54 protein-coding genes (1 of these 54 cut by a window edge) are annotated in these 57070 nt (G+C 56.9%); 27 read left to right on the top strand and 27 right to left on the bottom strand.

The annotated features are described in order from the left end of the window. The 3 genes from QMG93_RS28230 to QMG93_RS28220 form a co-directional block, all read right to left on the bottom strand. On the bottom strand, window positions 1-119 hold the beginning of the coding sequence (locus QMG93_RS28230) for an ATP-binding protein (protein ID WP_281942514.1). 2092 nt of this gene lie to the left of the window's left edge; the window shows 119 of its 2211 coding nt (coding positions 1-119); it begins with the start codon at window positions 117-119; its stop codon lies off the left edge, out of view. 5 nt (window positions 120-124) lie between these two features. Further along, window positions 125-625, bottom strand: coding sequence for a DUF4157 domain-containing protein (locus QMG93_RS28225; protein WP_281942512.1), 501 nt, complete (start codon window positions 623-625; stop codon window positions 125-127). A 221-nt stretch (window positions 626-846) separates the two neighbouring features. Further along, a complete protein-coding gene (locus QMG93_RS28220; RefSeq protein ID WP_281942510.1) occupies window positions 847-1758 on the bottom strand; it encodes a hypothetical protein in 912 nt (303 codons plus the stop codon). A gap of 260 nt (window positions 1759-2018) precedes the next feature. Between QMG93_RS28220 and QMG93_RS28215 the strand changes: the two genes are divergently transcribed. The 3 genes from QMG93_RS28215 (at window position 2019) to glsA (ending at window position 4188) form a co-directional block, all read left to right on the top strand. After that, window positions 2019-2489, top strand: coding sequence for a GNAT family N-acetyltransferase (locus QMG93_RS28215; protein ID WP_281942507.1), 471 nt, complete (start codon window positions 2019-2021; stop codon window positions 2487-2489). Window positions 2490-2492: 3 nt separating this feature from the next. Further along, complete coding sequence (locus QMG93_RS28210; protein WP_281942505.1) at window positions 2493-3113, top strand: pyridoxamine 5'-phosphate oxidase family protein; 621 nt, start codon at window positions 2493-2495, stop codon at window positions 3111-3113. A gap of 130 nt (window positions 3114-3243) precedes the next feature. Then, window positions 3244-4188 (top strand): glutaminase A, encoded by a 945-nt coding sequence (gene glsA / locus QMG93_RS28205; RefSeq protein ID WP_281942504.1) that lies wholly within the window; start codon window positions 3244-3246, stop codon window positions 4186-4188. Between the two features lie 552 nt (window positions 4189-4740). Here glsA and kduI read toward each other — a convergent pair. Both kduI and QMG93_RS28195 read right to left on the bottom strand, forming a co-directional pair. Next, window positions 4741-5574, bottom strand: coding sequence for a 5-dehydro-4-deoxy-D-glucuronate isomerase (gene kduI, locus QMG93_RS28200; protein ID WP_179223554.1), 834 nt, complete (start codon window positions 5572-5574; stop codon window positions 4741-4743). Between the two features lie 227 nt (window positions 5575-5801). Further along, window positions 5802-6569 carry a DeoR/GlpR family DNA-binding transcription regulator gene (locus QMG93_RS28195; RefSeq protein WP_281942502.1) on the bottom strand — a complete coding sequence of 256 codons (768 nt, stop codon included), beginning with the start codon at window positions 6567-6569 and terminating at the stop codon, window positions 5802-5804. Between the two features lie 247 nt (window positions 6570-6816). On the opposite strand from QMG93_RS28195, the gene QMG93_RS28190 reads away from it, so the two are divergent. From QMG93_RS28190 to QMG93_RS28175, 4 genes are all read left to right on the top strand, one after another. Beyond that, window positions 6817-8124, top strand: a complete 1308-nt coding sequence (locus QMG93_RS28190; protein ID WP_281942500.1) for an aminotransferase class I/II-fold pyridoxal phosphate-dependent enzyme — start codon at window positions 6817-6819, stop codon at window positions 8122-8124. A gap of 136 nt (window positions 8125-8260) precedes the next feature. Then, the gene (locus QMG93_RS28185; RefSeq protein WP_281942498.1) at window positions 8261-8626 is read left to right on the top strand and encodes a hypothetical protein; all 366 of its coding nucleotides are present in this window, start codon (window positions 8261-8263) and stop codon (window positions 8624-8626) included. Between the two features lie 55 nt (window positions 8627-8681). Further along, window positions 8682-9179 (top strand): cation:proton antiporter regulatory subunit, encoded by a 498-nt coding sequence (locus QMG93_RS28180; protein WP_281942496.1) that lies wholly within the window; start codon window positions 8682-8684, stop codon window positions 9177-9179. Between the two features lie 3 nt (window positions 9180-9182). Then, on the top strand, window positions 9183-10424 hold the full coding sequence (locus tag QMG93_RS28175) for a cation:proton antiporter (protein WP_281942495.1): 1242 nt from the start codon (window positions 9183-9185) through the stop codon (window positions 10422-10424). A 61-nt stretch (window positions 10425-10485) separates the two neighbouring features. On the opposite strand, the gene ilvA is transcribed toward QMG93_RS28175, so the two are convergent. After that, on the bottom strand, window positions 10486-11739 hold the full coding sequence (gene ilvA / locus QMG93_RS28170; protein WP_281942493.1) for a threonine ammonia-lyase IlvA: 1254 nt from the start codon (window positions 11737-11739) through the stop codon (window positions 10486-10488). A 232-nt stretch (window positions 11740-11971) separates the two neighbouring features. Between ilvA and QMG93_RS28165 the strand changes: the two genes are divergently transcribed. Next, window positions 11972-12814 (top strand): MBL fold metallo-hydrolase, encoded by an 843-nt coding sequence (locus tag QMG93_RS28165; RefSeq protein ID WP_281942491.1) that lies wholly within the window; start codon window positions 11972-11974, stop codon window positions 12812-12814. Window positions 12815-12904: 90 nt separating this feature from the next. On the opposite strand, the gene QMG93_RS28160 is transcribed toward QMG93_RS28165, so the two are convergent. Then, window positions 12905-14131 carry an S-layer homology domain-containing protein gene (locus QMG93_RS28160; protein ID WP_281942559.1) on the bottom strand — a complete coding sequence of 409 codons (1227 nt, stop codon included), beginning with the start codon at window positions 14129-14131 and terminating at the stop codon, window positions 12905-12907. A gap of 337 nt (window positions 14132-14468) precedes the next feature. Between QMG93_RS28160 and QMG93_RS28155 the strand changes: the two genes are divergently transcribed. The 3 genes from QMG93_RS28155 (at window position 14469) to QMG93_RS28145 (ending at window position 18255) form a co-directional block, all read left to right on the top strand. Next, the gene (locus QMG93_RS28155) at window positions 14469-16091 is read left to right on the top strand and encodes an FAD-dependent oxidoreductase (protein WP_281942489.1); all 1623 of its coding nucleotides are present in this window, start codon (window positions 14469-14471) and stop codon (window positions 16089-16091) included. 178 nt (window positions 16092-16269) lie between these two features. Then, complete coding sequence (locus tag QMG93_RS28150; protein WP_281942487.1) at window positions 16270-16716, top strand: MarR family winged helix-turn-helix transcriptional regulator; 447 nt, start codon at window positions 16270-16272, stop codon at window positions 16714-16716. Between the two features lie 57 nt (window positions 16717-16773). Beyond that, the gene (locus QMG93_RS28145) at window positions 16774-18255 is read left to right on the top strand and encodes a DHA2 family efflux MFS transporter permease subunit (protein ID WP_281942486.1); all 1482 of its coding nucleotides are present in this window, start codon (window positions 16774-16776) and stop codon (window positions 18253-18255) included. Between the two features lie 337 nt (window positions 18256-18592). Here QMG93_RS28145 and QMG93_RS28140 read toward each other — a convergent pair whose 3' ends face one another. The 3 genes from QMG93_RS28140 to QMG93_RS28130 all read right to left on the bottom strand — a co-directional run bounded on the left by QMG93_RS28140 (window position 18593) and on the right by QMG93_RS28130 (window position 21591). Next, window positions 18593-19135 (bottom strand): hypothetical protein, encoded by a 543-nt coding sequence (locus QMG93_RS28140; RefSeq protein ID WP_010497901.1) that lies wholly within the window; start codon window positions 19133-19135, stop codon window positions 18593-18595. Window positions 19136-19222: 87 nt separating this feature from the next. Next, window positions 19223-20647 (bottom strand): DEAD/DEAH box helicase, encoded by a 1425-nt coding sequence (locus tag QMG93_RS28135; RefSeq protein WP_281942483.1) that lies wholly within the window; start codon window positions 20645-20647, stop codon window positions 19223-19225. Between the two features lie 83 nt (window positions 20648-20730). Beyond that, the gene (locus QMG93_RS28130; protein WP_281942481.1) at window positions 20731-21591 is read right to left on the bottom strand and encodes an alpha/beta hydrolase family protein; all 861 of its coding nucleotides are present in this window, start codon (window positions 21589-21591) and stop codon (window positions 20731-20733) included. 82 nt (window positions 21592-21673) lie between these two features. Between QMG93_RS28130 and QMG93_RS28125 the strand changes: the two genes are divergently transcribed. After that, window positions 21674-21952 (top strand): DUF2573 family protein, encoded by a 279-nt coding sequence (locus QMG93_RS28125; RefSeq protein WP_281942479.1) that lies wholly within the window; start codon window positions 21674-21676, stop codon window positions 21950-21952. 204 nt (window positions 21953-22156) lie between these two features. Here the strand turns inward: QMG93_RS28125 and QMG93_RS28120 are convergent, their stop codons facing one another. The 7 genes from QMG93_RS28120 to QMG93_RS28090 form a co-directional block, all read right to left on the bottom strand. Next, window positions 22157-22933: an SDR family NAD(P)-dependent oxidoreductase gene (locus QMG93_RS28120; RefSeq protein WP_281942477.1), complete on the bottom strand. Its 777-nt coding sequence runs from the start codon at window positions 22931-22933 to the stop codon at window positions 22157-22159. A 132-nt stretch (window positions 22934-23065) separates the two neighbouring features. Further along, on the bottom strand, window positions 23066-23524 hold the full coding sequence (locus QMG93_RS28115) for a chemotaxis protein CheX (RefSeq protein WP_010497894.1): 459 nt from the start codon (window positions 23522-23524) through the stop codon (window positions 23066-23068). A 179-nt stretch (window positions 23525-23703) separates the two neighbouring features. Continuing rightward, window positions 23704-24561, bottom strand: coding sequence for a VanW family protein (locus tag QMG93_RS28110; RefSeq protein WP_281942475.1), 858 nt, complete (start codon window positions 24559-24561; stop codon window positions 23704-23706). Window positions 24562-24695: 134 nt separating this feature from the next. Continuing rightward, on the bottom strand, window positions 24696-25148 hold the full coding sequence (locus tag QMG93_RS28105) for an NUDIX hydrolase (protein ID WP_281942473.1): 453 nt from the start codon (window positions 25146-25148) through the stop codon (window positions 24696-24698). Window positions 25149-25220: 72 nt separating this feature from the next. Next, window positions 25221-26024, bottom strand: a complete 804-nt coding sequence (locus QMG93_RS28100) for an ABC transporter permease (RefSeq protein ID WP_281942470.1) — start codon at window positions 26022-26024, stop codon at window positions 25221-25223. A gap of 25 nt (window positions 26025-26049) precedes the next feature. Then, window positions 26050-26853 (bottom strand): ABC transporter permease, encoded by an 804-nt coding sequence (locus QMG93_RS28095; protein WP_281942468.1) that lies wholly within the window; start codon window positions 26851-26853, stop codon window positions 26050-26052. Then, window positions 26850-27836 carry an ATP-binding cassette domain-containing protein gene (locus tag QMG93_RS28090; RefSeq protein WP_281942466.1) on the bottom strand — a complete coding sequence of 329 codons (987 nt, stop codon included), beginning with the start codon at window positions 27834-27836 and terminating at the stop codon, window positions 26850-26852. The genes QMG93_RS28095 and QMG93_RS28090 overlap by 4 nt, the downstream gene beginning before the upstream one ends. Before the next feature lie 441 nt (window positions 27837-28277). On the opposite strand from QMG93_RS28090, the gene QMG93_RS28085 reads away from it, so the two are divergent. Continuing rightward, on the top strand, window positions 28278-29348 hold the full coding sequence (locus tag QMG93_RS28085; protein ID WP_281942464.1) for a hypothetical protein: 1071 nt from the start codon (window positions 28278-28280) through the stop codon (window positions 29346-29348). Window positions 29349-29552: 204 nt separating this feature from the next. On the opposite strand, the gene QMG93_RS28080 is transcribed toward QMG93_RS28085, so the two are convergent. Further along, window positions 29553-30047, bottom strand: coding sequence for a cysteine dioxygenase (locus QMG93_RS28080; protein WP_281942462.1), 495 nt, complete (start codon window positions 30045-30047; stop codon window positions 29553-29555). Between the two features lie 340 nt (window positions 30048-30387). On the opposite strand from QMG93_RS28080, the gene QMG93_RS28075 reads away from it, so the two are divergent. From QMG93_RS28075 to QMG93_RS28065, 3 genes are all read left to right on the top strand, one after another. Continuing rightward, window positions 30388-31080 (top strand): response regulator transcription factor, encoded by a 693-nt coding sequence (locus QMG93_RS28075; protein WP_281942460.1) that lies wholly within the window; start codon window positions 30388-30390, stop codon window positions 31078-31080. Then, window positions 31073-32896 (top strand): sensor histidine kinase, encoded by a 1824-nt coding sequence (locus QMG93_RS28070; RefSeq protein ID WP_281942459.1) that lies wholly within the window; start codon window positions 31073-31075, stop codon window positions 32894-32896. The genes QMG93_RS28075 and QMG93_RS28070 overlap by 8 nt, the downstream gene beginning before the upstream one ends. A 142-nt stretch (window positions 32897-33038) precedes the next feature. Continuing rightward, entirely contained in the window at window positions 33039-33836 is a 798-nt protein-coding gene (locus QMG93_RS28065) for an HAD-IIA family hydrolase (RefSeq protein ID WP_281942457.1), read from the top strand. Here QMG93_RS28065 and QMG93_RS28060 read toward each other — a convergent pair. From QMG93_RS28060 to QMG93_RS35475, 5 genes are all read right to left on the bottom strand, one after another. Further along, window positions 33833-34711, bottom strand: a complete 879-nt coding sequence (locus QMG93_RS28060) for a DinB family protein (protein WP_281942455.1) — start codon at window positions 34709-34711, stop codon at window positions 33833-33835. The genes QMG93_RS28065 and QMG93_RS28060 overlap by 4 nt on opposite strands. Window positions 34712-34858: 147 nt before the next feature. Further along, the gene (locus tag QMG93_RS28055; RefSeq protein ID WP_281942453.1) at window positions 34859-36229 is read right to left on the bottom strand and encodes a dicarboxylate/amino acid:cation symporter; all 1371 of its coding nucleotides are present in this window, start codon (window positions 36227-36229) and stop codon (window positions 34859-34861) included. 131 nt (window positions 36230-36360) lie between these two features. Then, window positions 36361-36573, bottom strand: coding sequence for a hypothetical protein (locus QMG93_RS28050; protein ID WP_281942451.1), 213 nt, complete (start codon window positions 36571-36573; stop codon window positions 36361-36363). Between the two features lie 28 nt (window positions 36574-36601). After that, the gene (locus tag QMG93_RS28045; protein ID WP_413789352.1) at window positions 36602-40174 is read right to left on the bottom strand and encodes a helicase-related protein; all 3573 of its coding nucleotides are present in this window, start codon (window positions 40172-40174) and stop codon (window positions 36602-36604) included. Window positions 40175-40371: 197 nt separating this feature from the next. Continuing rightward, a complete protein-coding gene (locus QMG93_RS35475; protein ID WP_413789351.1) occupies window positions 40372-41136 on the bottom strand; it encodes a DEAD/DEAH box helicase in 765 nt (254 codons plus the stop codon). 232 nt (window positions 41137-41368) lie between these two features. Between QMG93_RS35475 and QMG93_RS28040 the strand changes: the two genes are divergently transcribed. Next, complete coding sequence (locus tag QMG93_RS28040) at window positions 41369-41803, top strand: MarR family winged helix-turn-helix transcriptional regulator (protein ID WP_010497876.1); 435 nt, start codon at window positions 41369-41371, stop codon at window positions 41801-41803. 103 nt (window positions 41804-41906) lie between these two features. Here QMG93_RS28040 and QMG93_RS28035 read toward each other — a convergent pair whose 3' ends face one another. The 3 genes from QMG93_RS28035 to QMG93_RS28025 form a co-directional block, all read right to left on the bottom strand. After that, complete coding sequence (locus QMG93_RS28035; protein ID WP_281942448.1) at window positions 41907-45347, bottom strand: PQQ-dependent sugar dehydrogenase; 3441 nt, start codon at window positions 45345-45347, stop codon at window positions 41907-41909. A gap of 580 nt (window positions 45348-45927) precedes the next feature. Next, window positions 45928-46488, bottom strand: coding sequence for a PadR family transcriptional regulator (locus QMG93_RS28030; RefSeq protein ID WP_413789350.1), 561 nt, complete (start codon window positions 46486-46488; stop codon window positions 45928-45930). A 15-nt stretch (window positions 46489-46503) separates the two neighbouring features. Continuing rightward, a complete protein-coding gene (locus QMG93_RS28025) occupies window positions 46504-48063 on the bottom strand; it encodes an MDR family MFS transporter (protein WP_281942446.1) in 1560 nt (519 codons plus the stop codon). Window positions 48064-48303: 240 nt separating this feature from the next. Here QMG93_RS28025 and QMG93_RS28020 point away from each other — a divergent pair, with 240 nt between their 5' ends. Both QMG93_RS28020 and QMG93_RS28015 read left to right on the top strand, forming a co-directional pair. Then, a complete protein-coding gene (locus tag QMG93_RS28020; RefSeq protein ID WP_036679025.1) occupies window positions 48304-49206 on the top strand; it encodes a LysR family transcriptional regulator in 903 nt (300 codons plus the stop codon). Window positions 49207-49215: 9 nt separating this feature from the next. After that, a complete protein-coding gene (locus QMG93_RS28015; protein ID WP_281942442.1) occupies window positions 49216-50022 on the top strand; it encodes a histidinol-phosphatase in 807 nt (268 codons plus the stop codon). Window positions 50023-50110: 88 nt separating this feature from the next. On the opposite strand, the gene QMG93_RS28010 is transcribed toward QMG93_RS28015, so the two are convergent. Further along, window positions 50111-50632, bottom strand: coding sequence for a hypothetical protein (locus QMG93_RS28010; protein WP_281942440.1), 522 nt, complete (start codon window positions 50630-50632; stop codon window positions 50111-50113). 156 nt (window positions 50633-50788) lie between these two features. Between QMG93_RS28010 and QMG93_RS28005 the strand changes: the two genes are divergently transcribed. The 8 genes from QMG93_RS28005 (at window position 50789) to QMG93_RS27970 (ending at window position 57050) form a co-directional block, all read left to right on the top strand. Next, window positions 50789-51268 carry a GNAT family N-acetyltransferase gene (locus QMG93_RS28005; protein WP_281942439.1) on the top strand — a complete coding sequence of 160 codons (480 nt, stop codon included), beginning with the start codon at window positions 50789-50791 and terminating at the stop codon, window positions 51266-51268. A gap of 32 nt (window positions 51269-51300) precedes the next feature. After that, complete coding sequence (locus QMG93_RS28000; protein WP_281942437.1) at window positions 51301-52032, top strand: response regulator transcription factor; 732 nt, start codon at window positions 51301-51303, stop codon at window positions 52030-52032. Beyond that, window positions 52029-53432, top strand: a complete 1404-nt coding sequence (locus QMG93_RS27995) for a sensor histidine kinase (protein WP_281942435.1) — start codon at window positions 52029-52031, stop codon at window positions 53430-53432. Before QMG93_RS28000 ends, QMG93_RS27995 begins: the two co-directional genes overlap by 4 nt. 83 nt (window positions 53433-53515) lie before the next feature. Next, on the top strand, window positions 53516-54427 hold the full coding sequence (locus QMG93_RS27990) for an ATP-binding cassette domain-containing protein (protein WP_281942433.1): 912 nt from the start codon (window positions 53516-53518) through the stop codon (window positions 54425-54427). Further along, window positions 54424-55155, top strand: a complete 732-nt coding sequence (locus QMG93_RS27985; RefSeq protein WP_281942430.1) for an ABC transporter permease — start codon at window positions 54424-54426, stop codon at window positions 55153-55155. The genes QMG93_RS27990 and QMG93_RS27985 overlap by 4 nt, the downstream gene beginning before the upstream one ends. 26 nt (window positions 55156-55181) lie before the next feature. Beyond that, window positions 55182-55907: an ABC transporter permease gene (locus QMG93_RS27980; protein ID WP_281942428.1), complete on the top strand. Its 726-nt coding sequence runs from the start codon at window positions 55182-55184 to the stop codon at window positions 55905-55907. 168 nt (window positions 55908-56075) lie between these two features. After that, on the top strand, window positions 56076-56456 hold the full coding sequence (locus QMG93_RS27975) for a winged helix-turn-helix transcriptional regulator (protein WP_281942426.1): 381 nt from the start codon (window positions 56076-56078) through the stop codon (window positions 56454-56456). Between the two features lie 321 nt (window positions 56457-56777). Beyond that, on the top strand, window positions 56778-57050 hold the full coding sequence (locus QMG93_RS27970) for a hypothetical protein (protein ID WP_281942424.1): 273 nt from the start codon (window positions 56778-56780) through the stop codon (window positions 57048-57050). Window positions 57051-57070 lie beyond the last annotated feature (20 nt).

Genomic DNA, 57070 nt, shown 5'->3' with positions numbered 1-57070 from the left:
GGCTCCTCCATCAGCTTCATCAGGATCGCCAGCCGCAAATCGAGCCTTGCCCATTCCCGCTCGTAATGCTCCCAAGCCGTTGCGTATCCCGGCGTATCCTTGTTCTTTTTACCGTACACGGCCATCAGTCTCCAAAGCCGGCCCGATAACGAGCCGAATCCAGTTTTGTTTGCGCCGCTTTGATCCCCCACTGATCGGCTTCCCGCTCCAGCGAAGGATCGTCGTTCACCGCCATGCCGTTGACTTCAGTCGTTGGCTTCACCCTTCCTTGCTTTTGCTGAACGATGTGCGCCAATTCGTGACCAAGCAGCTCCTGCCCCTTGGAAGTTTCAGGATTGTACTGGCCGGGCGCAAAATGAATGTCATTGCCCTGGGCATAAGCGAGCGCCCCGACCTGTTCCGCATGATTCCCCGTATGCACCATCACGTCGGAAAAGTCCGTTCCGAATGTCTGCTCCATTTTCGCCCGGACAGGCTCCGGCATCCCTTCGCCTTTTCTTTGGACGGGGGGCGTCGCAGACTTCATCTGCAGCTCGTCTTCCTCCGTGGTCATCCGTTGGGCCGTGCCGCCGGACACCATTCTCTGGACCGCACGATTGCCCGCAATTCGCTGCATGTCCTTCATCTTGAAAGCCACCGGATTCCCGGTACGCAAGGGAGCGCTTTCGAACCTTGAAGCAAGGGGAGGGGCTGAAAGCTGCTTGCCCGGGGAAGCGTCTCGAATCATCAAAGGACCACACCTTTTTTTACTAACTTACCTTGATTTTTACACAGGAGGCGTTCTTTAAGCAATATATCTTTTGCTATATTTTGACGAAATTCATCTCATTAAAGCGAGATTTTTCCTTAATATGTCGAAAAACCTTTCCACCCGCGGAACAGCCGGGAGCGCCCCGGTTGAAAAGCATCCCATTCGTTAGCCGCATCCCTTCCCCGATCCAGCCAAAGGGCGAGATTTTCCGCCGTACTTAGACGAACCTCCGCTGCAGCCCATCCGTCCGGCGTCGGATTATGGGCCGCAGGCCGTTCGGATATATTGGCCGGTGCCGGCGGACGGCCGTCCTTCTTCCACATATACTGCTTATAGAGCCGCATCGTCGTTCCCTGCGCGGTTTTTTTACGGATCTCTACCACGTGGTATTCAGGATGGCGTGTCAAAAAATGCTTCAGCTCCTCCTCCTGATGCCCTCCGACAATCCCCGTTTCTTGAAATACGGGCAGCGGCGCAGCCATCGGAACGGCAAAACGGCTGACGGGATGCTTCCGCCACAAGACCCCGATGTCTTTGCTCACTTGCTCGCAGCGGGCTTCAACGCCGGCCGCCTGCTGTAAAATTTGCGCGCCCTCGAAGTCCGCTTCCGCCTCTCTGCGCCTGAGCTCCGCATCGTTGTCGGTGTCCGGCCTGCCGAAAAGCGCCTCCGTCCGGGCGGTAAATTTGTCTAAGGCCCTGCGGAGCCCGGAGGCTTCCCTGAGGAGCCGGGCCATTTCAGACTCCGTATCCGCTTTGTACCGCTGCAAATCACTGACCCGGTCCCCGGCGGCCATCACAGACTTCTGTAGAAAGCTCCGCACAGACGTTCGTCTTATCCAGTGCTGCATCGCCCGATTTCCCGCATTTTGCTGGAGCCTCCGAATGTGCTCGAGAGTCAAGTGCCGGGCCGGGGTCCGCTTCCACGAAGGAGCGCCGTACAGCTCACGCGGAGTCACTCCCTTGGCCGCGGTGCTCCGGCTTCTTGTCCTTCCCGAATGAAATGGCATGACATCCCTTCCTCCATCTCCTGCATGTACGCTTTCCGTGCATTTTATTAGCTCACGTGCCGTCGTTTCTCTTAAATTCATAATAACACAAAATGTGGCAGCAGAAGGAATGTTTAACGATCGGAGAATAATTAAAATGGTCCAATGAAAAAGCACTTAATTGGATCTTTTCCAATGCCAATAATCGAGGTACGATGTCGAATATTTAGAAACCGTCTGCACCTTGCAGCGGCAACTATCCGGAAGGAGAGCACGACACGATGAACCCTTCGCATTCCTTGACCGTTCGTCAAGCCGAGCACGGCGATATTGAAGCGCTGGCGCCGCTGTTTGACGCGTACCGCCAGTTTTACAGGCAGCCCTCGGACGTGGAAAGGGCCGAGCGCTTTTTACGCGACAATCTGGAGCGGCAGCAATCCGTCATCTTTTTCGCCTATACGGAGGACCCGGGCCGGCCGCTTGGCTTTACCCAGCTGTACCCGACGCTTTCCTCCATTGCAATGATGCGCGTATGGACGCTGAACGACTTGTTCGTCCACCCGGACGCTCGCAAGCAGGGCGTCGCCCGGGCGCTGATGAAAGCCGCCGAGGCCCACGCCCGCGCCACCCGAGCCAAAGGCTTGCAGCTGTCCACCGCCGTCGACAATGTTACGGCGCAGCGTCTGTACGCAGCGATGGGCTATGTACGGGACGACGCGTTCCTGCACTACTATTTGAGACTGGAGGACTGAACGATGAGAAGAAAAGAATTCGAAATGATGGACGCACAGGAGACGGAGAGCTTTTTGCAGGAAGTGAGCTTTGGGGTGCTCGGTACGACGGGCGAAGACGGATGGCCGGAACTGACGCCAGTGAACTTCGTCTTTCACGAAGGGGCGGTCTATTTTCACGGCAGCAAAATCGGGCAAAAAATGGCCAATTTGAAGGCACGGCCCCAAGTCACCTTCTCCGTCGCCAAGGAGTACGCCATCGTGCCGTCCTATATCCTCGATCCGAAGCTGGCTTGTCCGGCTACGGCCTACTTCAAATCCGTCGTCGTCAAAGGCTACGGCGAGCCGGTCGACGATCTGCAGCAGAAGGCGGAGGCGCTGGGCGCGTTTATGCGCAAGCTGCAGCCGGAAGGCGGCTACGATCCGATCGATGCGGCCGATCCCGCCTATGTGCCGCAGCTTCGGGGTACGTCCGTGGTGCGCATTCGCGTGGAACGGATCACGGGCAAATACAAGTTCGGCCAAAATCTGAAAGAACCCAAGTTGAGTCAGGTCATGGACGGACTGGAGCAGCGCGGAGGCGAGCTCGATGCGGAAACGATCGCGCTTATGAAAGCGTACTGTCCGCACCATCAGGAAAAGTAAAATTCGGGAAGCTTGCGGGACCATCCGGTACCTGGCGATTACCTGAAAATACCCGTCTTTTCATCCCGGCACAAAAGCGGTATGCTAAAGGTAAATCGCACTTATGGACCCCAAGGAGGCTCCCACTACGATGACATCCGAAACCGAACTGAACCGGCTGGCCGAGCAGCTTCCGGCCTGGCTCGAAACGAGCCGCAAGGAATCCCGGCACGGCCAGCCCGCCTCCTACATCCCCGAATTGGCGCACGCTCCGGGCGACGCCTTGGGCATCGCACTGCTCGACGCCGCAGGACGCGAAGTAACGGCAGGCGACAGCCGCTTGTCCTTCACTCTGCAAAGCATCTCTAAAGTATTCACGCTGCTGCTCGCCTTGATGGATCAAGGCGAAGAAGGCGTTTTCCGCAAAGTCGGCATGGAGCCGACCGGCGACGACTTCAACTCCATGCTGAAGCTGGAGCTGGTCGAGCCCGGCATTCCGTTTAACCCGCTGATCAACGCGGGAGCCATCGCCGTCTCGTCATTGATCCGGGGCGCAACCCCCGCGGAAAAGACGGAGCGAATCCTCACCTTCTTCCGCGAACTCGCGGGCGATCCGACGCTGACCTTCAATGAAGCAGTGTACCGTTCCGAAGCCGCTACCGCTCACCGGAACCGGTCTCTTGCCTACTTCCTTAAAGATAACGAAGTGCTGGACGAAGAAGTGGAGCCGGTACTGGACGTTTATTTCAAGCACTGCTCCGTAGAAGTGACCTGCCGCCATGTAGCGCGCATGGCGCTCGTGCTGGCGATGAACGGAACCGACCCCTTGACGGGACGGGAGCTGGTGCCACGGCGCTATGTGCAGATCGCCAAAACGTTCATGGTCAGCTGCGGCATGTACAACGCCTCCGGCGAGTTCGCCATCCGCGTCGGGCTTCCGGCCAAAAGCGGCGTCGCCGGCGGCATTCTCGCTCTCGTACCGGGTCGGTACGGCATCGGCGTGGTCGGTCCGGCGCTGAACGAGAAGGGCAACAGCATCGCCGGCGTCCATCTGCTGCAAACGATGTCGGAAGCGTTCGACTGGAGCATGTTTTAGCTGGAGCGGAGCGCCGAAAGGCGCTGTCGAAGGGTGAACTCAGCCCTGCGTCCGCGCTTTGGGTTTGAGCAGGTAGCATGGTGCTGCCTGCTCAAAGCCCCAAGCATAGGCTATCCTCTGGCTGCATCAGAGCACGCGCCTCTTCCGGCCAGCCCATTTGCTAAATAAAGGAACCTCAATGCGCTATCACTCCTACGAAACCGACTTCGAATCGCTTAGCTCATCTCCAGTGCTTTATTCATGTCGAATGGCCATCCCAGCTCCGGCAAAAGCCAAATAGCGCATTGCCCGTGCTCTATTTTCCAAAAAGCAGCATCCCCTACCAAATTAAGTACATCGCAGTTCCGCTATTTTCCGCCGGTGCACGCGCACTCTATCCAGAATTGCCAGTCGTCTTATCCCAATCAATGTTCCTCCTCCTGCGCACTCTCTGAAACACTTATGCAACCGAAAACGTCGTCAGGCTGGCTTAACGAAAAAAAACACAGCCTCTTGAGCCGTACCCGTAAGGTTCGTGCGTCAAAGAAACTGTGCTTTTCACATTCAGGTGTCTTACTTCAAATCTTTCATCGCGACTGCGTCCATATCGGAGAACTCCTGGTTCTCTCCGGCCATCGCCCAAATGAACGTATAATTGCTTGTGCCTACGCCGCTGTGGATCGACCAGCTTGGGCTGATGATTGCCTGCTCGTTGCGGACGACCACGTGACGGGTTTCCGTCGGCTCGCCCATCAGATGGAAGACGACGCCGTCTTCCGGCATATCGAAGTAGAAGTACACTTCCGAGCGGCGGTTATGCGTATGGCAAGGCATCGTGTTCCACATGTTGCCCGGCTTCAGCAGCGTCATGCCCATCACGAGCTGGCAGCTTTGGATGCCGTTCAAGTGAATGTATTTGTAGATCGTGCGCTCGTTGGAGTTGGTGATCGAACCGAGGTGCTGCGGCTCCGCCTCGCTGATCGCCACCTTTTGCGTCGGGTAATTTTTGTGCGCCGGGGTCGAGCTCAGGTAGAAGCGCGCCGGATTCGCGGCATCCGCGCTCTTGAACACGACTTGCTTGTTGCCGAGACCGACGTACAGGCCGTCTTTGTTCTCCAGCACATAATCGGTGCCATCGACCGTAACGACGCCTTGGGCGCCCACGTTGATGATCCCGATTTCGCGGCGCTCGAGGAAATAGTCCGCCCCCATGTCGTGCTTATCCGCTTCAAGCAGAACCGGCTCCGTCGTCGGTACGGCGCCGCCCGTAATGAAGCGGTCCACGTGGCTGTACACCAGATTCAGCTTGCCCGGTACGAACAAGCCTTCGATCAAATATTCTTGGCGCAAACGTTCCGTATCGTACGTCTTCGTTTCCGTCGGGTTGGTTGCGTAACGAATTTCCATAGCCATCGTATAATTCCTCCCGTATTTGCATGGTCACTGCTATTATAAACCATACGTTCATTTAAGTTCAAATGAAATATTTCCGAACCGAAATGAACCTGCAAGGACATGTGAAAACGCAAACGCAGGCATCAAGCGGATCGTTCCCAACCTTCCGCCCGCGAGCATGCGCGTCTGAAGGCGCGGGCTTCCGGCCGCAACCGCCTCGCCCGCATGCCGTTCCTGCGCTACCTTCCGGCCCGGCTCCGCTCGATTCGCGTGCCCGCCGCTTCGTAGCTTCGCGCCGTCTCCTCCGGCAAATACGGATCGGTCACGATCACGCCGATTTCAGACAGCTTCGCGAACGTGATCAGCGCGCACTTGTCGAACTTACTGTGGTCCGCCACGCAAAACACCTGCTTCGCGGAATCGATCATCGCCCGTTTTTGCCCGACGTGGGAATGGGTGAAGATCGTAAATCCGTACTCTGGATGAATTCCGGTCGTGGACAGAAACGCCTTCTGCACGTTCAGCCTGCCGAGAAATTCCGCGGCTTCTTCGCTGACCAGCATATTCCGGCTGCGGAAGCCGCCGGGGACGACCAGCCTTACGCGGTCCTTCTTGATCAGCTCGCTGATGATATGCAGATCGTTCGTGATGACCGTCAGCGGCGCATTATCTAGCAGCTTGGCCATCTCCAGCGTCGTGCTGCCGCTGTCGAGCGCGATAATGTCGTTCGGCTCGACGAACCGCAGCGCCCATTCCGCCGCCTCCCGCTTCTCGTCCGGATGCTTCGGATTCGGTGCGAGCCCGGCGAGCAGGCCGGAGTAGCCTTCATTGGCCAGCACGGCGCCGCCGTGCGTCCGGTGCAGCAGTCCTTTGCTTTCCAGCTTCTCGAGATCCTGGCGGATCGTCTTGCCCGTCACCCCGAGCTTGCCCGCCAAATCGGCGACGGACACCTCGCGGTGCGCCATGAGCAACTCCATAATTTTCTCGTATCGTATGATGGCTGACATCGTTGCCCCCCGCTTTGTGGACTGCTCCCTTACAGGCCAATCCGCCCCCATATTTTTGCTGCCCCTATGGTAACACAGCTCCTCCGGGAAAACCAAGCATCCCCGGCAAATCCGTCCGTATGCCCGCTCTCCGCCCCTTGCGGGCGGCCTCTGCCGTAAAAACCGAAACTCCGTGACGCTGCCGTACGAAAAGTGTTATAATATGGTCTAATGTAAGCAATGAAGAAACATGGAAGGATGGAGCGTCATGAACCCTCTTGCCCAAAGTTTAAATGAGACCATTCAAAAGGAAAGCCCGCACGTCTACGAGATGCTGTCCGAGCTCGGCAAACAAATTTATTTTCCGAAGGTCGGCATCCTGAGCCAATCCGCCGAAGCGAAGGCGAAGGCCAAGAAGTTCAACGCCACCATCGGCACGGCGCTGGAGAACGGTCAGCCGATGCATCTCAAAGTCATCCAAGATACACTGTCCGCTTACAATCCGAAGGACATTTACGAATATGCCCCGCCGGCGGGCAAGCCGGAGCTTCGCACCGCATGGCGCAGCAAGATCATCGAGGAAAATCCGTCCCTTCAGGGCAAAAACCTCGGCAATCCGATCGCGACGAACGCGCTGACCCACGGGCTAAGCATCGTGGCCGATTTGTTCGCGGGTCCGGGAGACGCCGTCCTCATTCCGGATAAAAACTGGGAAAACTACGAGCTGACCTTCGGCATTCGCCGCGGCGCCGAGCTCGTATACTACCCGCTCTACACGGAAGACCGTCTGTTCAACGCCGCGGCGCTCCGCGACGCCCTGCTTGCGCAGAAGAACAAGGGCAAAGCTATCGTCGTGCTGAACTTCCCGAACAACCCGACCGGCTACACGCCAGGTCCGGAAGAAGGGCGCGCCATCGTAGCCGCGATCAAGGAAGCGGCGGAAGCCGGTATCAACGTCGTTGCCGTCACGGACGACGCTTACTTCGGCCTGTTCTTCGAAGATTCGCTGCACGAGTCGCTTGCCGGCCAGTTGGCGGGGCTTCATCCGCGCGTGCTGTCGGTCAAGATTGACGGCGCAACGAAGGAAGAATACGTGTGGGGCTTCCGCGTCGGCTTCATTACGTACGTCGGACAAAGCGATGCCACATTGGCGGCTTTGGAGCAAAAAACGATCGGCATTATCCGCGGAACGATTTCCAGCGGCCCGCATCCGTCGCAGACGTTCGTGCTGCATGCGCTGCAATCGCCGGACTTCAAAGCCCAGAAGCAGGAGAAGTTCGACATTATGAAAGGCCGCGCCAACCGAGTCAAAGCGCTGCTCGATACCGGTAAATTCGATCAGGTATGGGACTATTACCCGTTCAACTCCGGCTACTTCATGTGCCTGAAGCTGAAGACGGTCGACGCCGAAACGCTGCGCCTGCACCTGCTCGATAAGTACGGCGTCGGGACGATCGCCCTCGGCGAAACCGATCTCCGCGTCGCCTTCTCCTGCATCGAGGAAGCGAATATCGACGAGCTGTTCGAAATAATCTACCAAGGTGTTCTGGATCTCCAGAATGTCGCCGCGAGATAAACGAAATCCGTAAAAGCCGGGGTTCGCAAGAGCCTCCGGCTTTTTTTGCATTTGCAATCGACCGAAAATGAATGCTACAATAAATCTACGTTAACACCTCGGTTAAGTGAGACTTTGTCCAAAAGGAGGAATGTGGATGACAGCATGCCGACCTAAGCACCCTCTTCATGTCCTTTTCGTGTTGCTTACCGGTCTGTTCCTCACATTCTCCTGGTTCATCCCGATTGCCGAAGCGGAAAATCCGCCGCTCACGCGCTCGATGACGATGGGCCAATCGGGCACCTCCACTGTTGTATCCACCGCTTCCCGTCAGCAGACGGACAATGACATGCACACGCCTGTGTCAGGCCTGCCGTATCTCCGTTCGGAAGCGATCCGATTTCCCATACCTGCCTTCATCTTGGAGCGGCGCTCCGACCGTTCCATCTTCCTCCTGCTCAAGCAGCAGCTCCTAATGCCTTTAAAATTTACGGTGATTACGTACCTCGCTCCCCAAGTTTGATCGTTTACGGGCTCCGGCAGCCGGACCCGCAATCCAAAACTTGGGAGGAGATTCCATGACAGATATCCGAGAGTCCGATCTTCCGGGAATCGGACGAAAATTTCAACTGCACGCACGCGGAGGCGATAAATTGGTCGTGGTCGTCCACGACGACGGAAGAAGAGAGCTGTATCATTTTGATCCGGACGATCCGGATGAGACCGTCTCCACGGTAACGCTGGACGACGACGAGGCAAGAATGATGGCCGGTATTATCGGCGGGATGAGCTATCGGCCCAAATCGCTCGAAACGATGGAAGTGGCGCTGGACGCCCTGGTCGTGGAATGGTTCAAGATCGAAGCCGGCGCAGGCAGCGTCGGGCATACGATCGGCGGGCTGAACGTCCGCAAACAGACGGGAGCGACGATTATTGCCGTCGCCGAGAAAAATCATACGCACTGCATCAATCCGGGCCCGGAGTACCGGCTTAACGCGGAATCGACGCTCGTCGTCGCGGGAGAACGCAAGCAATTGAAGGCGCTGAAGGTGCTCCTTCAGCAAGGGAGCCTGTAGCCTATGGAGCACATCGTACTAGAGATCGGGCTGGCGATTTGTCTCATTGCCGCTGCGGGCTGGCTTTCCACGAAGCTGCGATTTTCCGTCATTCCGTTTTACATCTTAATCGGGATGGCGGTCGGCCCCCATGCGCCAAAGTTCGGGGCATTCGATTTCCGCTTCATCGACAGCGCTCCGCTGATCGAATTTATGGGCCGCCTTGGGGTACTGTTCCTGCTCTTTTATCTCGGACTGGAATTTTCGGTCGGCCGGCTGATCAAGTCCGGACGCTCGATCGCGGTCGGAGGCACGATCTATATCGCGATCAATTTTACGCTCGGGCTGCTGTTCGGCTGGCTCTCCGGCTTTCCGCTGAACGAGACGCTGGTCATTGCCGGCATTACGACGATTTCCTCCAGTGCGATCGTCGCCAAAGTGCTCGTCGATCTGAAGCGGACGGCCAATGCCGAGACGGAAATGATTCTGGGCATCATCATGTTCGAAGACGTGTTCCTGGCCGTCTATATCTCCATTCTGTCCGGACTGCTGTTAAGCGGAGCCACATCGGTAGGAGGCATTGTCCTGTCCGCGCTGCTCTCGCTCGGCTTCATGCTCGGCTTCCTGATCGTCGGGCGCAAAGCGGTGCCCTGGCTGAACCGCTTCCTGAATATCCGGTCCAACGAAGTGTTTCTGCTGTTCGTCTTCGGATTTTTGACGGTCGTTGCGGGCTTCTCCGAAACGATTCACGTCGCGGAAGCGATCGGTGCGCTGCTCGTCGGACTCGTATTGGCTGAGACCGAGCACAGGCACCGGATCGAGAAGCTGATTCTTCCGTTCCGGGATTTCTTCGGGGCGCTGTTCTTCTTCAGCTTCGGCCTGACCATCGATCCGCTCACGCTCGGCGGCGCCGTCTGGCTCTCCTTGGGAGCGGTGCTGCTGACGCTCGCCGGCAACTACATTGCGGGGATGCTGGCCGGACGGAGCGCCGGGTTATCTCCGAAAGCATCGTCCAATATCGGGCTTACGATCGTCTCCCGAGGGGAATTCTCCATCATTATGGCCAATCTCGGCAAAGCCGGCGGACTGATGGCCGTCCTGCAGCCATTCGCCGCGCTGTACGTGCTGATTTTGGCGATTCTCGGACCGCTGCTGACGAAGGAATCGAAGTTCGTGTTCGGCCTGCTGAATCATTGGTTTAAATTCGACAGGGCGGCAGCTGCGACGCCGGACCGCTCCAAGGCACAGGAAAACCATCCGGCCTGACGACGCAAACAAGCCTGACGGAAGGGATCGCTCTCTTTTCGTCAGGCTTGTTCATATTGGCTTAGATCAACAGATTAAACAAGTTCGGGTCCTTATTAATCTCGCTGAACCGCAGCCCGCGCTGCTCCATCCGTTCGATCAGCGGACCATAATCGTCCTTGTGCTTGAGCTCGATGCCGACAAGCGCAGGACCGTTTTCCTTGCTTGTTTTCTTCGTATACTCGAACCGCGTAATGTCGTCGGTCGGTCCGAGCACGTATTCGAGAAACTCCCGCAAAGCGCCTGCACGCTGCGGAAAGTTGACGATGAAGTAATGCTTCAGGCCCTCGTAAATGAGCGACCGCTCCTTGATTTCCTGCATCCGGTCGATATCGTTATTGCCGCCGCTGATGACGCATACGACATTTTTGCCGGCGATCTGCTCGCGGTAAAACTCCAACGCCGCTACTGACAGCGCTCCCGCCGGCTCGGCCACGATGGCGTTCTCGTTGTACAGCTCAAGAATCGTCGTGCACACTTTACCTTCCGGCACGACGATGATATCGTCGAGAGACTCGCGGCAGATGTCGTACGTCAGCTCGCCGACCCGCTTGACCGCCGTGCCGTCGACGAATTTGTCGATCTCGCCGAGCGTGACGATCTCGCCCGAATCGACCGATTGCCGCATCGAAGGCGCTCCGGTCGTCTCCACGCCGATGACCCGGGTGGATGGGCTGACGCCCTTAATATACGTGCTCATGCCGGCAATGAGCCCGCCGCCGCCGATCCCGGCGAACACGTAGTCGACCGGCCCCTGCATATCGTTCATCAGCTCCAGGCCGACGGTGCCCTGCCCGGCAATAACCTTCGGATGATCGAACGGGTGAACGAACGACAATCCTTCGCGCTCCCCGTAATCCAGCGCTTCCCGCAGCGAATCGTCGAAGGTATCCCCGGTCAGCACGACGTCGACGAACGGGCCGCCGAACAGCTTGACTTGCGATATTTTTTGCCGCGGCGTTGTCGTCGGCATGAAGATTTTGCCCGGAATTTGCAGCGCTTTGCAGGAATAAGCCACGCCTTGGGCATGGTTGCCGGCGCTGGCGCAGACGACGCCTTTGCGCAGCTTGTCCTCCGGCAGACTGCGGATCATATTGTAGGCGCCGCGAATTTTGAACGAGCGGACCACCTGCAAGTCCTCCCGCTTCAAGAACACGTTGCAGCTGTATTTTTCGGATAAAATGAAATTTTTTTGCAAGGGGGTCTGATGTACGACGTCCTTCAGCAGATGGCTGGCGACGAGAATATCCTCTAGTTTGATATGCTGTGCGGTCATAATTGCTTTTCCTCCAACCCGGTGTACGTAAGTCTAGCGCCCGGAAGTACGGGCTTGCTCGCAATTTCTCCTAATTATACACCGTTCGGCGCATCTGTCCATCCCCTATGCCCAATTGCCAGGATAACCCGCCGCCGATGTTGCAAAGCGATGTATGATCGGATACGATGACGGTACGGGGCATGAACTCCACGCTTTTATATGAAGCCATTCCATAATATTGGAGAAATTTATGAAAATAACGACGCTAATCGAAAATTTGAAGAATGATTCACAAGATTTAATCAATGAATCCGGCCTATCACTTTACATAGAACAAGATAACAAACGCATCCTGTTTGATACGGGAAAAACCGGCAGCTTTATTGCGAATGCAAAGAAACTGGGAATTCGTTTGGAGGATGTTGATGCCGTAGTCCTTTCTCATGGTCATCATGATCATGGCGGAGGTCTTCTGCCGTTCTTTAAGGTAAACAGCAAAGCCAAAGTCTATATGAAAAGAAAAGCTTCAGGAGATTATTATTTTCATATCTTCGGTTTTAGCAAAAACATCGGCATCGATAAAAAAGTATTCGAGGAGTATTCCAACCGAATTACTTATATTGATCGTTTTACCGAAATCATGAATGACATTTATATTATTACAGACATCGAGGAGCATGATTTGACCCCGAAGGGAAATAAATATTTATTTGCCCAAGAAGGGAATAAGCGGGTTCGAGATCAATTCGATCATGAGCTCATGATGGTGATCAAAGAGCAAGACGGGATCAGCCTATTTACAGGATGTTCCCACAAAGGCACTCCCAATATGATACGAGCCGCCAGAACTATGTTCCCCAGTCTAACGATTAAAGCGGTGATAGGCGGCTTTCATCTCATGACGATACCGATGCTAACTTCATTCAGCGCTTCCCAGGAAGAGATTCAAGTCATTGCCCAGATGATCATCGACGAGAATATCCAAAAAGTATATACAGGGCATTGCACAGGGGTAAAAGCTTACAAAAAATTAAAACATATTTTAGGTTCCAAAATCGAGTATATTCGAACAGGCTCTCAGATCCACGTTTAAAAAACGGACCCTCCAGCAGCATATGACATGACTGCAGGAAGGTCCGTTTCCCGTTGCAATTCTAACCTTTTTTTAGTCGTTCTCTCTCATTTATCGAATGATGATGGTGTGGACGAGTTGGTTTTTGCCTCTCAGCTCCAAGGTACGTCCTGCGGTCAGCTGGCTGACGTCGCCGGAAATGTAAACTTCGGGAGCGATCGAGTAGACCGCCGTTTGCACGCCGCCATTGTTAACGTTTTGGTTAATCGAAACGGTGGCGAGCCCGCCCTTGGAGTTCAGCGTGTAGCTGTTCAGCGTTCCCGTGACCGTGAAGTCCGTTTGCTGCTGCGGATCGCCCGTCGTGTTCAACACTTCAACGTAGATCGCTTTACCGCCGTAAGTGCGGATCAGCACCTGATCGCCCGTGCGCAGGTCGCCGGGAGCTACGCGGGAGCCGTTGCGGAATACGAATACGTTCGAATCCATCTCGACGTTCAGAGCTTCGTTGTTTTGCGATTTCACCGGCAGCAGGTTGTTGTTCAGCGCGCCGGTTACCGTGCCTTTCACCGATGCGTGGTCAGGCAACTGGCTGCCCGTACGATCCAGCAACGCAGCAAGCTCGGCGCGGGATACCGACTTGTTCGGGCGGAATGTGTTGTCCTCGTACCCGTCGATCAAGTTTTTCTCGATCGCCACGGCGACGTAGCCTACGGAACCGGCAGGAATTTTGTCGGCATCGCGGAACGGAAGCTTAGCGTTCATTTTGGCTTTGGCTTGGTCCTGCAGCTTCATCGCTTTAACCAGCAGCGTTGTCGCCCACAGGCGGTCCGCTTCTTTCTCCGGCTGAATCATGTCTTCCGTCTCGGAGAACAAGTCATTTTGCAGTGCGACGGAAACGTAGCCGGTCGCCCACGGATATTTTTGCTTCAGTTTGTCCGCATCCTTGAAGTTCAAGTTGGCCGCTTTCGCATCGGCCGACTCGGCTTGATCGCGCAGACCCATCAGACGGACCGCAGCGGTAATTGCCTCGATGCGGGAGATAGTTTTGCGCGGCTGGAACGTGCCGTCCTCGTACCCTTCGAATACGCGCTTGGAAGCGAGAGAAGCGATGTAGCGCTGCGCCCATTCCACGTCCTTGCCCTTCAGATCGTCAAACGTCAGCTTAATGTTAATATTGACATCTTTGCCGTAATCCACTTTTTTCACGATCGTATCGCGGTCGTCGCGATCCTTGTCGTGACCTTTGCCTTTGCCGTCGGCGAAAGCCGCCGTCGATCCGCCCAGCACCATCGCCAGGGTCAATCCGGAAATCACTGTCTTCTTGAAAGCTTTGCTCATCATTCATTCTCCTTTGCCAAGTGGGTTTAACCGCAGTCAGGCTTCTGACGAACCCACGGACAGCACGGGGCCCCGCCGCTCGAATAGCGGAGGAAAATCCATCGCCCGTCGATTCTCAAGCAAGTGCGATTGATGATATGTGTATGAAAAGAGGATGTTTCAGAACCTTCGCGAAGAGTTCCTGACTTCACTTACATCGTTCGCCCCCCCGAAATTGTTTAGGGGGGTCCCTTTAGATCGCCTGCCAAAAATGTTAAACTTAACAGATACCCCCGGGATTGTCCGTTTTCGGACCATGTCCCGGCATCTACCATAAACGAAAGATAAGGAGAGAGAGATGAAACTTAGCGGCAAAAAGCTGACGGTTGTTCTGGCCCTGGTGGTCTTGGTCGCCCTGGCTGGGGTCTATACGTTCCTGCAGCGGAGCGCGCCGGACAAGCCGTCTCCGAACTCAACGGCAACTGCAGGGAAAGACGATTCGAACGGCGGCAAGAGCACAACCGCCTCCAAGACGGACAACAAACTACCCGACATCCCGACAGAACAGACGGATATCGTCGTGATCGGCAGCGAGCTGGAAGGCCTCTATTTGGCCCGTGCCGCAGCGGACGAAGGCTTGAAGGTCAAAATATTGGACCCGCGCAATGCGTTCGGCGGCCAAGTGCTTCAGGGAGAGATGCTGTTCCTGGACGAAACCCGCGACGATCAGCACCGGCTGCTGGTCCAAGGCCGGGCGAAGGAGCTGTTCGACGGCTTCCGCAACGGTAAAATCCGCAAGCTGAAGGAATTCGAGCAATATTTTGACAAGCTGAAAAAGGACATCCCCGTCGAGCAAGGGATCAAGATCGAGAGCATCGAGCAAAACCCCGGCCAATTCGGCGGGCAGGCGTTAAACGGCATCGTCTACACGACCAAGGACGGCCAGAAGAAACGGATCGCCGCCTCCTATTGGGTGGAGAACACCGATTACGCCGCGATGGTCAGCAAGCTTCAGGCGACCCGGATGCCGGGCCTGGAGAAGTTCTACGGGCAAAATAACATCGAGTATATGAGCTCCGGCATGATGATGAAGTTCAAAAACGTCGATTGGGCGAAATTCCAGCAAAGCTTCAATAATATGCCGAAGGAAGAGCGCAGTGCCAAATTCGGCTGGGGTTCGGTGGACAACAGCTTCGCCATCAGCCTCTCGGGCATGACGAGCAAGTACAAGCCGACGAACGACCGCGTGTTTCTGCGCGGGCTGAATGCGGTGAGCCAAAGGGACGGCGAAGTCATCATCAACGCTTTCCTGATCTATACGGTCGATCCGTCGGACGACAAATCGGTAGCCGATGCGATGGAGCTCGGGAAGAAGGAAATTCCTCTGATCCTGAACCATTTCCGCAAAAGCTTGCCTGGCTGGGAGAAAGCGGAGCTAAACGGGTTTCCGAACTACCTGTACATACGCGAATACAACCATTACGAGACGGACTATGTACTGAAGCCTTCGGACATGCTCGGGGCGAAAATGTTCTGGGACAACGTGAGCATCGGCGGTTACCCGCTCGATCTGCAGGGCACCAGCGCCAACAAATGGGGCATCGAGATGGGCCGTCCGGACAAATACGGGATGCCGCTGCGCAGCTTCCTGCTCAAAAATTACGACAATGTCATTATGGCCGGCAAAAACGTCGGCGCCTCCGCCATCGCTTACGGCAGCGCGCGCATTCAACCGAATACGAGCTTGGCGGCCGAATCGATCGGCGTCATTTTGGGGCAAATTCAAGGTAAGAAGAAGCTTCGCGAGCTGAAGGAAGCGGACATGCCGCAGCTTCAGCAGTATCTGGCCTCGAAGTATAACATCAAGCTGACCGGCGTCACCGGCAACAACAAGCTGGCCGGCTGGTCGGCCGACGAAATCGCCAAGCTCGATACCGGCGAGATCGTTTATGCGTCTTATGTGAAAACGCGCAAAAAATAACAAGCAAGCCCTCCTTCGCCGGATCATGCGTCCGGTTCCGGGAGGGCTTTTTCGTGTGGCGGTCATGCGCCTCCACCTTTTGACACATCAGGTAAAACGGAGTACAATAATTTAGTTCAAAGATTAAACTATTCATAGACAAAATTATTAAGAGCTAAAACTCAAAGGGGGAGCCGTCATGCGAGAGCAAGGGCTTCATGCGTCCACAGAGATTGAAAAATGGACCCGGCTGGCGATGCGCCGATGGATTTCCGAAATGGGGGGCCGGCTCAAGCACGGTCTGCCGATTCAGCAGTACTACTTGCTGGAAAGCCTTCGGGCGAACGGAACGATGCGGTGTTCGGAGCTGGCAGACACGCTGCAAATCACGCTGCCGGCCGTGACGAACCTCGCCAATAAACTGGTGGCCGGCGGGTATGCGGAGCGGGCGCATAACGAGACGGACCGGCGGGTTGTCATGGTGACCGTCACGCCGAAAGGTCTGGAAGCTTTGAGCGAGTTGGACGAGAAAGCGGCGGAATTGGTCGAGTGGTTCTGGCAAGGGCTGGAGCCGGGCGAAACCGCCGAATTGACCCGGCTGCTCCGCAAAGCGGTCGAGTATAGAACGGCTGTGGATAGAGACTAGAGAACGGGCTTCCGCTTACCGGAGAGCCCGACAGCAGAGAGAAAAGGAGAGAATAGCATGGCTTCGCTTGAAAGCACCGAGAAACCCGTGCCGTTTTGGCCGGTTATGATCGGTATTTTTTTCGGCTCGTTTCTGGCCATTCTGGGAACAAGTTCCATTAATGTGGCCATTCCGATCTTAATGCAGGATTTTCATACCGACTTAAATACGGTGCAGTGGACGCTGACCGGCTTTATGCTGGCGACCGGGGTCATTGCCCCGATCACCGGCTACCTGGGGGACCGGTTCAGCACCAAATATTTGTATGTCGCGGCCCTGATCGGGTTTACGCTCATGTCAGGGCTGTGCGCCGTAGCCTGGAATATTCATTCGCTGATCGTATTCCGCATTATGCAAGGGGCCTTCAGCGGCATGGTTATGCCTGCCACGATGACGATCATTTATCAAGTCATTCCCAGAGAGCGGCAGGCGTTCGCCATCAGCATGTGGAGCTTGTCGGCGATGCTGGCTCCGGCGCTCGGCCCGTCGCTTGCCGGCTGGCTGATTCAAACGTTCGACTGGACCTGGCTGTTCTTGATCAACCTGCCGTTCGGCATCATCGCCATCGCGCTTGCGATGAAGCTTATTCCGTATTACCGCTTGACGACGCCGAAGCCGTTCGACCTGTTCGGCTTTCTGGCCGTCATTCTCAGCAGCTCCGCGCTGCTAATCGCATTCAGCGAAGCTCATTCCTGGGGCTGGGGGTCGTGGCAGACGATATCCCTGCTGGCCTTCGGAGCGTTGACGCTGATTGTCTTCGTCCTTTACGAGCTGCGCAAGGCCGGGCCGCTGTTGAATCTAAGAGTATTCGCGTATTCCCGATATACATACAGCTTGATTCTTAGCTGTATCATCACGATCAGCTTGTATTCCGGGACGTTCCTGACGCCGGTGTTTCTGCAAAATATTCAGCATGTCTCAGCCTTCGATACGGGCTTGATTCTCCTCGTCCCGTCGCTGGCGATGGCGGTCTGCATGCCGATTACCGGCAAGCTGTATTCACGGGTGGGACCGATGCCGCTTATTCTGTTCGGGATCGTGCTGATCGGCGTCGGAACGCTGGCTATGGCCCATCTCAGCGTCGATGTGACGCACGGCTATATCATTATGTGGATGACCGTCCGCAACCTCGGCATCGCCTTCTCGACCATGCCCGCTTCCAATGCCGGCATGGAGGTCATTCCGCGCGAGCTGTCCGGGCACGCTTCCTCGGTGAACAACTGGATCCGCCAAGGGTTCGGCTCGTTCTCCATCGGCCTGTTCACCTCGATGCTCGCCTCCCGCGTTGCCGCGCACAGCATGGAGCTCGGCAAGGCCGGTGGGCTGAACGCTCAGCAGTTGCAGCAGCAGGCGTTCACGTTGAGCGTCAACGACGTATACATGGTCGCTACGGTTGTCGTGCTGATCAGCTTGCCGCTGGCCTTGACGCTCGGAAAACGGCGCGGCAAAAGCCATTCGGAAGCTGCCCCAGGCCCGGGTTTATCTCAAAAAACGTCGTAAGCGAGCTGACACAGACTGGTTTTGTACTTCCCCACCCATCTAAAAAGGGACAGTTTCCTTCGACTAGAAAGGAAACCGTCCCTCAGTGTATTGAGAAGCCCTAGGAAGTAGAAAAACTCAGACAAATAGAGGTGGGGTATATCCCGTAAGAGTTTACGTCCGCCTTTGAAACCCGTGAAAATACCGCCAATTTTAATCAAGTTCACGGGTTTCAAGAGCGGCTGGAGGGATATACCCCACCGGTGTATGCAGAGTATTTCTACGCGAAGCGGGTTTCCCAACAAGCTCAGGGACGGTTTCCTTCGACTAGGAAGGAAACCGCCACTTTTGCTTTTATCTATAAGCGCAGCCCGAAAGTCACACGTACCGTGGACCCTTCAAAGGCTACGTCCCGAATCGCCACATGCCTTGGCATATAATCGTTCAGATCAACCTGGATCGGCTGGAGGCTCAGCCATTCGCCCGGTACGGTAACGTCCCGGATGACGGTGCCGGTATGGACGGCCGTCAAATTCGGCTCCTTCCAGGCAAGGTCGAAGTTGAGCCGGGCGCCGACCTTCCAGCGGTCTTGAAGCAGCAGCGTCACGTCCGCCGCGAGCCGGTCCCCCTCAAGGAAAAACCTCGCTCCCGTCAGCTTGACGCCGGGACGCAGCTCGGCCCGGCGGGAAAGCGCCTTTTTCAGCAAATCGCCCAGCTCCTGCTCTGTCAGCACCGCCTCCGGCTTGCGGTTGATTACCATAGCGCCAAGCTTTTCGCGCACCGGAAGATCATTATACGACAAGTCCAGCTCCGCTTGCGGCTGCGCATACCATAATGCCCCGGCGACCAGCAGCGCGCCCAGAATTACGATCGTGACGATCCCTTTGAAGAGCGATCTCATTTGACTTCCCCCTTACAAGGAGCCGGTCCTAACCTGAGTCCAATGCCCTCTCCCGGAGTTTGGCAGGCGGAATCTGCAGCTCCTTCGTTACTTTTTCGGTTTACCCGACGGATCGCGCTTTTCCTTAAGCCAGCGCGGCGCTCCTTTGTTTTTGCGGTCCCGTTCCCGGTCCGCCTTGCGTTTATCCGGGGAAGCCGGGGCCGAAGGACGGCCCGTGCCGGTCTGTGCCGGCTTTACGCTCTTGCCTTCTGTACGGGGAAGCTTCGGAGCTCCCGCTTGGGCAATACGCGCTTCAGGTTTTTCCCTTCCCGACGGCGCTTCATCCGGCACCCGGCGTTCCATGAGCTTCTTCGCGTCCCGGCGAATGGTCCGCTCCTGCTCCGGATCGACGACCTTCCCATGGAACATCGTCCTCTGCTTGATCTCGATACCGAGTGCTTTGGCAAATTTATCGATAATGAACTGCTCCCGCGGAGTAATGATCGACACGGCCGTGCCTTTGCGGCCCATCCGTCCCGTCCGACCTACGCGGTGCACGTAATGATCCGCATCGATCGGCGGGTCGAGGTTGATCACATGCGTCACCTGCGGCAGGTCAAGCCCCCTGGCAGCTACGTCGGTCGCGAGCAGCAGCTGGAATTTGCCGGCGCGGAACGCTTGCATTGCCTTCGCCCGCTCCTGCTTGAAGGAATCGCCGTACAAGCCTTCGACCGACAGGCCGACGTGTTGCAGCTTCGCCACCGCTTCTCCGATATCGTCGGTCTCATTGACGAACACGATCGCGGCCTTCGGGTTATACAGCCGGACAATCCGGCGCAGCGTATCGATTTTGTCCCGTTCCTGACATACGAAATACAAGTGCTCCAGCGTTTCCGAGGTGCGCTGCGCCGGATTTACCCGGACGTAGACCGGCTCGCGCATCCAGCGATTGATGACGTCCTGCAGCGGCGGCGGGAACGTCGCGGAGAAAAACAGCAGCTGCCGGTCGCGCAGCATGCCTTTGAACAGCGCCTCTACATCCTGCATGGACCCCAGCTCGAACACTTGATCGACCTCATCGACGACGACCGTGCGGATGCCGTGCAGCTTCAGCTTGCGGAGCTTCACCAGCTCCTGCACGCGGCCGGGCGTCCCTACCACGATCTGCGGCTTGAGCTTCAACCGGTCGATCTGGCGCTCGATGGAGGCGCCGCCGATAAGCTGCTGCACGCGGACGTCGCTATCCTTTACAAGCTGCTCCAGCGTCTGTACGATTTGCATGCCGAGCTCCCGCGTCGGCACCAGCACAAGAGCTTGTACCTCTCTCACGCCCGTGTCTATTTTATGCAGCAGCGGCAGCGAATAGGCCAGCGTTTTCCCCGTACCGGTCTGCGATTGCGCAACGACATCTTTTCCTTCAAGCGCAATCGGTATCGCTTCCGTCTGTATGTCCGACGGCTCCGTAATGCCGAGCTCCTGCAGCCGTTTGACATACTGCGGAGCGATATGTAAAGCTGCAAACCCCGTATTCATTCGATCATCCTCTCTTCCCTTACGTTTCCTTAGTATACCAGAATATGCGGGCGATTGCCCTACCCGGCGGGAAGGCAGCCGGCTTACCGGTCCCGTCCTTCCGCCCGTTCCCGTTTGTTTGCGATCCATCCGAATACCGCATCGAGCGCGCGTTCGTCGTCCTCCTTCGGAAAGCGGTGCCCCAGCCCGTCGTACAGTTCCATCGTGTACTCCTTCCCGGCTCGCTCCAGCGCCGCTCCCAGCTTGCGCGCCTGCTCTACGCTGACCTGCGCATCCGCCGTACCGTGTACGATCATGACGGGCACGCGGATCGCGTCAACCCAACGGACGGGCGAGCGCCGCTCGTAGCATTCGGCCTGCTTGCGCGGATGGCCGACGACCCGCTTCAGCATCCGCCTCAGATCGACCCGCTCTTCATACGTATCGAGCAGATCGCTTACGCCGCCCCAGACGACGACCGGACCGGCGCCTTCGCACTCTTTGGCCGCCAGCAGCGCCATCAGCGCGCCGCGGGAGAAGCCGATCAGCGGAATCGGCCCGGACTGCACCTCCGGCAGCGATTGCATGAGGGTAATGGCATGATGCACGTCAAAGCGGTCTTCCCCTCCGAAGTCCTCCCGCCCCTCGCCGCCTTCGTTTCCCCGGTAAAACGGCGCAAAGACCGCGTACCCGCGCCGCGCCATCGAGAAAATGCGCCGTTTGCGCACCATCCCGACCTTGCGGATGCCTCCCCGGCAGTAAATTAAACCGGGAACGGGTACGGCGGCATCGGGCACGGCAAGATAACCTTTCACCTGAAGTCCTTGGCTAATATATGTCAACCGGTAAAGCGATATGCCCTTCGCAAGGCTGCGGAGACTTTCTCTCTGGACCAGCGTGCCGTCGGCTGGAACGCCGCCGGTTACCCCGCTTTGCGGAAGGTTTGTATCGGTAAGTATAGGCATGTTCGGTTCACTCCATTTTTTGACACAAAGTCATTCCGGCGTTACACTAAGATGTATTATGACCGGAAAGGTGGATTTTCAAATGAATTCCCGTTTTGCCGCCGAATTCGAAGGGCTGGTCGAGAAATATGCCGAGCTGCTGACCGGTGACGCTTCCGCCGAAACGGTGGAAAAAATTAAAGTTTGGGCGATCTACAACCATATCCATAAAACAATGCCGGCTCTTGCCAGCCATTGGAATCAGCAGCACCCCGAAGGCAAAGCCGATGTCCGGAAGCTGTTCGAAGAGGTCCGAGACCGCAACCAGAAGTTTAAGGCGGCCAATCAACAGACGGAAGCCAGGCCGGAGCCGGAAGCTTAATCGCTGCGGACCATACTTCCTTTACCATACCCTGCACGAAGACCGAAAAGCAATGTGCGCACTCGGTCTTTTTTTCTTAAGCGCATTCTCGTGTCCGCTAAGGCGAGCCAAAGAAGACCGCCGACCCTCGAAGGGAGCTGCGGTCTTCTCGTATATCCCATCCTGCGGTTTCAAGCCATTCGGCACCGCAGGCCCTAGCCTTCCTTATTTCTTGTTAAGCAATTTATAGGCGATGCCGTCAAACAGCCGCGGAAACAACTGATACAGCTTCACCCCGGCAGCCGCCATGAACGGCAGGTTCACCTCGGGCGTCCCCCGCTCGATCGCTTTGAGCACCGCCTGAGCGACGCGCTCCGGCTTCAGCATAAACCATTCGATGTTTTTTACATAGCTGCCCGAAGGATCGGCCCGCTCGAAAAACGGCGTATCGATCGGCCCGGGGTTGACGGCGGTCAAACGAACGCCGGTACCGACAAGCTCCTGCCGCAGACAATTGGTCAAGCCGAGCACGGCGTGCTTGGTGGCCGAGTAGCCGCTCGACTTGGCCGAGCCGATCTTCCCGGCCATGGAGGCAATATTGATAATATGGCCGCTCCCCTGCTTCAGCATGGAAGGCAGCACCGCTTTCGTACAGCGGACCGCCCCCATGTAATTGACGTCCATCATGCCCTCGAATTCGCTTAAGGGCGCCGTCACGAACGAATCGAACACGCCGTAGCCCGCATTGTTGATCAAAATGTCGATCCGGCCGTATTCGGCGATCACCCGCTCCATCGTTGCCGTTACCTGCTCCGCCGAGGTGACGTCGAGCGGATAGATCCCGTGCTTGCCCTGTATTTTAGCGGACGCCTCCGCCAGCTTTTGCTCCGACCGCGCCATAAGCACAGGAACGGCTCCCCGCTGCGCCAGCATCTGCGCCATAAGCGCGCCGATCCCGCTGGACGCTCCCGTGATTACCGCGATTTTGCCCTGAAAATCCATCCTCCGGTTCCCCCTGTCTTCTATCGAACAAAAAAAGCGAAGCGCTCCCGGCGTTATCGGAACCGGAGAAGCCTTCGCTTACAGCTTACACGTTATGGACTCGTCATTTCAACTGTAGGGCATACCGCTTGGTTAAGCGATAAGCACTTGAATATCCAGCTCGCCGATGCCTTCCATAATCAGCGGGATCGTCAGCGCCTTTTGCGCGTTGAAACCGGCCGCATGCGCGGAATGAAGCATCTTGGGCGGCGTAATATCGACGCGGACTCCTTGGTTGAACAGCATCGTGCTGGCATTGCCGCTGATCATATTGCTGAGCTCGGAGATGGCGCTTTTGCCGATGTCGTTCATTTCGGTGATCGAGAATCCGCCCATCATGGCGGACACGACCTTGAGCGCGACTTCCTCGTGCAATCCGAAGACGATGTCCCCTTCCATTTGTCCGGTCATGCCGATTTGAATCCAAATGTATTTCTCAGCAAACTTCACGTCTTTGATGCCGAGCTGTCCGGTGGTCGGTCGTACATTGGCGACTTGTTCGATAACGATTCTGGCCGACTCCAAAAACGGGTTGATAAGCTCTGCCTTCATAAGATGACCGGTCTCCTTTTTTCGACAATATGCCGCAGATCCATAGGACTTTTTTGTTATTTCATTATACCTAAATTCATGCTGCAAGTATAGAACTTTTGTCTCGATTTGTGTGAAATATAACAAAAAGCACAGGATTGAAGCACCTTTCAAAGAAACGGTCTGATTCTTTATACATGCTACAAGTCCCTACGCCCGGGAACTTGGTCGGGGCCGGCTCTCTCCTGCAAGCAAGGCTCATACATCATGATGGCGTGGTTCTCGGCAACGAACTGTTCGTCCAGCCAGCGCCCTTCCGCATCGAACCGGTTGCGGCTAATGACGTTATGGCGAACATATCCGCCCCACCATTCCTGGGTAATCCAGTGCCTGGTTTCGGTAATCTCATAACGCTGCGCTGCGGGACTGTCGGCCCGCCATTCTCCGACCAAGTCGGTGTCCGTCAGCCAAATTCGGAGCTGATAACACATCTCCGTGCGGTTCTCGATCTGCAGATCCAAGTAATTATAAAAGCAAGTCGCCCCCGTTCCGAAAGGCTGCATTCGTCCCGCATCGGGAAAAACGTCGTATCCGTGCCGGTATCTCTCCGTCACGGTAAGCGGCGTGTGCAGCGTCATCCAGTAAATCAGATTGGAAAGCTGACATAAACCGCCTCCCACTCCGGCCCGGACCGTGCCGTGATGCAGAATCATCCCGTCCACGTAGCCTTGACGGCGGGTCGGTTTGCCGATCGTCTTCCAGTATGAGAACGTTTCGCCCGGCTGAAGGACCAGACCGCCTAGCCGCTGCGCAGCCAGTCTCAAGTTGATGATTTTGTTGTGTTGAAGCTGCATCTCCACATTCCGAAGCTGTCGAAGCAGCGGAGTACGGTGGGCGAAATGTACGTGCCGCAGCGGTTCGTCCCGGCGCAATCGCGCAAAGCGTTTATTCCCGAGCATCCAGCTCACGCGGCGGCGCAGCCGGTAATACGCAATGCCTGCCGCCGTCCGCCATCGGCTGCGGTACTTCGGCTTCGGCACCGACGATGGACCGAACATCCGTCCTCCCCTCCTTACCTTCATTCTAGCAAAAACCCGATCAGCTTACTACGACGAATCGACACATGCGTCGAATTTTCGTCGAAGATGACAAAAGGCGGCAAAGCTCCCGAAATGGGTCTTCACCGCCTGCTTTATTGCTGCCAACCGTAGCTGTCGTAAAATACGCCCGCCAGCACGTTTTCGACCGCCTGGCGCACATGGAGAATCATATCTTCCGGAAGGCCGTCCAGCGGATACCATGCCATTTCGGAGCATTTGTCCGGTTCCCGGTTGTACGGCTCCCCCTCCCATCGCTTCACGGTCAGAAAAAAATCGATCCATTCGCCCGTATCCGAATTCCGGTGCATCACACTCGCCACTTCCAGATCGGCCGGGTCCACCCGGACGCCGCTTTCCTCCCACGCTTCGCGCGCAGCCGCCCGCTTCACTTCTTCGTTCCCGTCCATTTTGCCGGCTACCAGACTTAACTTGCCATCCTCATAGCCGGTATTGGTCCGGCGAAGCAGCAGCAGCTTATTCTCCCGCACAAGGAGCAGATACACGGCGCTGTGTACCCGAAACCACTCTTTTTCGGTCGTACTCATAAGCTGTCCTCCGCAGTCGTTTATCATAGGGTCGATCGTTCCAAAACCATTATACACCTCTTCAGACGGCTTTCACATCCGAAGCCCCATCGCGTTGCCGGAGCTGTACCGCCGCAAGCCGCGGTGAAAGAACCATAGACCGGCCGCGGTCACGAGTCCCGTCATGCCCAGCGCCTGCAGCGTGAACGCAAGATCCGCTTCCCGCAGCAGTCCGATCGGCAAATAGCTGATGAAGCCGGCGGGGATGACGGTAAACAAAACCAGCCGGCCCCAGCCGCTGAAAATGCCCGTCGGATACGTCGAGAAGGTGAGAATCGCATTGAACAGCTGCTGGCCGATCCCATCGGCCTGACCGATATAGAAGGCGAGCGACTGCGTCATCACCACGAAGAACAGAAAAATCAGCATCGCGATGAGCAGCGCCAGAACGAATTTCAGCAGGCCGAGCGGCGAGCGGTCCCCGAACAGCCCATACAGCAGCAGGGCGAATAGTACGTCCCCGATCGCAGAAACGGACATCCGGCTGACCAGGATATGAAGCAGCACCGGCTTCGGCTGCGTCAGGTACAGATCGAGCTGACCGCCCGCAACCAGCGAGGCCAGCCGGTACGCATTTCCGAACAGCACGGCGGACAGGCCAAAGCCGCCCGCGCTCACCGCCCACATCATCATCACGTCCTGCAGCTCCCAGCCGTTCACGACCGGAAACCGCTGAAAATAAAGCCCCCAGAAAAAAATCCAAACGGCGTTGTTCACCATCATCATACCCGCCGTCATCAGAAAGCTCAGCCGGAATTCCATGGCGCCGGTCAAATTGAGCTTCCAGCACGTACCTACGAACCGCAGCAGCGGCATTATTTTCGAATTATGGCGCAATACGTTCCCCTCCCTTCTTTTCGGCTCAGCCGCCGTTGACGTTCAGCTTGCGGACGCCTTTCCGATAGATAAGCCAGACGACAAGCGCCAGCACGACCACCCACGCCCACTGGACCGCCAGCATCGGAGCGAAATGGACTTCCTCCCAGTGGACGGCGGTTTTGGCCGGAAAATACAGGACTGCCTGAAACGGCAGCCAGCGGCATACCTGCTGCAGCGCTTCGGGAAACAGTTCAAGCGGCATCAGCATGCCCCCGATCGTAAACAGCAGCTTGTGGTACACGAACTCCAGTCCCCGCGTCTCCTCGACCCAGAACGCGCACAGCGACAGCGCCATATTGAGCATAAAGTTGACGGTCATCGCACCGAAGCTCATGACGAAAAATCCGAGCCAGCCCCAGCCGAACGACGGAAGACCGAAAAAGGCGAAGCCGAGCGCGAGGCCGACGGCAAGGTTCACCAGCAGCCGGACCGTCACTTCGCTTACATAAGCCATATAATGGTAGCCGATATAGCTGAACGGCCGTGTCAGCTTATAGCCGACATCGCCGCTCTTCACTTCTTCCTCCACGCGGGTGCACAGGCTGGGAAACGCCATCGTCAGCGCTTCGGCGAATAAAATGTACCAAATGATCTGCTCGAAGCTGTAGCCCGCGATCAGCTGCGACCCTTCCCCACGGTACGTCGTCTGCCACAATTGAATGAAGATGTACATGATGATGATCAGGAAAATCGAGCGGATTAAAAAGTCCAACACGTAAGCAAAATGATTCCGCAGGCTGATTCGCCCGATCGCGCCGTATTTCAGCAGCTTCGGACTCAAATTCATACGCTTCCCTCCCGCTCGTAAATATGCGTAATGATGCTTTCCATCGGAGGATCTTCGATCGTAATGTCCGACACGCGGTACGCCGCGACGAGGCGGGAAAGCACTTCCTGGGCGGCGATAGCCGACGTATCGACGGAAAGCGCCAGCTCCCGGTCCGTTTGCGTCAGCACTTCTACGCCGTCGTGCCGAAACGGCGGGCCCGGCTCCAGCAGCTTGAGCCGGATCGTCTTGCCTGTCAGCAGCTCCCGCTTCATCGCCTCGACCGTATCGTCGAAGATCATCTGCCCATGGTTGATGACAACGGCCCGCCTACACAGCTGCTCGATATCTCCTGCGTCGTGGGAGGTCAGGAACACGGTCGTCCCTTCCTCCCGGTTCATGAACCGGATGAGCTCACGTATGCTTTGCTTCACAACTACGTCCAACCCGATCGTCGGCTCGTCGAGGAACAGAATCTGCGGCCGGTGCAGCATCGCCGCCGCAATCTCGCAGCGCATCCGCTCGCCCAGCGACAGCTTCCGCACAGGAGTATGCAAATACGGCTCCAGCTCGAAGCGGCGGACGAGATCGTCCCGCCGGGCGAGATAATCGCTGCGCTTCAATTCGTATATGCGGCTCATCAGCTCGAACGAGTCGGCGGGCGGAAGGTGGTACCAGAGTTGCGATTTCTGCCCGAAAACGGAGCCGATCCGGTAAGCCAGCTTGCCGCGTTCCTTCCACGGACAGCAGCCGAGCACCTCCGCGTGTCCGCCGGACGGATGCAGAATGCCGGTCAGCATCTTGATCGTCGTCGATTTGCCGGCGCCGTTCGGTCCGAGAAACGCCAGCGTCTCTCCTTGCGGGACAGTCAGGTCGATGCCTTGCACCGCCGTCTTCTCACTGTACTGCGGGCGCAGCAGTGAACGCACCCCGGCCTTGAAGCCCTCCTCCTTCCGTTTCACGGCGAACCGTTTCGTCAGCCCTTCGGCCCGTATCGCGTTCATGTTCCTCCTTCTCCTTTCCTCTGCTAAAGCAGAAAAGACCCCATGCCGTTTCGCCTTGTCAGGCGGAACTTGCACGAGGTCTTTTATCCCTACGGTGTAGCGCGGCTCTATCGGTGACGCGCCGGCTCCGCTTGGTTCGCCCGGCCGCTTGGCCGTCGGATCCCTAGGAGCCCTTCCACGTTAATTGTTATATACTACCACGCGATGTAAGGAATGACAAGATGCATTTTGATGTGCGTGGCCATGACGATTCATGATATTTTCCACACGTATTCGATAGTTATTCCGCAGATGCCGGAAAAGACGTACGGGCCGGAGACACTTGCTTCATCAAGGAACTTCCGTTGGCTTACGGCAAAAAACTTTTTTATAAAAGGGAACCGTATGGGCGTGGACCGAGTCTATTGGTTGAGTCTCAAAAAAGAGAGGAGAATACTCAAAATGAGTAAACACTTGAAAAAGCGCAACAAACTGTTCATCCCTGTAATTGCCGCGAGCATGCTGTTCGGAGCTGTGCCGGCCATGGCTGCCGAACAACCGGGGAGCCCAAAACTTGCCATGGCAGCGGGCAGCAGCAATACGTTGAGTGATGTTGATTCGAGCTACATTACGGCTGCGGAGCAATTTCTGACAACGGTGTTCGGTTTAACGGAAGTCAAGTTCGGTCGAAATCCTATTCCGCTGGGGGACAATCAATGGATGCTTTCATTCCAAAGTCCCGGAGACACTGCAAACGATAGCGACGAATTGATGGCGAACAGGCCCAATATAATCACAATTAATAAAGACGGCAGCATCGAATATGCAACAATGGAGCTTGTTCCCGACGGAGCGAGACCTGCATCATTTGAGCTTGTGGAGAGCACATTAAGGCAGCTCGATAGCGAGGGCAAAACAAAGCTAAAGAACGTGCTGTTTTCTAAAAAGCAAGATGACTTAGACGATCATCTTCAATTCACTTCCGATTATAACCAAAAAACCGAGCCTTTCGGCGTCGTTGCCATTAACTCAAGCGACAACACAGTATACAAAGCCCAAGTTTCCACGCGATATCCGGCCGCCGATGCGGAACAGAAGTATTTGCCCGAGGCTGAACGAGTGTTGAAGGAGCTTTCAGGCAAGGATCATGTTGAAATCACTGGCTTTACCAATATTAAATCTTTGTTAAAGGATAAGGTGAAAGAGACATGGGGTTATTCGTACGAGAACGATTTTATAGCCTTTGATGCAAATACGGGGAAAATCAAGAGTCTTTACATCGATTTGAAGGATGATTCCGCCGATGCTGCGCCGGATTTGGAATCAAAAGAGCGAGCGATCGCCATCGCCAATCCTTATATGATTAACTATTTCGGCATCGATCTTACCGGATATGAAGCCAAATATACAACGATTCTTTCAGGCCCGGGGCAAATCGGACTTTACAATTATACCTTCAGCCAAGAAGGAGAACCCGATGTCATGGTTTTATTTACGGGCCAAGGTGGAGTAAAAAGTATTTCTTTAAACTAGCTGCGCTATCAAAGCGAGGCCGACCTCTAATGCGGATTCACCGCCGGAGGCGGCCTCCCTTTTTTTATTCGCTGCAAGCCATGCGCCACAAGTAGCGTTACGGGCAAATAAATGAGGTCGTACAGCGGCTTGGGGTTACGCCCCCCGCTTCGAAGGTTGCATCCTGCGCTGCGGCCAGGCCGATGATCGCTCCCCGGTTTGAGGCTAGATCACATAATCGAGCACCTGCTCGTATGGAAAATACGACTTCCCGGCAGGCGCCGGAGCATAGAGATGGAAGGCCACCGCACGCTGCGGGCCGGAATTGCGAAGCTGGTGAATTTGTTTTTTCGGCGCGTAATAGTAGCTTCCTTCCTCAATTTCGACCTCCCCGGATAAGCAGGGATACCCGTAGCCGTCAAGCCGGAACATCCGGTTCGTCAGCGTGCCTTCGAGCAGCCGCGCGCAGCCGACGGAAGCTCCGTGATCGTGAATGTACGTTTCGGTTCCGGGAGGCAGATGGATCAGCACCGCTTCGGCGGCATCGGTCCGGAATAGGCTCGTTCTCCCGTAAGGCAAGTCCGCAGGCTCTGCAATGTAGGGCGACAAGGCTTCAAGCGACAAATCCATGCCTCTCATGATCGCCTGAAGCTGCTTGGGCGAGGTTCTGCGCAAAGGCAGCGCGTTCAGCATCCGTTCGATGGCTTCGATCCGGTTCATGGGATTCCTCCGTTCATAACATTTTTTTACCGCTTTAATAAGTTCACCTTATAATCCAATATATTCCTCCTTTAACTAAAAAGTGACCTTTTCGTAAAAAGCGGTGGCGGTTTCTCCCTTTTCCCTTAAGAATGTTTTAAGGTTTTGAATCGTTAGTCGTTAAGATTTGCCGGCTATACTAGGTGACAGTCAAGTTTCGGAAAGGGGAGTGGCTCGCGTGCCGTTTGTCAAGGTTATCCCGGCGTGATATGCTTTTTTTGTCGTCGGCGCCGCCCGGAAAGCACGCCGACCCCACTCCGCAACAACCGAGATTTATTGGAATGAAAAGGAGGTCGGCCCCGTGGCGCAGCCTACAATATTGCTCGTCGACGACGAGAAAGAAATTATCGATTTGCTCGAAATTTATTTAAAAAACGAAGGTTACCGCCTGCTGCGCGCAGGCAATGGCATCGAAGCGTTAAGCGTGCTGCAAAAGGAAGACGTCGATCTGATCGTGCTCGACATCATGATGCCGAAGATGGACGGTATCGAAGCCTGCCTGAAAATACGCGAACAAAAGCATATGCCGATTATCATGCTGTCCGCCAAAAGCCAGGACATGGACAAAATTCTCGGCCTGAGCACCGGCGCCGACGATTACGTGAGCAAGCCGTTCAATCCGCTTGAGCTGGTCGCCCGGATCAAGTCGCAGCTGCGCCGCTACACCCGGCTCAATGTTCAACGGCCGAATAAGGAACACGAGCTGGAGATCGACGAGCTCTCGATCAATACCGCGACGCATGAGGTCAAACTGGACGGCCGGGACATTAAGCTGACGCCACGCGAATTTGCGATCCTGGAACTGCTGGCCCGCCATCGCGGTACGGTTTGGAGCATCGAGAAAATTTACGAAGCCGTATGGAAGGAAGCGTATTTCGATTCGGACAATACCGTGATGGTTCATATCCGGAAAATTCGCGAGAAAATCGAGGAAAATCCGCGGAAACCGAAGTTTATTAAAACGGTTTGGGGAGTGGGATATAAAGTTGAGTAAAAAAGAGAAGATCAAACCGCCGCGCAAGCCCATGCTTGACCGCTTCCCGTTCACCTGGTTCCCCTTTAATCTGCTGCGGGGCATGATCCTGTTCCTTCAAGATCTGTACAAAATGGCGCGGGCCCATGTGCAGCGCAGCGTCCGGCTGCAGCTGATGCTGACCTTTGCCTTCTGCTTCGGCGTGTCGCTGGCCTTCTACGGCATCAGCTCGGCTCTGTTCGGCGCCGTCAACAAGAGTACGGTCATCGATTACAGCCAAGGGATGGAAAGCATCGATAGCGAAGCCCGCTCGCTCGCGGACCGGTTCCTTACACCTTCACGACATAGCGGCAGCGGAAACGGGACAAGCGACGAATCCCCCGACGATGATTCGAATGAAGCGGACCGGAGCGAACCCGGACAAGCGGCCGTGCCGCAAGGCTCCGCTGCAGGCGGGGCAATGCAGACGCCCAATGCCGGCACTGCCGTTCCTGCCCCTGGCGCAAACGGTCAAGAGCCCGGCAGCATACCCGGGGGCCCGGCAGCCAATCCGCAGGGTCCGCCTCCGTCGCAGCCAAATCAACCGAACCAGCCGAATAACCGGCAAGGAGAGAGCAAGCAGGAGGACGCCGAGCGGCGCAAAAATTTTGAAAATACGGTCAAACGGCTCGCTACCTACGATAAGCTCAAGATCGTCATTACGGATCTGGAAGGCAAAGTCGTCTTCCGCAGCGAAAATGCGCCGGAAACGTACGTCGACGTGCACAGCGTCATCCGCAACGCGATGGAAACACGGAACCGGGAATCCGATTCGCGTTCGGAGTTTTCCAGCTTCTACCCGGTGACCTATAATAATCAGAAGGCCTATTTAATCGTCAGCGGCATCCCTCAGCCGAACATCAGCTACCATAAAGGCGAGAACCCGCTTTCCATCCTGGCTTCGCTCGCGGTCTTTATCTTTCTGTTCTACTTTTTAACGCAGCGGAAAATGAGATATATCGAAGAGCTTGCGAGCGGGCTGCGGATTATCGCTACAGGCAATCTGGACCACCGCGTCGTCGAGCGTTCCCAGGACGAGCTCGGATCGCTGGCGCGAGACATGAACTTTATGGTGACGGATCTACAGCGCAGAATCGAAGAGGAACGGCGCGCCGAGCAGCTCAAGAACGAGCTGATTACGAACGTTTCACACGATTTGCGCACACCGCTGACGCTCATCATGGGGTATTTGCGGCTGCTGCACGACAAAAATTTCGAAACGCCCGAGCAAGCCGCCGGGTACGTCAGTATCGCTTATAGCAAATCGGAGAAGCTGAAAGGACTGATCGACGATCTGTTCGAATTTACGAAGCTTTCCAACCATGACGTTCCGCTGCACAAGAAGGGCGTCGTGATCAACGAAGTGCTGGAGCAGCTGCTGGAGGAACACGTGACCCTCAGCGAGGAGCAGCAGCTCACGCTGATCCGCAGCCTGCCGCAGGAGCGGCTGCTGGTGCGCATCGACGTAGACAAAATGATCCGCGTGTTCGAAAACTTACTCGGCAACGCGATCAAGTACAGCCCTAAGCCCGGCGTGATCACCTTCGGCATGATCCGGGAACGCGGGCACGCGATCATCCGAATCTCTAACAAAGCGGACGCTTTGACCCGCGACGAGCTGGAGCAGTTGTTCGACCGGTTCTACCGCGTGGATAAAGCCAGGACGTCCGAAACCGGAGGGTCGGGACTGGGTCTTGCGATCGCAAGAAGCATCGTCGAATCGCACGAAGGCAGCATTTGGGCCGAGTCGGAGAACGGCGAAATTCATTTTTACGTGAAGCTGAAGCTGGCATCTTAGATGCCGGCTTTTTGGTTATTCGGGCACAGGCGGATCAAGCGGCACGTTCGCCTTGGAAAGCAATGCGCGGTATAATGAAGCGGACAACGCAGCAACGAGGCGGGCCCGTGCGGCACGCCTCGCAAGAATGGAGAATCGGATCATGAGACATGGATTTTTGCTGGATTTGGACGGGACGCTGTACCACGGGGACCATCCGATCCCTTATGCGGCGGATTTTATCCGCTGGCTGCGGGAAAAAGGCTACCCGTTCTTATATGTAACCAACAATTCGTCAAGGACGCCGGAGCAAGTTGCGGCGCACCTCATCAAGACCGGGATCGAAGCCAAACCGGAGGAAGTGCTGACCTCCTCGCAAGCGGCCGTGATGTATTTGCAGGAAACCGGCGCCCGGAACGGACGCGTGCTGTGCATCGGCGAGGAAGGACTGCGAACGGCGCTGAAGGACGGCGGCTTCGAACCCGTCACAGAGGACGCCCCGGTAGGAACGATCGCTGCGGTCGTACAAGGCATCGACCGGGCGTTCCATTACGGCAAGCTGCTTGCGGCCGTCCGCTATATCCGCGGCGGAGCCCCGTACATCCTGACGAATCCCGATCACCTGCTGCCGTGGAACGGCGGGCTGACGCCGGGAGCCGGCTCCATCGCGGCTTCGATCGAACGGGCAAGCGAAACGCCTCCCATCGTCATCGGGAAGCCTTCGCCGATCATTATGCGCTACGCCGTCGCCAAGCTGGGGCTGACCCCTGGTGAGATTTGGACGGTCGGGGACAACCTGAACACCGATATCCGCGGCGGAGCCGACGCAGGCTGCCGGACGGCGCTCGTGTTGACCGGATTGGTCAAGGCCGCGAATGTGGACGAGCAGATGGCCCGGACGGGCGTGCGTCCCGAGCGGATCTGCACACATCTGATGGAGCTGGCGGAAAGCTTCGGCTAATCGATGGCGTGCTGCTTCCGGATTTCGCCGATCCGGCGAATGTGGACGTTCGCGTGGCCGGCCATCATTTTCATCAGGCGGCCGGCCGTCTCCTCCCTGCCGGAGGCGATGACGCTGCGCGTAAGTGCTCCCGGCGTATGCTTGCATACGCTGAGCACGTGCTCGCGCACTAGCCGAAACAGCGCGACCTCGGCGCGAACCGGCCGCGAGGCGTAACGCATGCCTGCAGCCCACGCGTCCTGCGAGAAGCTGTTGCCGTTGTAGGCGCGTCCGCGCTCCGGCCCGGCCAAAGCGAACTTGAGCTTGTACAGCGCTACAAGCTCAAGTTCCACCACATGGAGCACCTGCTCGCGGATGCTCCATGTGCCGGGCGCCCGGGCCAGATCAAGCCCGGCCTCGCCAAGCCCTTCCAGCGCGGCCTCCAGCCGGTCCGGCCCCGCTGCGAACAAAGCGAGCGTTTCCTCGTCGCTCGGAAACAGCTCCTGCCAGTACGCCGCGCGGTAGCCCTCCGGCGTCGTAACCGTGACGGTCCGCCAGCAGCCCGGCTCCGTCTCGTCCAACCAGCGCCCGCCGGCCTCCTCGGCGCGCTGCTGGAGCCGCTCCAGCGCCTCGTCCGGCGGCGCTGTCACATAGAACCGGCCGCCGGGCGATAGTTCCCGGCCAGCCGGAGCTTGCAGGCGGCGGAGCGCTTCCGCCGCCGTGCCTTCCGCGGCGAGCAGCGCTACATCGCCGCCGGGCTGACGCAGCAGCGCGTAGCCCGCTGCCGCGCACAGCTCCAGGCGCTCCCAGCCGAGCGCCTGCTCGTAAAAGCGCAGCGCCGCCGTCACCTCCGGCACGCGCAGAAGCAGGTTCGCTTGAACCGCGTTGGTCTCCATTCGCCTTCCCCCTTTGCAGAAACTGAGGCTGAGTTAGCCCTATTTTACCATATACCGGTCCAACGAACGTCGGACACAAACAAACACCGCCCTTTGCGAAAGAGCGGTGTTTGGCATTAGCAGACACTATTTTATTCCCGATTCGTATCAACCGGTGACGACGGTTTTGGACCCGCCCTTGCGCGAAGACACGTCGTAGTTTTCGAGCTCTTCGTCCGCTTCGTTGTTGAACGCCTCGCGGTCGAATTCTTTCTCCGTTACGGCGACGACAAGAGAGCTGACGGTCGTACCCGTTGCGTTGATGGCCGTCCGGGCCATATCGAGAATCGCGTCGATGCCGAGTACCATCGCCATCCCCTCGATCGGCAGACCGACGCTGGCCAACACGACCGTCGTCGAGATCGAAGCCGGTCCGGGCACCCCGGCCACGCCGATGGAAGCGATCATCGCCGAGCCGATGATAAGCAGGTAATGCGTGATCGTCAGATCGATGCCGAATACTTTGGCGACGAAGATCGCGACAATCGCGGGATACAAGCCGCCGCAGCCGTTCATGTTGATGGTAGCGCCCAGCGGAGCGACGAAGCTGGCGATCCGGTCGGATACTTTAAGCCGCTTCGTGATAACCTCCAGGTTGACCGGCAGTGTCGCATAGCTGCTTCGCGTCGTGAAAGCGACGGCCAGCACGGGATAAATCTTTTTCAGGAAGCGGATCGGATTGACCCGCGCCACGAACGTGACCAGGAAGCCGTAAGTCAGAACGAAGTGCAGCAAGCAAGCGATGTAAACGGCAATGACCACTTTGCCCATCGGTAGCAGCGAAGCGAGGCCGTATTTCGCAGCCATCGCCGCCATCAGTCCGAACACGCCGTAAGGCGTCAGGCGGATGATCAGCTTCGTCACGCGGAACATCACGACGGCGAACGATTGAATGACTTCTTTGATCGGCCGAACCGATTCCGGCTTGCGGTTGCCTTCGATCGTAATGGCGACCGCGACGAACATGGCAAATACGATCACCGGCACGACCTTGCCGGTAGCCATCTCGTTTACCGGGTTTGCCGGTACGAGATCCATGAATACTTTCAGGAACGACGGAATTTCTCTGGCGGCGAATTTGGCATCCTGCACGTAAGGAATGCCAGCGCCCGGATCGATGATCACCGCAACGACGACACCGATGGCCGCCGCGATACCGGTCGTGATCAGGAACAAGGCGATCGTTTTCGTTCCGATCTTCCGAAGCATATTCGGATCGGATACGGACGTAATGCTGGAAATGATCGTTGCGATGACGAGCGGCATAACGATCATTTTGATCAGGTTGACGTAGATGGAGCCGATCGTTCCGAGATCTGTCGCCTCTTTACCGAACACCGCCCCGACGACCACGCCGAGCACCATGGCGATTAATACGCGCGTCCCGAAACCTACCTTTTTCTTGGCCGCGAAAAATAGCAACAGCAGGACTACGACAGCAACAGCCCAGCTGGCAATGTATAGGGAATTCACAATCATGCGCCTCCTCAAGAGTATATCCTAATAATCCCCACTCGTTTACTAGGTATTCTATGCCCATTTCCGGCGGCTGTCAATAAGTATTTTATTGCTAAATTATTATTTCGCGGGCCATCCGGCGACAAAACCGGCTATTCTCTTAAGGCGTCTCTTAATTTCGTCGATTCGTACCGCCGGTCCGCCGACTGCGCGAGCGCTTTGCGCAGCCGCTTGTTTTCGCCCGCCAGCCTCTCGATCTCTCCGATCAGCTCCAGAGCAAAGGCTTGAGCCTCTTCGCCGGGTTCCCGGCTAACGGAGGCCGCCCTTTCTTTATATTCGTTCAACCGCTCTTCTATGCTTTTCATCCGGTTCATCCTTTCCCAAAAGCAAAATTTATCGCAACGAGCTTGGCCACAGGACGAGCGAAGCGCGGTCGGCCTCCGCTCCGAGCTGCCGCAGCGTCCCCGCGGCAGGCGTGTCCAGCACCGGCTCCCCGTTCCACGTATTGATGACCACTTTGCGGACACCCGGCTTCTTCAAAACCGATTGCAGCACGGCCCGAAGCGTCTGCAGCCGCTCTTCCTCCGGCAGCCATGCCTCTTCCGGCACGTCGGCCAGCGCGTGCAGCGTGTGCATGCGCCTGCCGTTATTTTCGCACCACAACACCCAGCGGCCGCCGCGGAATACGATATCGTTGCCCGGCTTGCGGGCAAAAGCGACGCCCGGCAAAGCCGGCCATCTTACCATCAATCCGAATGGATTGGCGGGATCGGCGGCCGGAAGCAGCACCGTTTCGCCGCCTCCCGCTTCCCAGACCGCCTCCCGGAGACGCCCTACCGTCTCCGGCGCGGCAAACTGCATCGCCGCAATATCCCGGACCCAGAAGCCGCGGGTCAGCATCCCCCACAGCTCCAGCTGCTTCAACGAACCGTACACGTCGTCCCAGGACCAAGGCAGCAGCGTACCGGCGAGGTCTCGCGTAAGCAGCGCACCGCCGTCCAGCGCTTGCTTGACCCAAGCGCCGAGCGAGTCGCCTCCGCCCGGCTGCTCTTCCGCCAGCGTCTCCAGCGCATACCAGCGGCCCAGGCCCGATTGGAATTTGGCCGCGGTTTTGGCGGTGGTCTTCCTGCCGCTTCCGTTCATCCGCAGCGGCGCAAACTGGTCGTTGGAGACAAGCCCTTCCCAAGCCAGTTCGATCAAGTCCGCCGTCAGCTCCGACGGGACGCTTCCCGTTTCGCGGCTGAGCGCCGACAGGAAGCTTGCGCCCTTGCGCCGGAGCAGCTCCAGCAGCGGCTCGTGCTTCGAGGACGCTTCCCGCTTGAGCAGAGGGGCGTAAAGCTCCTTCGCTTCCGCCAGAAAGAAGGCGACCCGGCCTTCCTTCTCTCCCGCTTCCTTGCGCCCGATCCAGATCACCTCGCCCGCCGCGCACAGCCGGTCGAGCGTTTCTTTGCGGTAATCGGTCAAGCGCAAAGGAAACACCGACGCCTCCCATTCCGACAGCGGCAAAAACCAGCCTTGCAGCTTGCCGATCACGTCCCGCAGCCCCTCTTCCCCGCTGAGGCGGCTGCCCGGAAGGACGTGCTGCGCGGCCATCAAGAACCGGCAGTACCGGACCGGTTCGACCGGCTCGGCCTGCTCGCGCAGCGCCCGTTCGGCACTGCGGATCCGTCGCACCGCCGTTTCGCGGCTCACCCAAACCCGCGGCCCGGCTTCGCTTTCGCCAAGCGCCGGTTCGATCGTCCCATCCGCGGCCCACTGCCCTACAAGGTCGTCGACAAGCGGCAAAGCCGCGCCGTATCGGGCGGCAAGCTCTTCCGCCGTAAACGACGCGCGGTGCTCCATGTAACGGGTCAGCACAAACCGCGCGGCCAGCGGATCGTCTGCAATCCGCGCATACGTATCCGCTTCGTCGGAGCAGATCCAGCCCTCTTCTCCGCCGACTTCAATCAGGCGCGCTTTGCCTTCCTCTTCCAATTGGCGTAGCAGCCTGCCGATCTTTTCCACCTGCTGCTGCGCCTCGTCAGCGCCGCTATCCACGGCCAGCCTCGCCATCTCGGCGACGGTCCGGTCGCCTCGCTGCTTCAGGAGGCGCAGCAGCGTCTCCGGCTGCTCCAGCTCCAGCGGGGCGGAAGTCGGCCACGGCTCCTCCTCCGCAGCGCCCCGGTCCGGCTGCCCGGCTTCCAGCACCGGGCTTTCGCCGAACAGCCGCCCGGCCTGCGCCCGCTCCAAGCCGAGCAGCTGCAGTTGAATATCTTTGCCGACGGCGTCGGACTCGTAAATTTGAGCACCCATGAACTCGGTCAAAAACGCCGCAGCCAGCGGCGAAGGAAATAGGCTCTCGCGCACGTTCACCTCCAGCGCTCCGGCCTCGATCTGCTCCAGCGCCTCCCGCACCCGCGGCATGTCCAGCTCCTCCTGCAGGCAAATGCGCATCGCCTCACCTAGAAAAGGAAACCGCTCGGCGTACGGCAGCGATTCCCGCAGCAGCTCCTCGCTGCGCAGCCGCTTCTTCCACGCCGGCGTGCGCGTGAAGCTCCGCGACAGCAGCAGCGACGTCTCGGCCAGACGGCGGAACGCGGCCCCGAACTGCGACGAAGACGGCACCGCTGCGCGCAGCAGCGCTTCGCGCAGCAGCGCTTCGAGCCGGGCGGACGTCACGCCGCGCAGCATCGCCACGAAGCTTGCGGCCATTCCCTCGTCGGCGCCGGACAAGACGAAATGAATGCCGTTGTCCTTGGCATTCGCGAATAGCCGCACGGGGAACCGCTCCTCCCCATGCTGCCGAAGCGCCAGCAGCCATGTTCGGTTGAACGTCCGGCCGAACGTGCTGTGCACGATGACATGCCACTGCTTCAGCTCGTCCCGGAACCGCTCGATGACGATGCGGCGGTGTGTCGGCACCGCCGACACGGCCTTCTGCGACCGAACCAGCGCGATCAGCTCGCCCGCGGCTCCGGCGTCCAGCCCATAATCCCGGATCAGCCAGTCCAGCGTGCCATGCGGCTCCTCCCGTTCCAGCCGGCGCTCCAGCTCGTTCATGAACCGCCCGATGTCCCGCGACAGCTCATACGTGCGGCCCTGCCCTTCGCCCCGCCAAAACGGAATCTCGCTGAACCGGTTGCCCGCTTCGACGACGTACACCCGGTCGTTTTTGATCGATTGAATTTTCCAGGACGACGTTCCAAGCTGGAACACGTCGCCGACCCGGCTTTCGTGAATATATTCCTCGTCCAGCTCGCCGATGTGCACACGGCTGTCCGCATGATGCACCGGGTAGGCGCTGCTCTGGGGAATCGTGCCGGCCCCCATAATGGCGGCCATACCCGTTACTCCTCGGCGGGACAGTACGCCTGTGTCGCGGTTCCAATCCAGGAGAGGACGAACGAACGGGTAGTACCCGGACAGCACCTGCAGCACGTCCAATAGCCGCTCCCGCGGAAAATCCCGGTACCCGTAGCTGCCGGCCAGCACCCGTGCCAGCTCGTCAATCGTCCAGTCGTCCCCCGCCACCATCGCCGCAATTTGCTGGCACAAGACGTCCAGCGACTGTACTGGGATGCGGATTTCCTCGATGTCGCGCTCCAGCACGCGGCGGGCCAGCACCGCGCATTCCGGCAGCTGGCCGCGGCTGCGCGCCAGAATGACGCCCCGGCTAACGCCGCCCACGCTGTGTCCGGCCCGGCCGATGCGCTGAATTCCCGCGGCTGCGCTCTTCGGCGAATCGATCTGCATCACCAGATCGATATGGCCGACGTCGATGCCCAGCTCCAGCGAAGACGTTGCCACGAGGCAGCGAAGCTCGCCCGCTTTGAGCGCGCGCTCCACCTCAAGCCGCTGCTCCCGGGAGACGCTGCCGTGATGCGAGCGGGCCATTTCGTAGCCGACATGGTCGTTCAGCCGCAGCGTCAGCCGCTCGCAAAGCCGCCGGTTGTTGGCGAAGATCAACACGGACCGGCTTCCTTCCATGAGCTTCACGAGGCGTTCGGTAACCGGCCCCCAGACGGCTTCCTGCTTGTCCTGCGTAATGAACGTTTGCTCCGGCATTGTGACGACAAGCTGAAGCGCTTTGTCCATTCGGCTCTCCACAATGTTCACCGGACGAGGCCGCATGGGAGCGTCCGCAATCGTTTCATGACCGGCTTCCACGGACACATCCGCGCCCGCTACGGTCTCGTCCGATCCGGCGCCCCTTCCGGTTTGAGCTTCATCCGACCCGCTACCTTCCGCCATCGCCTCACCGTTCCAGCCCTCTGTTTCCGCAGGCTCCCAGCCTCCGAGAAAACGTGCCACCCGCTCGATCGGCTTTTGCGTCGCCGACACGCCGATACGCTGTGGGGAATGCCCGCACCAAACGACGAGACGCTCCAGCTCACCGACAAATGCAGCCCTCTGGCTCCCTCGGCCAGATCATGAATCTCGTCAACAATCACATGGCGAACGGTCCGCAGCATGTCTCTGCCTTTCAGAGACGTCAGCAAAATATACAGCGACTCGGGTGTCGTCACGAGCACGTCCGGCGGCTGCCGCAGCATCGACGCCCGTGTGCTTTGCGTCGTATCGCCCGTTCGGACGCCGACGGTCAGCCCCGGCCACAGCAGGCCGGTCTCCGCCGCCGTCCGCTCCAATTGATCGATGAAGCCGACAACGTGATGGTGAATATCGTTGTTCAGCGCCTTGAGCGGCGTGATGTACAGCAGCTTTACTCCCCGGACCTCTCCATCCGCGGCCTTGCCGGTCACGATCCGATCCAAGCAGGGCAGCAGCGCCGCAAGCGTCTTGCCCGAACCTGTCGGCGCGGCGATCAAGGTATGAGCGCCCGACCCGATCGACTCCCACGCCCGCAACTGCACCTCCGTCGGCTCCCCGAACGTCTGCCCGAACCAGGCGGCCAGCAGCGGATGAAACCCGATTGGCGACTCCGCATCCATGTTCGTTTCCCCTTCTTCCCCTAAATTTCTTTCCAAATATACGTTCGATATCGGTATCATACCAAAAAAACAAGCGCCGGCACATCCAAGCGAAATTCCGTCTTCCCCGCCATCCGGGCCGCCGTCTTCCATTGACACATGTTCAACTCGGTGCTACGATTCATTCGAATAAATTAAATCTATCCTATTAACACTTTAAATATCGGATTATTCGAACGAGGAGCTGAAAAGCATGGCTGATCCTATGGATCACGCGATCGAGCGGTTTGAAAAAGCGTTTTTTACAATGTTCCAAAAACTCGGACCAGGATTGGCACTGCCTGCCGATCTGAATTTGACGGGACCGCAGATCATGATGCTGTATACGATCGTCAGGTGCGAACCGTGCCAGGTCGGCCGGCTGGCCCAAAGGATGGAAGTAACGCCGAGCGCGATTACCGTTATGATCGACCGTCTGGTGCAAAACGGGTTCGTGCACCGGAAGCACGACGAGAACGACAGACGCGTCGTTCTACTGGAAGCAACCGAGCAGGCGCGCGAGGCGCTGCTCCGTATCCGGGCGCTCCGCTCGGAAGTGATCAACACCTACTTGTCCTATCTGGAGCCGCACGAGCTGGAGCCGTTCCTGCAAAGCTTCGAGAAAATCGCCCATAAAATGTCCGAGTAAAACATAAAAGGACCGCCCTGGTGAGCCGCCCCCAATGGTTAGACACAGCCTAACATCATTGGAGGCAAGATCATCGGAGCGGTCCTCTTTATCATTTTTTTGCTTAAAAATTCGGTATGAGTCTTATCAATTTATCCGGGGTGCCGTCGCCGTTCTTGTCGCCGTTGTTGCTTGTAATAAAGTAGAGTGAACGGTCCGGCGCTTCAATGATCTCGCGGATACGGCCATAGGTATTTTTATACAGGTAGCTCAGGTTGCCGATCACCGGCTGGCCGTTCTGCTCTTTTACCTGCATGCGAATGATCTGCTTGCCGACGAGGTTGGACACGAGCAGATCGCCTTTCCACGGTCCGTCGGAGACGAACGTGATGCCTGACGGGGCCCACCTTGTATTGCCGCTGTGAATGAGGGGCGGCGTGATGCCCGGCTTGTTCTGATTGTCGCCTTCGTAATCTGGCCATCCGTAGTTGGCTCCCGGCACGATAAGGTTAATTTCGTCCTTGGCGGCTTCACCGTGCTCCGAGGAGAAGAGACGGTTCGTTCCCGGCTGCCAGGCCAGTCCTTGCGGGTTGCGGTGGCCTCTCGTATACACCGGCGAGCTGGCGCCGAACGGGTTATCGCTCGGAATCGTGCCGTCCAGATTCAAACGGAGAATTTTCCCACCAAGGTACGTTAGCGTATCGTCCGTTTTGCCGTAGTTGCCGTTGCTGAAGTACAACTTGTTATCCGGGCCGACCTTGAGCCGTCCGCCGTTGTGATAGACCGCGCCGGGCAGCTTGTCGAGCAGCACTTTGTCGAGCTTCGCCGTATTGTTGTTCTCGATCAGGCGGACAAGACGATTTTTCACGGTATTATTGGAATCCTTGTAAGTATGGTACAAGTACATGTAATGGTTGGTCTCAAAGTTCGGGTCCAGCGCAATCCCCAGCAGCCCGCCTTCGCTTTTCGGCTGATAGTAGAACGGCTCTCCGAGCGTAATGACCGGCGTGCTGCGCACTTGGCCGTTGACGACTACGCGGACGCGGCCGCTGTTGCGCTCGGTGAAGAAAATCCGTCCGTCCGGAGCAAACGCCAACGCCCACGGAACTTCCAGATTGTCCGCTACGACCTGCAGCGTATACGGGTCGGTAGAAGTCGCCGAAGTCTTCACGGAGAGCGTGTTGCTGGCCGCCGATACGTTGCCCGCCAAATCTCTCGCTTTTACGGTAAAGCTGTACGTCGTGTTCGCCTTGAGGCCGCTGACGGTAAAGGTCGTGCCAGTCGTGCTGTCCGTCAGTGTCCCGTCTTTGTATACCTCATATTTGAACACGCCCACATTGTCCGTCGACGCTGTCCAGGCCAAGGAAACGGAGGAGGAAGTTTTGCCCGGACTGGTCAGATTGGAAGGAGCTGTCGGGCTTTGCGTATCCGGCTGTGCCGCCGTCGTGACGCTAAGCGGTGTGCTGGCTTCCGATACGCGTCCTTCCGCATCTTTCGCTTTCACGGTAAAGCTGTACGTCGTGTTGGCCTTGAGGCCCGTCACCTTAAAGAAGGTTTCCGTCGTCGTGCTGCCGGCAAGCTGGCCGTCCCGGTAAACGTCGTATCCGGTAACGCCGATATCATCCACCGAGGCAAGCCACGTCAAGTCTACGCTGGTGTCCGTTTTGCTGTCCACCGCCACATTGGTCGGAGCCGTCGGCGGGTAGACGTCCCCCGACGCGTTGACGGTCACTTTGCTTATCGTAGCCGTGCTGGCCGTGTTCACGTCATGGCTGGTGACCGCCAGACCGAAGTATACATTCGCCCCCATGGCGACCGTTACGCTGCCGATGTCTCCCCAGTTCATACCATTATTGGAGACAAAGCCTTTGATCACGTTGCCGGTCCGCTGCAGCTTCACCCAAGCGGGGCTTGAAGACGCTTGCTTGACCGATTCCGTCGATCCTCCCGCCGCGGTCCGGTACTGGAACGTGAAGCCGTTGGATGGGGACAGGAGCAGGTCGACATGCTTCGCGTCGGCATTCAGGTTCTCGCGGATCATGATTCCCGCTTTCGCCCAGCCGTCGGTATTCGTTTGGGAGGTGATCAGAGCAACGATCGTCCCGTCCCCGCTCCAAGGCCGGTACACATAGCGGAATTGGTCCGACGTGCTCCAAATATCTTTGCCTGCACCGGATACGGTGAACACATCGGTATTCGCATCGTACAGAGCGCTGCCGGCTACCGCCGGGGAACCGATGTCCTTCGACTGCCACGGAGCCGGAACTTCACCCGGTCCCGGAGCGTTCGTCGTGACCGATAGCGGCTGGCTGGCGGCCGATTGGTTGCCGGCGGCATCCTTGGCCTTGACCGTAAAGCTGTACGCCGTGCTTGCGGTCAGCCCCGTCACCGTGTACGACGTTTCGGTGACACCGGCTTGAACAAGCGTCCCGTCACGGTAGATGTCGTAAGCGGTCACGCCGACGTTATCCGTTGAAGCGGTCCAGGTCAACGTCACGGTCGTGTCCGTCTTCCCGGCTGCGGTCACGTTCGTCGGCTCGGTCGGAGCCGTCGTATCGGCCTTGGTCGTTACGCTGAGCTGGCTGCTGGCGGCCGACGAGTTGCCGGCGGCATCCTTCGCTTTCACCGTAAAGCTGTACGCCGTGCCTGGCGTCAGCCCTACGACGGAATACGAGTTACCGAGCGGGCTTCCGATCAAGGTCCCGTTCTGGAACACGTCGTAGCCCGTAACTCCGACATTGTCCGTCGAAGCCGTCCATGACAGCTCCACGGTCGTTTCGGTTTGATTCGGCGAGTTCAGACCTATCGGTACGGAGGGCGCCGTCGTATCCGATCCGCCAAGGCTTACGTTGGTAAAGGTGGCGGTGTTCAGCTTCGAAACGTTATGGCTCGAAACGGCTAAGCCGACATAAACGCTGCTTCCCATCGTTACGCTCGTCTGGCTTACTTCCGTCCAAATCGATCCGTCCGTGGAATAAGAGCCTTTGAACGTATTGCCGTCACGCTCAAGCTTCAACCACGACGGGCTCGTTGAATTCGCCTTCACGCTGGTTGTCGCCCCGCCCACATCGTTCCGGTACTGGAACGTATACATGCCGGACGGAACCGCGGCGATATCGACGTGCTTGGCGTTCGCATCGAGCGTCTCGCGGATCATCAGGCCCGCCTTCGCGAAGTCGTCGGTATTGCCCTGCCCCGTCACTTGCGCGATGATCGCGCCGCTGCCGGTTAACGGCTGATACACGTAATGGAATTGGTCGGAAGTACCCCAGATGTCTTTGCCCGCTCCCTTTACCGTATACACGCCCGTACCGGGATTGAAGTCCGCGCTGCCCGCCAGCGCCGGGGAGCCGATATCTTTGTTCGACCACGGACTGGGGACGGCTGCCATCGTTCCGATGCTTCCGCTGCCGTAGACGGCAGAGGTAGTCGTTGCCGGAGCGTTCGAGTCCCCCGTTTCCATGCTGCCTTGCCGCGCCTCCTGCCCGAACCCTTGAGCGGGCACCAGGAGCTGCAGCGCGAGCAGCACAGAAATCCCTAATGCTTTTGCCGCTTTGATCTTCATCCTCAATCATGCTCCCTTCCATGAATTTTTGAAAAAAATAAGGCGTACAAGCCGCAGCCTACAGTTTCCCCCACCTCCCTTCATAAGCGGTAATCGACTGCTTTTCTACCCTATAACGAAAAAAGAGACGGCAACCTTAGTTTTCAGAAACTTGAACTGAACGAAAAGGTGTCGTCTCTTGGACCAATAACCATATATTAACGTAATCATACCTTCATAACGGGGATTTTTCTATTTCCTTTATTGATCTTTTCTTTGCCGGATATTGACAAAGATTATTGATCGAAAAAAAACGGACCCTTTTGGGCCCGTCGAGTTTGTTGAGACAGTGGTCAATTGAGGTAATAGAGAGATGTACGAGTGGGTGGGGTATCCACTTCCGGTCGCTCTTGTCCGCAGGAAATTTTGATTTGAAGCCGCTTCGCAGCGGATATTTCCCGCAGACAAAGGCGAACGCTGTCGCTCCTCCAGTGCATACCCCACCTCCGTATACTTCTCTATTTTTTAAAAGACTACTTCTCCACAAGCTAAACGGGCCCTTTCGGGCCCGTCCTTGTCAAAATCCTTTTTTACTATCCGCCTACTCCTCCAGCGGGTTGCCGAATTCGTACAGCCTTCCTGCCGCGGCATCGGCAGCAAGCCGTTCCAGCCAGCGCAGTTCCGTGACGGCGTGCTCCCAGCGGCCTTTCATCATATGCAGCACGCTGCGGGGCACGGTAGGGATATGCTCCTCGTAGATATCATGCAGCAAGGCTACGATGCGACGCTGCTCTTCGATTTTTTGCGAGATGATGTCATGAATCCGCTGAGCATCTCCATGGAAGGCGAACACCAGCGCCGCGTACATCGGGTGAAAGACGGTCGTGCGGCTATCGAACTGCTCCAGCAGCAGGCGGTGAAACAACTGCCTGCCTTCTTCCGTAATCCGGTAGACGGTGCGGTCGGGACGTCCGCTCTCCTTCACAATTTCCAGCGCCTCGATGTACCCTTCTTTATTCAGCGTATCGATGGCGTAATACAGCGAGCCTTCCTGCATTTTAATGTAGTGGAGCATAGCCCGCTCCTTCATTTTATGCCGCAATTCGTAGGGATGGCTGTCTCCTTCCATGAGCAGACCCAAAATGACGAGCTTCATGGACAACCGTATTCACCTCCCTTACATATGCTGCGGGGCATGAATGCCGGAGCCCTCATCCGGACTGCCGCCTTCTTTGCGGGGGCCTCTCGCCGGGACTTCCATTTTGGCTTTACCCATCAGCAAAATAAAGATGAGCGCGAGCACGGCCATAACGATGGTCACTTGAAATACATAGGCGATGGAATCCGCAAGACCGACCATCATTTGCTCCAGCACCGGCTTCGGAACGTTCGCCTGAAATTCCGGCGACAGCAGCGCCCGCGGATCGGCCGGCGTCTTCGCACCCGCTCCGGCGGGCAACAGCTCAGCCAACCGGCGGCTTAGCGCGGACGCTTGCATCGCGCCCAGCACCGTCAGGCCGACGGCTGAGCCGATCGAACGGAAAAAGCCGACCAGCGAGGTGACAGTGCCGCGAAACCGGAAGTCAACGTTATGCAGCGAAGAAATCGACGTCACCGGGAAGCCCGTGCCGATGCCGAGCCCCATGAGAATCATATAAAGCGTAATTTGCCAACGGGGCGTATCGACGGATACAAGGCTAAGCAGCGAGGTTGCGATCAGCAGCAGCAGCACGGAGCCGAGCATGATCCCCCGGTACGACAGCTTTCCGATAAAACGCCCGCCGATCGCGCTGCTGGCAACCACGCCGAGCATCATCGGCGTCAGTACGAGTCCGGCGCTCGTCGCCGACCCTTGGAATACCCCTTGAATGAACAGCGGGATATACGTCGCCGCCGACATCATCAGCGCCCCGTAGAAGAAACAGACGCCCATACTGGCGGTAAACAACCGGTTGCCGAAGAGCGGAAGCGGCACGACCGGGGCAGCGGCGCGCATCTCGATGCGGATGAACAGCAGAAGGAAGACGATCGCGATAGCGAACAAGCCGATGATCTGCACCGAATCCCATGCGTACTCCTTGCCCCCGAGCTCCAATCCGAACATCAGGCTCAGGATCGAAACGGCAAAGACGAACGTCCCCAGCCAGTCGATTCTTTGGTTCGGATTGTTCGGCAGCACCGGATGATAGAACAGCGAAATAAGAATCAACGATACGATACCAAGCGGCAGATTAATGTAGAAAATCCACGTCCAATTCACGTGATCGGTGAAATAAGCGCCCGCCAGCGGCCCGAGCACGCTCGATATGCCGAAGACGGCACCGAACAGACCTTGCATCTTACCCCGCTTCTCCGGGGGAAAAATATCGAAGATAATAGCGAACGTAATCGGCATCAGCGCGCCGCCGCCGATCCCTTGGATGGCGCGGTAAACGATCAGTTGCGTCATCGTCGTCGAAGTGCCGCAAAGCGCCGAGCCGATCATGAACACGACAAGACCGAGCAGGAAAAACAGCTTCCGGCCGTACATATCGCCGAGCTTGCCGAAGATCGGCATCGAGACGACGTTGGCGATCAAGTACGCGGAAAATACCCATACGTACTTGTCGAGTCCTCCGAGCTTACCGATAATCGTCGGCATGGCGGTCGAGACGATCGTCTGATCGAGCGAAGCCAGCAGCAGCCCGAGCATCAACGCGGCGACCGTCCATGCGGTATTTGTTTTTTTCTGAACCATAAATTGCTCCTTACTTTACCTGGATGTATTTTTAGTGCTAAACTAAATTATACTCAAATTTGAGTAGGTGACAAGAGTACGTGTGATTTTTTTCTCTGGGCGTAGTTTGCCCTAATCTTTCAAGTATCATATAATGGAGTAAGTCAAGAAATTGTATTTATGCTTACTAAATAAATGATAAAATTTTCTTATTTTGAGAATGCTATTGAAAGCGTTCGCGCCCCGGTGAGGAGGAACGATGTGAATCTCAATCAGTTGGAAACGCTCATTACGATATCCAAGACTATGAGCTTTCGCAAAGCGGGCGAAATTCTGAATCTGACCCAGCCGGCCGTCTCGGCGCAAATTAAAAGTCTGGAAGACGAATTCAAAACGGTGCTGATCGACCGCAACCAGCCGGTTACGCTAACCGACAGCGGCCAAGTCTTTCTTGAACATGCGGAGATTATTTTACAGACGGTCGAAGATTTGAAGCAGCGGCTTTCGGATTTGAATCAAACGCCGCAAGGACATATTCATCTGGGAACGACAACTTCGATCGCGATTCAAATTTTGCCAAGGGTGCTGTCTTATTTTCAGAACCAGTTCCCCTTGATCAAAACGACCATCCATTCGATGACCACCTCGCAAATCATGCACAGTGTCGAGAACGGAACGATCGATATCGGCATCACCTACCTGTTCGACAAGCATCCCGCGCTTGAAAGCTCCGTGCTTTATTACGATACGTTCGAGCTGGTCGTCTCCCCCGATCATCCGCTTGCGCGGTTCGCGCATGTGCCGATCGAGCGGCTTCACGAGCTGCCGCTGATCATGCTATCTCCGGAAACGGCCGGACGGAGGTTCGTAGATCAAATTCTGAAGCAGCTGTATATCACCCCACAGGTCGTGATGGAGTTGTCCAGCAGCGAGGAAGTGAAACGGATGGTGGAGTTGAACCTCGGGGCGGCGATCATCTCGAAGCTGTCGATCCAAAGCGAGCTGCGCCTTGGGACGCTCAAGATGATCAAGGTGAACGAGCTCGAAATCAGCCACCCGGTCGGGGTGGTGTACAAGTCTGGACGCTATCTGAGCTCGGCGCTGCATCAGTTTCTGGAAGATTTAAAGGGCATGCAGGAAACTCAATTCATAGGTTCGGAGTGAGGGAACGCCATGAAATTCGATTTGCATACGCATCACGAACGGTGCGGTCACGCGACCGGAACGATCCGCGATTATATCGAAGCGGGGATCAAAAACGGCCTGCAAGTCATCGGAATTTCCGATCATTCGCCGTACTTTGCAAGCAGCGTGGACCGGGAGCAGCCCGGCATCACGATGGCGAAGAGCGAATTCGCCCGTTACGTGGAGGAAGTGCTGAAGCTGAAGGAGGAGTACCGCGGGCGTATTGACGTTCTGCTCGGAGTCGAATCGGATTTCTTCCCCGAAGTGGCGGACGTGTACCGCAAAGTGTACGAGCAGTATCCGTTCGACTATATCATCGGGTCGGTGCATTTGTCCGGCGGCGTCAGCATCTTCAACCGGAAGCGGTGGAACGGACTGACGGACCGTCAGAAGGTGGAGCAAAAGGAGCTGTACTACGATCTGATCGAGCAGTCCGCGCGCAGCGGCATGTTCCAGATTCTCGGCCACATCGACGCGATGCGCGGCTTCTACCCGGCCTTCTCCGATATTCAGACCGACGCGGTAGACCGCACGCTGCAAACCATCGCGAAGTACGACATCGCTATCGAGATCAACACCTCCGGCAAAACGAAGGATTGCGGTGGCTGGTACCCGATCGACGAGATTTTGGAGCGGGCGCTTCATTTCGGCGTTCAGGTTTCGTTCGGCTCGGACGCGCACGTCCCTTCCCGGGTTGGCGACGACTGGGAAGAAGTGGCGGCAAGGCTGAAGGAAATTGGGTTCCGCGAATGGGTGTACTACAAAGAAAAACAAAAGCAGGTCGTCCCTTTATAAAGCAAGGGCAAAAAAATATCCGGCAAATTCCCCGTGGGCCGAGGAATTTGAGCCGGATATTTGTGCTTTGACGGCCCCTCGGCCGCGCTTATCTTGCAGTCCGCTTTGGTCCCGCGGCTCGCGCGGGCTTCGCAACCGCCCGGGAACGTGGCTTGCGTACGGCCTTGGCCGGAAGCCGGAGGCTCTTGACCTTCGCTCCGCCGAACAGACCGCCCAAGCCCCCGAAGCTGCTGAACAGCTTGAAGATCGGGCCGACCTGCTTTGCGATGGTGAACACCTTCTGCACCTTCCCCATGGTGGAAATGATGCCGTCGAGACCCCCGATCGAATTGAAAAACGAAAGGAAGCTCCCGCCGCCACCTGCGCCTTTGGCTACCTCCGCCGTACCTAAGCCTCCGCCGGGTACGCCACCGATGGTGCGTCCAATACTGGAGAAGCCGCCTAGGCCTCCGCCGATGCCTAGCGGGCTGAACAATCCCCGCACCTGTGCCGTATTCATATGGGGAGCCGGATGTACCTGACGCAGCGGGCAGGAGGCTCCTCGTTTAGCCGGTTTGGCAGTACGGGCCGAAGCTCGTTTTGGAGCTGCACGATGCTTTTTATTGTTCATTCGTCGATCCCTTCCTTAGCCGAGAAACTGTATCCGACTTGTCTGATACATCAGCGTATGTCGGTTCGCCCTTCTGCGTATGGGTAAGTGGACCGATCGAAGAAAAATAGGTGTATATTTAGGAAAAACACATGTTCAATGGGAGGTACTTCGAATATGACGATCCGCCGCGCTACGGCTCATGACGCGATGCAGCTCAGCGAGCTGTCATTTCGCTCGAAGGCTTATTGGGGCTATGATCCGCAGTTTATGGAAGCCTGCCGCGAGGACCTGACACTGCGCCCCGAACATATCCGTTCGTCAGCCGTCTACCTGCTTGAGACGGACGACGGTGAAATCGCCGGCTTTTACAGCCTGCATCCTCCGGGTTCGGGCGCTTCGTCCGATGCCGTGGCAGAGCTGGACAGCCTGTTTATCGCCCCCGAATACATCGGCCGCGGGTACGGAAAACGGCTGTGGAGCCATATGCTTGCTACCGCCGACGAGCTTCGCCTCCCGCGCATCCGCATTCACAGCGATCCGCATGCGGAAGCATTTTACGCCAAAATGGGCGCCGTGCGGATCGGTGAGATCGAGTCCACCGTTTTCCCGAACCGGAAGCTCCCGCTGATGGAGCTGGTCCTTACAGCCCCTTGATATCGAACGAAACCTGCAAAGGAGGAAGCGCCATGCTCCATGAGATGACCGATATCGCGGGCAAAAAAATCGTCATCATCGACGATGAACCGGACCTCGTCAACCTCCTTGATGCCGTGCTGCGCAAAGAAGGCTTCCGCCTGGTATTCAAAGCGGCCACCGGTCTGGCCGGCATCGAGCTGTGCCGCAGCGAAAAGCCGGATCTGATCGTCCTCGACGTCATGCTGCCGGATCTCGACGGCTTTACCGTCTGCCAGCAGCTGCGGCAATTCACGCTTGCGCCGATCTTTTTCCTGTCCGCCAAAAACGAAGACGTGGACAAGCTGCTGGGGCTCAGCCTCGGCGGCGACGACTATATTACAAAGCCGTTTAGCCCGAAGGAAGTCGCGTACCGGATGAAGGCGTACTTCCGCCGCAACCGGTACGCGGCCATGCAGGAGGAAAGCCGAAGCATTTACGAATTCGGCAGCGTGACGATCGACGAGAAACAGGGCGAAGTACGCAAGCACGGCATTCCCGTGACGCTCACCGCCAAAGAATACCAGCTGCTGCTGTTTTTGGCCCGGCACCCGGGACAGCTGTTCAGCAAAGCGCATTTGTACGAAACGGTATGGGGCGATTCGTATACGGGGTATGACAATACGGTGATGGTGCACATGCGCCACCTGCGGGAAAAGCTGGAGGACAAGCCGTCGGAGCCGGAATATTTGTTGACCGTGCGGGGACTCGGCTATAAGCTGCAGCGAAAGGACGGACGGCCGTGAAGTGGAAAGTCATTATCCAATTCCTGTTATCCATGTCGACGCTGGCGATCTTGATTCTGATCGTCAATTATACGGCACTGTATTTTTTAGCTGGCGGTCCGGCGTTTGAAAACGGAAGAACGGCCGCTTTCGCCGAGCGGTTTACGCACGATTTCGGGCAGCGCATCGCCTTGCAGGGCGGACGCCCGTACGTCACCCCGGAAGGTCTGGAGGAATTGAACCGCCAGCGGGCCTGGATTCAAATCTTGGACGAATCCGGCGCGGAAGCGTTCGCCTATCATAAGCCGCCTTCCGCCTTGACGCATTACTCGCCCAGCGAAATCGCATTTTTTTATAAATATGCCGTCCAAGATTTTACCGTCTTTATCAGCCGAGTGGAAGATAACGGCTATCATTGGAGCTACATGATCGGCTTCCCGGCGGAAACGGTAACTAAATATTTTTTGTACATCAGCCCGAAAAATGTGCACACCTTTTTTCCGAACGGCCTTTACATACTCCTCGGGGTGACGTTGGGCGGTACGTTGATCATCGGCTATTTGTTCGCTAGGAGACTGTCCAAACCGGTACGAACCGTCATCGACGCGATCCGCGAGCTTGCGGACGGCCGTTATGAGCTTCGCCTTGCGCCGAAAGGAATCTATAAAGATGTGTACCGCAGCCTGCTCCATCTCTCCTCTACGCTGTCGTCCCTTAAGCAGCACCGGGATCGCGTGGACCGCATGCGGGAGGAATGGATCGCCGGCTTGTCCCACGATTTGAAAACGCCGCTCTCCTCCATCAAAGGCTACGGCGAAGTGCTTGCCGAGACAAACTACGACCTCAGTCCCGACGAGCGGACCGGCTATGCGGCAACGATCGTGCGCAATGCCGCTTATATGGAGAGTTTGCTGGACGATTTGCGGCTGACGTCTCAGCTTAAGCACAATCTCCTGCCGATGGATAAGCGGGAAAGCGATGTCGTCCGGCTGCTGCAGGAAACCGTCATTTTGCTGCTTAACAGTCCGGAAGGCGAGGACCGGACGATATCGTTCGATGCGAGTCCGCAGACGATCCCGTTGTCCTTTGACGCCAAGCTGCTGCAGCGCGCGTTCCTGAATCTGCTCTTCAACGCGCTTGTGCACAATCCCGCGGGGACGCAGGTGCAGGTCGCCGTCTCGGGCAATGAGAGCGGCGTGCGCGTGGTCATCGCCGACAACGGCGTAGGCATCTCCAAGGAAGATATGGCCAAGCTGTTCGACCGTTACTACCGCGGCACGAATACGGCGGCAAGCCATCAAGGCTCGGGGCTCGGACTTGCGATCGCCCGACAAATTATCGAAGCGCACGACGGAAAGGTCGAAGTAGAGAGCCGGCCTGGGCACGGTACGACGATCCTTGTTCATTTTCCGCAAACTTAAGGCGGATTTAAGGTAAACTGAAGCGAAGCTTAAATTCCATACGATACCATGCTCTTGTCGAACGAAAGGAGCATGGTTTTTTTATGAGCGAATTCATCTTGGAAACGAAAAGGTTATCAAAACAATTCAAGTCGTTCGCCGCGGTCAAAGGAGTCGACTTGCAGGTAAGGCCGAGCGAAGTGTACGGCTTCCTCGGTCCGAACGGCGCAGGCAAAACGACGACGATCCGCATGCTGCTCGGACTGATCCGTCCGACGCAGGGTGAGGTGCGCGTCTTCGGGCAAGACTTGGCCCGGCACCGGCTCGATATCTTACGCCGGGTCGGCTCGCTGGTCGAGTCTCCGTCCTATTACGGCAATCTGAGCGCCTATGACAATTTGGAGATCACCCGCAAGCTTCTAGGCGCAAGGAAAACCGACATCGACAAAGTGCTGGAAACGGTAAGGCTGTCCGAATGGCGCAACAAAAAAGTCAAAACGTTCTCCCTCGGCATGAAGCAGCGGCTCGGTATCGCGCAGGCGCTGCTGGGCAATCCGATGCTGCTCGTGCTCGACGAGCCGACCAACGGCTTGGACCCCGCCGGCATTCTCGAAATCCGCGAGCTGATCGCCCGCCTGCCGGAGGAACGCGGCTTGTCGGTGCTTGTCTCCAGCCATATTTTGAACGAAATCGAGCTGATTGCCAGCCGTGTCGGCATTATCTATAAGGGCGAGCTGCTGTTCCAAGGCTCGCTTCAGGAGCTGCGGGAGCAGAACAAAACGATGCTGCGGATCGATGCCGCCCCGTTCGTCGAAGCGGGAAATTTCCTGCTGGCCCGGGGCCATCAAGTGGAAAAGCGTCACAACAGCCTGTACGTCGACATGTCGGGAACGAATGCTGCCCGTCTGAACCGCGAGCTGGTTACGGCCGGCTTCGACGTCTCGCACGTCAGTGAAAATACACCGTCGCTGGAAGACATTTTCCTGACGATGACGAAGGGAGCGCAAAGCTTGTGAAGGCATGGAGCGTCATTGCGGCGGAACTGTACAAGCAGAAAAAAGGCGTCCTGTGGAAGCTTGCCTTCGGCGGTCCGGCCCTCGTATCCGTACTGATTTTCCTGAATATGTATCTGCGCTACGATTATTTGATGCAGAGGTATGCAGGGAAAACGTCGTGGGAAGCGATGCTGAACGAAGTGTTTTTTCTATGGGCCTTCTTCCTCCCGATCGGGGTTACGCTGCTGGCGGCTATCGTCCATTTCCGCGAATATAGCGAGAATGCCTGGAAGCACCTGCTGAGCCTGCCGGTGCGGCGGAGACACGTGTATGCGGCCAAGTGGCTCGTCATTGTGCTCGCGACCGTCTTGTCGGTGCTGGCGCTTATGGCCGGCCTGCGGCTGGGCGGGTTCGTCATCGGCTTTCCCGAGCCGTTTCCCTTCGGCCTGTATGGACAATACGCGCTGTACCTGATCTTTTCGTCGCTCGGCATCGCAAGCGTGCAGCATTGGCTCAGCTCCCGCTTCCGCAATACGATCATTCCGGTCGCTGTCGGCGTATCGGGCACGGTAGGCGCGATCTTCCTCGCCCAGTCGGAGTGGATGCGCTACATCCCGTATGCGGCCCCGCTGTTCGCCATGCCGGGTCCGGAAGGGGACGTGGGCGTCTCGATTGTGAGCGGGCTGCTCTTCGGAACCGCAGCGCTGCTGGCCGGTATGCTTGAATTCGGGAAAAGGGATATTTTGTAATCGCAAGCCAAGGAGGTACGCTGGAGATGAAGTCGCTATTCGCCGCCGAATGGCTGAAATTAAAGCATTCGCGCATTTTGTGGATCGTTATTCTGATGCCGATCCTGTTAACCGCTCAAGGCGTCGGCAATTTTACCCGCTACACTGACGTATGGACCCGGGACGATTGGACCGTCATTATCGAGCAGTGTCTCATTTTTTACCCGCCGATGCTGCTGCCGTTTTTTATCGCTATTGTTGTCGCGCTTATGATCCGCATCGAGCACAGCCATAACGGCTGGAAGCATCTGCTTGCGCTGCCGGTGAGACGCGGGCATATTTATGCGGCCAAGTTCAGCATCGCGCTGCTGCTGGTCGTCCTGAATATCGCCGTCTTCGGCGCAAGCATCGTCGCTGCGGGCTTGCTCGCCGGGGCGAACGGCCCGATCCCGCTGGACCGGATCGCGCTGCCGCTTCTGCGCCTGATCCCGGCGGTACTGCCGATTATGGCGATCCAATTCTGGCTCAGTCTGCGCTACCGCCATATCGGCATCCCGCTAGGCATCGGGATCGGGCTGGCGATCCCCTCGCTCCTCGTGGCCAATACGAAATATTGGATCGTCTATCCGTGGACCTACCCGACGATGGCCGCGCTCGCCAGCCAAAGCAGCACCTTCAGCAAAGGTCCACTGCTATACGCCGCGGTAGCCCTTGTCTTTCTTCTGGTCACCGTCTTCGGCTTCACCGAGTTCAGACGGCGGGACATTCTGTGAATCGTATCATCTGCAAGCGAAGGCTTTCCGTTTTCGGGAACCTTCGCTTTTTATTTTTCGCGAGATCATTATCATATCGGTGTGCCGTTTCTGTGATATACTTAATGAACATAGGTACATCCAGAAATGCTTATAGTATACATTTATATACTGAAAGGAAATGAGCGAATGAGCAAGAAAATAAACGGCGGCTGTAGCGTTCCCAATTTTGAAGGCTGCCCTGTCGAGTTTACGCTGGATGTCATCGGAGGCAAATGGAAGGGTATCCTGCTCTACCATTTGATCAACGGAACGAAACGGTTCAACGAGTTCCGCCGCATTTGCCCGGCCATTACTCAACGGATGCTGACCCTGCAGCTTCGGGAGCTGGAAGAAGACGGCATCGTGCATCGCGAAGTATACCAGCAGGTTCCACCTAAAGTGGAATATTCGCTCACCGAATTCGGCCGGACGCTGGAACCGATCATTTTGCAGATGAAGCAGTGGGGGGAAACGTACCGGGGCCGGATGAGCGATACGGCCGAAGCCGTGGCTGCGAAGCAAGAATAATCAAGCGAAAATAAGCGGATCATGACGAGAGGCTGCCGGAATTATGGCAGCTTTTTTTGACGATCGGTTAGAGCATTTGCAACCAGAAATGACCACCACTTGGCGTCTATTTGCTAAAAGATATCGATTCTTAATTTAGGGGTGATGTAGTGGGTATCGTTTACGAAAGGTATACCGAGGGCATTTCGTTTACCGGAGATCTTAAGAAAGATATTGAACGTTTTTTTGTTCATCATGATGAGCACGGAACCTATCAGCATACCGTTTCAGTTGCCACTGAAGCCGTTCGAATAGCAACTAGGTTTTTGACCAGAAGTCACCATGAAGAACTACGCAGGTGATGCAAAAGTATCGGAAATGGCTAATTTCGAATTGAACAACGATCCGAAAAAGCTTCAAACCTTTATAGATTCTGGCGATATTAACGAAACCTATATGGAACAATTAGCAATTGCTACGAATTACAACTTACTTGTCGGTCGGGAAAATTACACAATTGCCCCGAATGATATGACCACGCGTGAAGAAGCTGTAACTTTGGCAATGCGTTATGGAAATTTTGTATATGCACTCAAATATAATGCAATGAAGTAAGAACGTACCCGCAGCTAAAT

Source organism: Paenibacillus tyrphae (assembly GCF_027925525.1).
Classification (GTDB): Bacteria; Bacillota; Bacilli; order Paenibacillales; family NBRC-103111; genus Paenibacillus_G; species Paenibacillus_G tyrfis_B.
The sequence above is the reverse complement of the archived record's forward strand: the minus strand, read 5'-3'. Positions and strand labels throughout refer to the sequence as shown.

Bases quoted from the DNA above. Each gene is read 5' to 3' on its own strand.
- QMG93_RS28225 (WP_281942512.1), bottom strand. From the start codon at position 625: ATGAAGGACATGCAGCGAATTGCGGGCAATCGTGCGGTCCAGAGAATG.
- QMG93_RS28220 (WP_281942510.1), bottom strand. From the start codon at position 1,758: ATGCCATTTCATTCGGGAAGGACAAGAAGCCGGAGCACCGCGGCCAAG.
- QMG93_RS28215 (WP_281942507.1), top strand. From the start codon at position 2,019: ATGAACCCTTCGCATTCCTTGACCGTTCGTCAAGCCGAGCACGGCGAT.
- QMG93_RS28210 (WP_281942505.1), top strand. From the start codon at position 2,493: ATGAGAAGAAAAGAATTCGAAATGATGGACGCACAGGAGACGGAGAGC.
- glsA (WP_281942504.1), top strand. From the start codon at position 3,244: ATGACATCCGAAACCGAACTGAACCGGCTGGCCGAGCAGCTTCCGGCC.
- kduI (WP_179223554.1), bottom strand. From the start codon at position 5,574: ATGGAAATTCGTTACGCAACCAACCCGACGGAAACGAAGACGTACGAT.
- QMG93_RS28195 (WP_281942502.1), bottom strand. From the start codon at position 6,569: ATGTCAGCCATCATACGATACGAGAAAATTATGGAGTTGCTCATGGCG.
- QMG93_RS28190 (WP_281942500.1), top strand. From the start codon at position 6,817: ATGAACCCTCTTGCCCAAAGTTTAAATGAGACCATTCAAAAGGAAAGC.
- QMG93_RS28185 (WP_281942498.1), top strand. From the start codon at position 8,261: ATGACAGCATGCCGACCTAAGCACCCTCTTCATGTCCTTTTCGTGTTG.
- QMG93_RS28180 (WP_281942496.1), top strand. From the start codon at position 8,682: ATGACAGATATCCGAGAGTCCGATCTTCCGGGAATCGGACGAAAATTT.
- QMG93_RS28175 (WP_281942495.1), top strand. From the start codon at position 9,183: ATGGAGCACATCGTACTAGAGATCGGGCTGGCGATTTGTCTCATTGCC.
- ilvA (WP_281942493.1), bottom strand. From the start codon at position 11,739: ATGACCGCACAGCATATCAAACTAGAGGATATTCTCGTCGCCAGCCAT.
- QMG93_RS28165 (WP_281942491.1), top strand. From the start codon at position 11,972: ATGAAAATAACGACGCTAATCGAAAATTTGAAGAATGATTCACAAGAT.
- QMG93_RS28160 (WP_281942559.1), bottom strand. From the start codon at position 14,131: ATGAGCAAAGCTTTCAAGAAGACAGTGATTTCCGGATTGACCCTGGCG.
- QMG93_RS28155 (WP_281942489.1), top strand. From the start codon at position 14,469: ATGAAACTTAGCGGCAAAAAGCTGACGGTTGTTCTGGCCCTGGTGGTC.
- QMG93_RS28150 (WP_281942487.1), top strand. From the start codon at position 16,270: ATGCGAGAGCAAGGGCTTCATGCGTCCACAGAGATTGAAAAATGGACC.
- QMG93_RS28145 (WP_281942486.1), top strand. From the start codon at position 16,774: ATGGCTTCGCTTGAAAGCACCGAGAAACCCGTGCCGTTTTGGCCGGTT.
- QMG93_RS28140 (WP_010497901.1), bottom strand. From the start codon at position 19,135: ATGAGATCGCTCTTCAAAGGGATCGTCACGATCGTAATTCTGGGCGCG.
- QMG93_RS28135 (WP_281942483.1), bottom strand. From the start codon at position 20,647: ATGAATACGGGGTTTGCAGCTTTACATATCGCTCCGCAGTATGTCAAA.
- QMG93_RS28130 (WP_281942481.1), bottom strand. From the start codon at position 21,591: ATGCCTATACTTACCGATACAAACCTTCCGCAAAGCGGGGTAACCGGC.
- QMG93_RS28125 (WP_281942479.1), top strand. From the start codon at position 21,674: ATGAATTCCCGTTTTGCCGCCGAATTCGAAGGGCTGGTCGAGAAATAT.
- QMG93_RS28120 (WP_281942477.1), bottom strand. From the start codon at position 22,933: ATGGATTTTCAGGGCAAAATCGCGGTAATCACGGGAGCGTCCAGCGGG.
- QMG93_RS28115 (WP_010497894.1), bottom strand. From the start codon at position 23,524: ATGAAGGCAGAGCTTATCAACCCGTTTTTGGAGTCGGCCAGAATCGTT.
- QMG93_RS28110 (WP_281942475.1), bottom strand. From the start codon at position 24,561: ATGTTCGGTCCATCGTCGGTGCCGAAGCCGAAGTACCGCAGCCGATGG.
- QMG93_RS28105 (WP_281942473.1), bottom strand. From the start codon at position 25,148: ATGAGTACGACCGAAAAAGAGTGGTTTCGGGTACACAGCGCCGTGTAT.
- QMG93_RS28095 (WP_281942468.1), bottom strand. From the start codon at position 26,853: ATGAATTTGAGTCCGAAGCTGCTGAAATACGGCGCGATCGGGCGAATC.
- QMG93_RS28090 (WP_281942466.1), bottom strand. From the start codon at position 27,836: ATGAACGCGATACGGGCCGAAGGGCTGACGAAACGGTTCGCCGTGAAA.
- QMG93_RS28085 (WP_281942464.1), top strand. From the start codon at position 28,278: ATGAGTAAACACTTGAAAAAGCGCAACAAACTGTTCATCCCTGTAATT.
- QMG93_RS28080 (WP_281942462.1), bottom strand. From the start codon at position 30,047: ATGAACCGGATCGAAGCCATCGAACGGATGCTGAACGCGCTGCCTTTG.
- QMG93_RS28065 (WP_281942457.1), top strand. From the start codon at position 33,039: ATGAGACATGGATTTTTGCTGGATTTGGACGGGACGCTGTACCACGGG.
- QMG93_RS28060 (WP_281942455.1), bottom strand. From the start codon at position 34,711: ATGGAGACCAACGCGGTTCAAGCGAACCTGCTTCTGCGCGTGCCGGAG.
- QMG93_RS28055 (WP_281942453.1), bottom strand. From the start codon at position 36,229: ATGATTGTGAATTCCCTATACATTGCCAGCTGGGCTGTTGCTGTCGTA.
- QMG93_RS28050 (WP_281942451.1), bottom strand. From the start codon at position 36,573: ATGAAAAGCATAGAAGAGCGGTTGAACGAATATAAAGAAAGGGCGGCC.
- QMG93_RS28045 (WP_413789352.1), bottom strand. From the start codon at position 40,174: ATGGAAGGAAGCCGGTCCGTGTTGATCTTCGCCAACAACCGGCGGCTT.
- QMG93_RS35475 (WP_413789351.1), bottom strand. From the start codon at position 41,136: ATGGATGCGGAGTCGCCAATCGGGTTTCATCCGCTGCTGGCCGCCTGG.
- QMG93_RS28040 (WP_010497876.1), top strand. From the start codon at position 41,369: ATGGCTGATCCTATGGATCACGCGATCGAGCGGTTTGAAAAAGCGTTT.
- QMG93_RS28035 (WP_281942448.1), bottom strand. From the start codon at position 45,347: ATGAAGATCAAAGCGGCAAAAGCATTAGGGATTTCTGTGCTGCTCGCG.
- QMG93_RS28025 (WP_281942446.1), bottom strand. From the start codon at position 48,063: ATGGTTCAGAAAAAAACAAATACCGCATGGACGGTCGCCGCGTTGATG.
- QMG93_RS28015 (WP_281942442.1), top strand. From the start codon at position 49,216: ATGAAATTCGATTTGCATACGCATCACGAACGGTGCGGTCACGCGACC.
- QMG93_RS28010 (WP_281942440.1), bottom strand. From the start codon at position 50,632: ATGAACAATAAAAAGCATCGTGCAGCTCCAAAACGAGCTTCGGCCCGT.
- QMG93_RS28005 (WP_281942439.1), top strand. From the start codon at position 50,789: ATGACGATCCGCCGCGCTACGGCTCATGACGCGATGCAGCTCAGCGAG.
- QMG93_RS28000 (WP_281942437.1), top strand. From the start codon at position 51,301: ATGCTCCATGAGATGACCGATATCGCGGGCAAAAAAATCGTCATCATC.
- QMG93_RS27990 (WP_281942433.1), top strand. From the start codon at position 53,516: ATGAGCGAATTCATCTTGGAAACGAAAAGGTTATCAAAACAATTCAAG.
- QMG93_RS27980 (WP_281942428.1), top strand. From the start codon at position 55,182: ATGAAGTCGCTATTCGCCGCCGAATGGCTGAAATTAAAGCATTCGCGC.
- QMG93_RS27975 (WP_281942426.1), top strand. From the start codon at position 56,076: ATGAGCAAGAAAATAAACGGCGGCTGTAGCGTTCCCAATTTTGAAGGC.
- QMG93_RS27970 (WP_281942424.1), top strand. From the start codon at position 56,778: ATGAAGAACTACGCAGGTGATGCAAAAGTATCGGAAATGGCTAATTTC.